The 57,671-nt window shown below is 35.8% G+C and carries 59 protein-coding genes and 2 riboswitches (1 of these 61 running past the window's edge); of the genes, 12 read left to right on the forward strand and 47 right to left on the reverse strand.

The genetic code is table 11. The features are described 5' to 3' along the window. Positions 1-630: 630 nt before the first annotated feature. The 27 genes from HP569_RS11810 to HP569_RS11940 all read right to left on the reverse strand — a co-directional run bounded on the left by HP569_RS11810 (position 631) and on the right by HP569_RS11940 (position 26,558). Complete coding sequence (locus tag HP569_RS11810; protein WP_182201380.1) at positions 631-1,365, reverse strand: NAD-dependent protein deacylase; 735 nt, start codon at positions 1,363-1,365, stop codon at positions 631-633. A gap of 32 nt (positions 1,366-1,397) precedes the next feature. Continuing rightward, positions 1,398-2,399, reverse strand: a complete 1,002-nt coding sequence (locus HP569_RS11815; protein WP_182201381.1) for an acrylyl-CoA reductase family protein — start codon at positions 2,397-2,399, stop codon at positions 1,398-1,400. A 209-nt stretch (positions 2,400-2,608) separates the two neighbouring features. Then, the gene (locus HP569_RS11820; protein ID WP_182201382.1) at positions 2,609-3,268 is read right to left on the reverse strand and encodes a queuosine precursor transporter; all 660 of its coding nucleotides are present in this window, start codon (positions 3,266-3,268) and stop codon (positions 2,609-2,611) included. Positions 3,269-3,322: 54 nt separating this feature from the next. Beyond that, positions 3,323-3,820 (reverse strand): preQ(1) synthase, encoded by a 498-nt coding sequence (queF, locus tag HP569_RS11825; RefSeq protein WP_182201383.1) that lies wholly within the window; start codon positions 3,818-3,820, stop codon positions 3,323-3,325. Between the two features lie 77 nt (positions 3,821-3,897). Beyond that, positions 3,898-3,945: riboswitch (PreQ1 riboswitch) on the reverse strand. 58 nt (positions 3,946-4,003) lie between these two features. Continuing rightward, entirely contained in the window at positions 4,004-5,200 is a 1,197-nt protein-coding gene (locus tag HP569_RS11830; protein ID WP_182201384.1) for an aspartate aminotransferase family protein, read from the reverse strand. Further along, positions 5,193-5,993, reverse strand: coding sequence for an acetylglutamate kinase (gene argB / locus HP569_RS11835; RefSeq protein ID WP_182201385.1), 801 nt, complete (start codon positions 5,991-5,993; stop codon positions 5,193-5,195). Before argB ends, HP569_RS11830 begins: the two co-directional genes overlap by 8 nt. A gap of 11 nt (positions 5,994-6,004) precedes the next feature. After that, positions 6,005-7,234: a bifunctional ornithine acetyltransferase/N-acetylglutamate synthase gene (gene argJ / locus HP569_RS11840; RefSeq protein ID WP_182201386.1), complete on the reverse strand. Its 1,230-nt coding sequence runs from the start codon at positions 7,232-7,234 to the stop codon at positions 6,005-6,007. 20 nt (positions 7,235-7,254) lie between these two features. Next, the gene (gene argC, locus HP569_RS11845; RefSeq protein WP_182201387.1) at positions 7,255-8,292 is read right to left on the reverse strand and encodes an N-acetyl-gamma-glutamyl-phosphate reductase; all 1,038 of its coding nucleotides are present in this window, start codon (positions 8,290-8,292) and stop codon (positions 7,255-7,257) included. 179 nt (positions 8,293-8,471) lie between these two features. Further along, positions 8,472-8,858: an OsmC family protein gene (locus HP569_RS11850; RefSeq protein WP_182201388.1), complete on the reverse strand. Its 387-nt coding sequence runs from the start codon at positions 8,856-8,858 to the stop codon at positions 8,472-8,474. Positions 8,859-9,029: 171 nt separating this feature from the next. Further along, positions 9,030-11,012 carry a BglG family transcription antiterminator gene (locus HP569_RS11855; protein ID WP_182201389.1) on the reverse strand — a complete coding sequence of 661 codons (1,983 nt, stop codon included), beginning with the start codon at positions 11,010-11,012 and terminating at the stop codon, positions 9,030-9,032. A gap of 116 nt (positions 11,013-11,128) precedes the next feature. Then, positions 11,129-12,517, reverse strand: a complete 1,389-nt coding sequence (locus tag HP569_RS11860; RefSeq protein ID WP_182201390.1) for a glycoside hydrolase family 1 protein — start codon at positions 12,515-12,517, stop codon at positions 11,129-11,131. Positions 12,518-12,533: 16 nt separating this feature from the next. Beyond that, on the reverse strand, positions 12,534-12,842 hold the full coding sequence (locus HP569_RS11865) for a PTS sugar transporter subunit IIA (protein ID WP_182201391.1): 309 nt from the start codon (positions 12,840-12,842) through the stop codon (positions 12,534-12,536). A gap of 92 nt (positions 12,843-12,934) precedes the next feature. Next, a complete protein-coding gene (gene celB / locus HP569_RS11870; RefSeq protein ID WP_182201392.1) occupies positions 12,935-14,215 on the reverse strand; it encodes a PTS cellobiose transporter subunit IIC in 1,281 nt (426 codons plus the stop codon). 83 nt (positions 14,216-14,298) lie between these two features. Continuing rightward, entirely contained in the window at positions 14,299-14,607 is a 309-nt protein-coding gene (locus tag HP569_RS11875) for a PTS sugar transporter subunit IIB (RefSeq protein WP_182201393.1), read from the reverse strand. Positions 14,608-14,788: 181 nt separating this feature from the next. Next, positions 14,789-16,267, reverse strand: a complete 1,479-nt coding sequence (locus HP569_RS11880; protein ID WP_182201394.1) for a glycoside hydrolase family 32 protein — start codon at positions 16,265-16,267, stop codon at positions 14,789-14,791. A gap of 24 nt (positions 16,268-16,291) precedes the next feature. Beyond that, positions 16,292-17,680, reverse strand: a complete 1,389-nt coding sequence (locus HP569_RS11885; protein WP_182201395.1) for a sucrose-specific PTS transporter subunit IIBC — start codon at positions 17,678-17,680, stop codon at positions 16,292-16,294. Between the two features lie 115 nt (positions 17,681-17,795). Continuing rightward, complete coding sequence (locus HP569_RS11890; protein ID WP_182201396.1) at positions 17,796-18,785, reverse strand: LacI family DNA-binding transcriptional regulator; 990 nt, start codon at positions 18,783-18,785, stop codon at positions 17,796-17,798. A 36-nt stretch (positions 18,786-18,821) separates the two neighbouring features. Then, positions 18,822-19,130, reverse strand: coding sequence for a PTS sugar transporter subunit IIB (locus HP569_RS11895; RefSeq protein WP_182201397.1), 309 nt, complete (start codon positions 19,128-19,130; stop codon positions 18,822-18,824). 143 nt (positions 19,131-19,273) lie between these two features. Further along, the gene (locus HP569_RS11900) at positions 19,274-20,173 is read right to left on the reverse strand and encodes an AEC family transporter (RefSeq protein ID WP_182201398.1); all 900 of its coding nucleotides are present in this window, start codon (positions 20,171-20,173) and stop codon (positions 19,274-19,276) included. Positions 20,174-20,198: 25 nt separating this feature from the next. Continuing rightward, positions 20,199-20,645, reverse strand: coding sequence for a threonine/serine exporter family protein (locus HP569_RS11905; protein ID WP_182201399.1), 447 nt, complete (start codon positions 20,643-20,645; stop codon positions 20,199-20,201). Between the two features lie 16 nt (positions 20,646-20,661). Next, a complete protein-coding gene (locus HP569_RS11910; protein ID WP_182201400.1) occupies positions 20,662-21,399 on the reverse strand; it encodes a threonine/serine exporter family protein in 738 nt (245 codons plus the stop codon). 29 nt (positions 21,400-21,428) lie between these two features. After that, positions 21,429-22,583, reverse strand: a complete 1,155-nt coding sequence (locus tag HP569_RS11915) for an MFS transporter (RefSeq protein WP_246367142.1) — start codon at positions 22,581-22,583, stop codon at positions 21,429-21,431. Positions 22,584-22,754: 171 nt separating this feature from the next. Continuing rightward, positions 22,755-23,582: an ABC transporter permease gene (locus tag HP569_RS11920; protein WP_182201401.1), complete on the reverse strand. Its 828-nt coding sequence runs from the start codon at positions 23,580-23,582 to the stop codon at positions 22,755-22,757. Between the two features lies 1 nt (position 23,583). After that, entirely contained in the window at positions 23,584-24,561 is a 978-nt protein-coding gene (locus tag HP569_RS11925; RefSeq protein WP_246367152.1) for an ATP-binding cassette domain-containing protein, read from the reverse strand. Positions 24,562-24,564: 3 nt separating this feature from the next. Continuing rightward, the gene (locus HP569_RS11930; protein WP_182201402.1) at positions 24,565-25,029 is read right to left on the reverse strand and encodes a MarR family winged helix-turn-helix transcriptional regulator; all 465 of its coding nucleotides are present in this window, start codon (positions 25,027-25,029) and stop codon (positions 24,565-24,567) included. A 99-nt stretch (positions 25,030-25,128) separates the two neighbouring features. Continuing rightward, positions 25,129-25,785, reverse strand: a complete 657-nt coding sequence (locus tag HP569_RS11935; protein WP_182201403.1) for a CAP domain-containing protein — start codon at positions 25,783-25,785, stop codon at positions 25,129-25,131. Positions 25,786-25,979: 194 nt separating this feature from the next. Continuing rightward, on the reverse strand, positions 25,980-26,558 hold the full coding sequence (locus HP569_RS11940; protein ID WP_182201404.1) for a response regulator transcription factor: 579 nt from the start codon (positions 26,556-26,558) through the stop codon (positions 25,980-25,982). A gap of 486 nt (positions 26,559-27,044) precedes the next feature. Between HP569_RS11940 and HP569_RS11945 the strand changes: the two genes are divergently transcribed. From HP569_RS11945 to HP569_RS11955, 3 genes are all read left to right on the forward strand, one after another. After that, a complete protein-coding gene (locus tag HP569_RS11945; RefSeq protein WP_182201405.1) occupies positions 27,045-27,827 on the forward strand; it encodes a helix-turn-helix domain-containing protein in 783 nt (260 codons plus the stop codon). A gap of 74 nt (positions 27,828-27,901) precedes the next feature. Beyond that, entirely contained in the window at positions 27,902-28,618 is a 717-nt protein-coding gene (locus tag HP569_RS11950; RefSeq protein WP_182201406.1) for a DUF421 domain-containing protein, read from the forward strand. Positions 28,619-28,671: 53 nt separating this feature from the next. After that, positions 28,672-28,962 carry a HesB/YadR/YfhF family protein gene (locus tag HP569_RS11955; RefSeq protein ID WP_182201407.1) on the forward strand — a complete coding sequence of 97 codons (291 nt, stop codon included), beginning with the start codon at positions 28,672-28,674 and terminating at the stop codon, positions 28,960-28,962. A 99-nt stretch (positions 28,963-29,061) separates the two neighbouring features. Here HP569_RS11955 and HP569_RS11960 read toward each other — a convergent pair whose 3' ends face one another. The 4 genes from HP569_RS11960 to HP569_RS11975 form a co-directional block, all read right to left on the reverse strand. Continuing rightward, entirely contained in the window at positions 29,062-30,534 is a 1,473-nt protein-coding gene (locus HP569_RS11960; protein ID WP_182201408.1) for an amidase, read from the reverse strand. Positions 30,535-30,641: 107 nt separating this feature from the next. Further along, complete coding sequence (locus tag HP569_RS11965) at positions 30,642-32,318, reverse strand: formate--tetrahydrofolate ligase (protein ID WP_182201409.1); 1,677 nt, start codon at positions 32,316-32,318, stop codon at positions 30,642-30,644. A gap of 165 nt (positions 32,319-32,483) precedes the next feature. After that, complete coding sequence (locus tag HP569_RS11970; protein ID WP_182201410.1) at positions 32,484-33,656, reverse strand: aminotransferase; 1,173 nt, start codon at positions 33,654-33,656, stop codon at positions 32,484-32,486. Continuing rightward, positions 33,653-34,150, reverse strand: coding sequence for an Lrp/AsnC family transcriptional regulator (locus HP569_RS11975; protein WP_182201411.1), 498 nt, complete (start codon positions 34,148-34,150; stop codon positions 33,653-33,655). Before HP569_RS11975 ends, HP569_RS11970 begins: the two co-directional genes overlap by 4 nt. Positions 34,151-34,339: 189 nt before the next feature. Here HP569_RS11975 and HP569_RS11980 point away from each other — a divergent pair, with 189 nt between their 5' ends. The 3 genes from HP569_RS11980 to HP569_RS11990 all read left to right on the forward strand — a co-directional run bounded on the left by HP569_RS11980 (position 34,340) and on the right by HP569_RS11990 (position 36,224). After that, positions 34,340-35,035: a class I SAM-dependent methyltransferase gene (locus HP569_RS11980; RefSeq protein ID WP_182201412.1), complete on the forward strand. Its 696-nt coding sequence runs from the start codon at positions 34,340-34,342 to the stop codon at positions 35,033-35,035. Positions 35,036-35,053: 18 nt separating this feature from the next. Next, entirely contained in the window at positions 35,054-35,875 is an 822-nt protein-coding gene (locus HP569_RS11985) for a DUF2268 domain-containing putative Zn-dependent protease (protein ID WP_182201413.1), read from the forward strand. 82 nt (positions 35,876-35,957) lie between these two features. Further along, a complete protein-coding gene (locus HP569_RS11990; RefSeq protein ID WP_182201414.1) occupies positions 35,958-36,224 on the forward strand; it encodes a hypothetical protein in 267 nt (88 codons plus the stop codon). 80 nt (positions 36,225-36,304) lie between these two features. Here the strand turns inward: HP569_RS11990 and HP569_RS11995 are convergent, their stop codons facing one another. Beyond that, positions 36,305-36,886, reverse strand: coding sequence for a DUF1836 domain-containing protein (locus HP569_RS11995; RefSeq protein ID WP_182201415.1), 582 nt, complete (start codon positions 36,884-36,886; stop codon positions 36,305-36,307). A gap of 138 nt (positions 36,887-37,024) precedes the next feature. Here HP569_RS11995 and trhA point away from each other — a divergent pair, with 138 nt between their 5' ends. Then, positions 37,025-37,672, forward strand: a complete 648-nt coding sequence (trhA, locus tag HP569_RS12000) for a PAQR family membrane homeostasis protein TrhA (RefSeq protein ID WP_182201416.1) — start codon at positions 37,025-37,027, stop codon at positions 37,670-37,672. A gap of 35 nt (positions 37,673-37,707) precedes the next feature. On the opposite strand, the gene HP569_RS12005 is transcribed toward trhA, so the two are convergent. From HP569_RS12005 to HP569_RS12040, 8 genes are all read right to left on the reverse strand, one after another. Next, positions 37,708-38,121, reverse strand: a complete 414-nt coding sequence (locus HP569_RS12005; protein WP_182201417.1) for a NusG domain II-containing protein — start codon at positions 38,119-38,121, stop codon at positions 37,708-37,710. Positions 38,122-38,203: 82 nt separating this feature from the next. Further along, a complete protein-coding gene (gene treR, locus HP569_RS12010; RefSeq protein ID WP_182201418.1) occupies positions 38,204-38,914 on the reverse strand; it encodes a trehalose operon repressor in 711 nt (236 codons plus the stop codon). Positions 38,915-38,935: 21 nt separating this feature from the next. After that, positions 38,936-40,624: an alpha,alpha-phosphotrehalase gene (gene treC, locus HP569_RS12015; protein ID WP_182201419.1), complete on the reverse strand. Its 1,689-nt coding sequence runs from the start codon at positions 40,622-40,624 to the stop codon at positions 38,936-38,938. Between the two features lie 70 nt (positions 40,625-40,694). Beyond that, the gene (treP, locus tag HP569_RS12020; RefSeq protein WP_182201420.1) at positions 40,695-42,131 is read right to left on the reverse strand and encodes a PTS system trehalose-specific EIIBC component; all 1,437 of its coding nucleotides are present in this window, start codon (positions 42,129-42,131) and stop codon (positions 40,695-40,697) included. Between the two features lie 208 nt (positions 42,132-42,339). Then, on the reverse strand, positions 42,340-43,032 hold the full coding sequence (gene ric, locus HP569_RS12025) for an iron-sulfur cluster repair di-iron protein (protein ID WP_182201421.1): 693 nt from the start codon (positions 43,030-43,032) through the stop codon (positions 42,340-42,342). A gap of 78 nt (positions 43,033-43,110) precedes the next feature. Next, complete coding sequence (locus tag HP569_RS12030; RefSeq protein WP_182201422.1) at positions 43,111-43,458, reverse strand: hypothetical protein; 348 nt, start codon at positions 43,456-43,458, stop codon at positions 43,111-43,113. 82 nt (positions 43,459-43,540) lie between these two features. Then, the gene (locus HP569_RS12035; RefSeq protein ID WP_182201423.1) at positions 43,541-43,903 is read right to left on the reverse strand and encodes a DUF488 domain-containing protein; all 363 of its coding nucleotides are present in this window, start codon (positions 43,901-43,903) and stop codon (positions 43,541-43,543) included. Between the two features lie 124 nt (positions 43,904-44,027). Then, positions 44,028-44,633, reverse strand: coding sequence for a YpjP family protein (locus tag HP569_RS12040; RefSeq protein WP_182201424.1), 606 nt, complete (start codon positions 44,631-44,633; stop codon positions 44,028-44,030). Positions 44,634-44,806: 173 nt separating this feature from the next. On the opposite strand from HP569_RS12040, the gene HP569_RS12045 reads away from it, so the two are divergent. Together HP569_RS12045 and HP569_RS12050 are read left to right on the forward strand one after the other, a co-directional pair. Further along, positions 44,807-45,283: a DsrE/DsrF/DrsH-like family protein gene (locus HP569_RS12045; RefSeq protein ID WP_182201425.1), complete on the forward strand. Its 477-nt coding sequence runs from the start codon at positions 44,807-44,809 to the stop codon at positions 45,281-45,283. A gap of 91 nt (positions 45,284-45,374) precedes the next feature. After that, positions 45,375-46,895, forward strand: coding sequence for an aminotransferase class V-fold PLP-dependent enzyme (locus tag HP569_RS12050; protein ID WP_182201426.1), 1,521 nt, complete (start codon positions 45,375-45,377; stop codon positions 46,893-46,895). On the opposite strand, the gene HP569_RS12055 is transcribed toward HP569_RS12050, so the two are convergent. The 4 genes from HP569_RS12055 to HP569_RS12070 all read right to left on the reverse strand — a co-directional run bounded on the left by HP569_RS12055 (position 46,888) and on the right by HP569_RS12070 (position 51,607). After that, positions 46,888-47,616 carry a TspO/MBR family protein gene (locus tag HP569_RS12055; protein WP_182201427.1) on the reverse strand — a complete coding sequence of 243 codons (729 nt, stop codon included), beginning with the start codon at positions 47,614-47,616 and terminating at the stop codon, positions 46,888-46,890. The two genes, HP569_RS12050 and HP569_RS12055, sit on opposite strands and share 8 nt — an antisense overlap. Positions 47,617-47,645: 29 nt before the next feature. After that, on the reverse strand, positions 47,646-49,112 hold the full coding sequence (locus tag HP569_RS12060) for a cryptochrome/photolyase family protein (protein ID WP_182201428.1): 1,467 nt from the start codon (positions 49,110-49,112) through the stop codon (positions 47,646-47,648). Positions 49,113-49,222: 110 nt separating this feature from the next. Beyond that, positions 49,223-50,524, reverse strand: a complete 1,302-nt coding sequence (locus tag HP569_RS12065) for an APC family permease (RefSeq protein ID WP_182201429.1) — start codon at positions 50,522-50,524, stop codon at positions 49,223-49,225. Between the two features lie 66 nt (positions 50,525-50,590). Further along, positions 50,591-51,607 (reverse strand): YeiH family protein, encoded by a 1,017-nt coding sequence (locus HP569_RS12070; protein ID WP_182201430.1) that lies wholly within the window; start codon positions 51,605-51,607, stop codon positions 50,591-50,593. Between the two features lie 107 nt (positions 51,608-51,714). On the opposite strand from HP569_RS12070, the gene HP569_RS12075 reads away from it, so the two are divergent. Then, entirely contained in the window at positions 51,715-52,590 is an 876-nt protein-coding gene (locus HP569_RS12075; protein ID WP_182201431.1) for a LysR family transcriptional regulator, read from the forward strand. A gap of 41 nt (positions 52,591-52,631) precedes the next feature. Here the strand turns inward: HP569_RS12075 and HP569_RS12080 are convergent, their stop codons facing one another. Then, positions 52,632-53,798, reverse strand: coding sequence for a TraB/GumN family protein (locus tag HP569_RS12080; RefSeq protein WP_182201432.1), 1,167 nt, complete (start codon positions 53,796-53,798; stop codon positions 52,632-52,634). Between the two features lie 164 nt (positions 53,799-53,962). Next, a complete protein-coding gene (locus HP569_RS12085; protein ID WP_182201433.1) occupies positions 53,963-54,508 on the reverse strand; it encodes an NAD(P)H-dependent oxidoreductase in 546 nt (181 codons plus the stop codon). Positions 54,509-54,620: 112 nt separating this feature from the next. Further along, positions 54,621-54,723: riboswitch (SAM riboswitch) on the forward strand. A gap of 108 nt (positions 54,724-54,831) precedes the next feature. Here HP569_RS12085 and HP569_RS12090 point away from each other — a divergent pair. After that, positions 54,832-55,113: a hypothetical protein gene (locus HP569_RS12090; RefSeq protein ID WP_182201434.1), complete on the forward strand. Its 282-nt coding sequence runs from the start codon at positions 54,832-54,834 to the stop codon at positions 55,111-55,113. A gap of 35 nt (positions 55,114-55,148) precedes the next feature. Here the strand turns inward: HP569_RS12090 and HP569_RS12095 are convergent, their stop codons facing one another. Then, a complete protein-coding gene (locus HP569_RS12095; RefSeq protein WP_182201435.1) occupies positions 55,149-56,918 on the reverse strand; it encodes an alpha-glycosidase in 1,770 nt (589 codons plus the stop codon). Positions 56,919-57,198: 280 nt separating this feature from the next. Between HP569_RS12095 and HP569_RS12100 the strand changes: the two genes are divergently transcribed. Beyond that, a protein-coding gene (locus tag HP569_RS12100) for an extracellular solute-binding protein (RefSeq protein ID WP_182201436.1) crosses the window boundary here: on the forward strand, positions 57,199-57,671 show its beginning. 820 nt of this gene lie beyond the right edge of the window; the window shows 473 of its 1,293 coding nt (coding positions 1-473); it begins with the start codon at positions 57,199-57,201; the stop codon falls past the right edge of the window.

The following is a 57,671-nucleotide window of genomic DNA, read 5'->3' on the forward strand; positions in this document are numbered from 1 at the left end:
TTTTGCAAATAAATGAAAATCATTGTACTTAGCCATGAAAAAACCCCTCCGAATTATCTTGATTTAATTCAAGAATAACGAATAATTCTTTAGGATTTAAACCATTTTGCTTAACTTGACGGCTATGGGGCACGGCTTCAGCTAACTCAGCAAAGCAACAAACGTATTGCTGAGTTGATCTTCAGCGTGCGCTATTCCCACAGGAGTCTTCGTCTATTTCCATAGCCGACTTTGTCATTTATGATGGATATGCTTAAAATCGTACCATTATTCAACTAGAGCCTATCCGAAACACGATATTCTATGCCATATATCCCTTTATAGTATTATGACATTGGGATTTCAAACTTTCCTTTAAAGATTATATGAAGATAGCAACAGTATATAACTGAATAAAGGCGAAGGAAATATACGAAGACTCCTTGAGGAACAGGACAAACCGAAGATCCATTTTCAGAAGCTTTTTTCTTCTGAAAATTAGCTAAGGTTGTCCCTCAGGAATGCGTAGTATATTTCCGTAGCCGAAACTCCAGATGTATGAGTTTTTCTCACAGTGTAACTGTCTGCAACAGCCTGATTGGTTCTACTAATAATAGGTGAGGGATAACCCCCACTGATTGCAGTTTCACTTTAGATAGCTTGCTTTATTTTCTCGATTGTACTAAGGAGGTCTTCATGGATAATCCAATTAAATGCCGTATCCATCGGCGTAGGCTCTCTATTAATTAAAGCTAACGATATACCGGATCCAGCAGCAGTGTATGGTAATAAACTAAATGGCGTGACTAATAAAGATGTTCCTAGTACAACAACCAGATCACTTTGCTTGATTGCCTGTTCTGCTTCCTCGTGAAGTGTGATTGGATCACCAAACAGAACAACATCTGGCTTTAATATATCTCCACAACCCTCTTGTTTACACACCGGAACATCTGACTTTAATAAATCATTCAACCCATACGATGTGCCACACACAGGACAAGTTGCAGTATTTAAATTACCGTGATACTCTAACACATGTTGATTACCAGCCTGTTCATGTAGTCCATCCACATTTTGTGTAACAATCGTTACTTCCTTTCCTTGATCCTCTAACTCTTTTAAAAACCGATGGACTTTATTTGGCTGATAATTTTTAAGTAATTTAATTCGAAAGATATCTTTAAACTTCAACCAAAAATCTGTAGGATTCTTCATAAAATAATGACGAGAAATATAATATTCACGTGATTGATCTTCCGTCCATAACCCATTGGTCGATCTAAAGTCAGGAATGCCACTAGCGGTCGATACACCAGCACCAGTTAAAAAGGTGATTCTATTCGACTTTTTTATTGCATTAGCCAGATCAGCTACTTGTGACATGTAATCACCTCTTCCACATAATAAATAACAACTTACTGCAAACTTACAATAATACGCCCTAGCGACTTTCCTTCAAGTAAGGTTGGTAATACTTCTGATAATTGATCTAATGTAATTTCTTTATGCAAGATCGTATCTAATATATTTGCTGCTGGCTTTAGGTCTGTTGCCATACGGTTCCAAATCTCTTTTCTTTTGCTCATTGGTGTATATACAGAATCGACACCTAACAAGCTAACACCTCGTAATATAAATGGATAGACTGAGGTCAGGACCTTTATCCCACCTGTTAAACCACTTACAGCAACAGCTCCATCATAGTTTAATTTACTTAAAATAGAAGCTAATGTTTGTCCACCAACGGGATCAACAGCAGCACTCCATTGTTGCTTATCTAGTGCACGAACTTTCTCCTCATACACCGCATCTCTTCCAATTACTTCACTTGCACCAATTGATTTTAGAAAATCTACAGCCTCTTCCTTTCCGGAACTAGCGGTAACATCATAGCCTCTTTGTGCAAGCATCGCAATCGCAAAACTACCTACTCCACCTGTCGCTCCGGTAACAAGTACTTTCCCTTGCTCCGGGGTTAGTCCATTGCGTTCTAAACGGTCTACTGAAAGAGCTGCAGTTAATCCAGCAGTTCCATATAACATCGCTTCTTTCATTGTTAAACCTTCTGGTAATGGAAGTACCCATGCAGAAGAGACTCTTGCATAATCACTAAAACCACCATCATGAGAGACGCCAATATCATAGCTTGTCGCAATAACACGATCACCTTCTTCAAATTGATCATCTGCTGATTCCACTACTTCACCAACCAGGTCAATCCCTGGGATAAATGGGTATTTTTTTACAATGGCGCTATTGTCTGTATTCGCCATTGCATCTTTATAGTTAATGCTTGAATAGTGTACTTTAATTAAGACTTCTCCCTCTGGTAAATCATCTATCGTTAGCTCTTGCACTACTCCTACTACTTTCTCTTCTTTTTTTGTTAACTGATATGCTCGGAATGTATTTGCCACGATAATCCTCCTTGCGTGTATTTTTTATATTGCTTTTCTTATTTATACCCTACATGACATAGATGAACACAAACAATGGTAAGATATACATTTGCAACTAATATCATATCACTCATAAATAACCTATACGAACTATTTCACTATTTTGTCATAGAAAACAAAATGACCGAATGATAATCACGATTCATTATCATTCGGTCATTTATAGTCTAACTATTAGCAGGTATAACTGTGCTGCCTTTATCAGTGTTCGCTTTTTCTAGTTTGCTTTGTTCTTTTCTAGCAATTCGAACAAGCAAGTAAGTTATAGGTGTATCTATAATCGCTACAATAAACTTAAAGATGTATTGTGTTACGATCATACCTATTAATACATTCGTTGGGACAACTCCAATAAATGCAACAACAATAAAGATACTTGTATCTAGTAGCTGACTAGATACGGTTGATAAATTGTTACGCAACCACAATTTTTTATCCCCATGACGTTGTTTTAATTTATGAAAAATCGCAACATCTATATGCTGACTTACTAAGTAAGCAAGTAAGCTAGCAAACATCACACGGAAGCTTCCACCTAATATCATTTCAAACTCAGCCTGCATACTAAATGCAGAAGCAGCAGGTAAATGGATAGACGCAAATATGAAGAGTAAAGCAACGATTTGAGTGATAAATCCAGCGCGAACTGTCTTCATGGCTGCGTTTTTACCGTAAACCTCACCAATTACATCTGTGATTAAATAGGTTACAACATATACGATTGCGGCTCCAGGTAAAACGAAGTCCCCAATCGTAATTAATTTTACAGCTATAATATTTGATAAAATCAATAGTCCTACAAATAAGCCATTTAAATAAATAAACATTATACATTCTCCTTTTTTATGGATGGAAAAGGAGATTCTTTGCGCTAACCCTCATTAGCGATTGTCAATCTTCTCAGGGTACATATCGTGATTCATTAGACGGTGTGTAGCTATTTCTTCAAATTTAGTTCCTGGCTTTCCATAGTTACAGTATGGATCAATGGAAATTCCACCTCTTGGCGTGAATTTACCCCAAACTTCAATATAACGAGGATCCATTAAATCAATAAGATCGTTCATAATGATATTCATACTATCCTCGTGAAAATCACCATGATTACGAAAACTGAACAAATATAGTTTTAATGATTTACTTTCAACCATCTTTTCACCTGGTATATAACTAATATAAACTGTACCAAAGTCAGGTTGTCTCGTTTTCGGACAAAGTGTTGTGAATTCAGGACAGTTTAGTTTCACAAAGTAGTCACGATTTGGGTGTTTATTATCAAAGGTTTCAAGTACTTCTGGTGCATAATCAAATCGATAATCTGTTCCTTGACTGCCTAATAAGGACAGATCCTGCAAATCTTCATCTTTTCTTCCTGCCATTGTGGTAGCCTCCTTCTATCTCTTTAAAATTATCCACAAAAAAAGCCATTCCTAAGGATATGGCTTGATCACGTCATATGTCCTTAGTTTTTTATAGAGGGTTTGTAGCTAAGAACCTCTCGCTTATATAAAACGGAACTCGTCCATTTACTCAAGCAATTATATCGATCAAGTTATTTTTTGTCAACTAGTTGCTTGAACGAATATTGCCGCTAGCTTGTTTAAAGCTAAATCCATCTCGAGTTTAGTTGTGATTAATGGTGGTAAGATACGAATGACGCTTTCTCCAGCAGCCAACAGCAATAATTGGTGCTCATCTCTCGCTTTATTGACATAATCGATTGCTTTACCTTTTACTTCTATTCCGATTAAAAAGCCTCTTCCTCTTAACTGCAATATTTCTGATGACTGGTTAGCCAAGTCCTCTAAACCAGCCCATAAATAGGCAATTTTAGCTTCCAATTCTGTTAACAGTTCTGTATTCATCATGGTTTGTATCGTTGCTAGGCCTGCCGTCGTTGCTAATGGATTCCCTCCAAATGTACTTCCATGTGAGCCTGGCTGAAAAGCTTTCGCTACATAATCTTTTGCTAAAACCGCTCCAATTGGGAAACCTGATCCTAATCCTTTTGCAACACTAATGACATCTGGTTCAATCTGATACTTTTCATAAGCAAAAAGGGAGCCAGTTCTACCTATTCCCGTCTGTATTTCATCAATCATAACTAATACATTGTTTTCCTTACATAATCGTACTAGCTCTTGTACCCATGAAAAATCTGCTGGTATTACTCCACCTTCCCCTTGCACTAACTCTAATAAGACAGCACATGTTTCTGGTCGAACAAGATCTTTTAATGCCTCTTTATCATTATAAGGTAAATACCTGAATCCTGGCATTAAAGGTTGAAAACCAGATTGAATTTTCGCTTGACCCGTGGCTGCAAGAGTCGCTAAGGTCCGACCATGAAATGATTGGTTAAACGTTACAACCTCATACTTGTTTGTTTGTTTTATTTCTTGTGCATAGCGCCTGGCTAACTTAATCGCCGCTTCATTCGCTTCTGCACCACTATTACAAAAAAAGACTTGATCAAATATTGTGTGATCTGTTAACTCTTTAGCGAGCATCTCTTGTGAGGGAATAGTATAGAGATTGGAACAATGCCACAGCTCATTTAATTGACCTTCTAGTGCTGACTTAACCGTTGGCGGAACATGCCCTAAGTTACATGTTGCGATGCCTGAGGTATAATCAAGAAACGATTGGTCTTCTTGATCCCATACGTAACTTCCCTTTCCTTTTTTCAATGTAATAGGAAAGCGATTATAGGTTGGCATGACAGATGAATGGATCTGTTCGTTTATAAGGTTAGGCATGAGAAACCTCCTTTAATTGAATCATTGTTCCTACTTTCTTTCCATCGATAAAGTCAATTAACGTATCTGGCTTTATTCCGTTAACTATACTTACTTGTGGCACATTTTTTTCTAACGCCATTAAAGCTGCTCTAACTTTTGGGATCATTCCACCGTAAATAACTTTTGTCTGGATGAGCTGTTCAATTTCTTGTTCATCCGTCTCGTGAAGTATATGCTTCTTACCATCTTTCTCGATTAAAATACCTGGAATATCACTAATAAAGCATAATTTCGCTTGCAGTGCTTGTGCTACAGCTGACGCAGCAATATCTGCATTGATATTGTATCTTTGATTGTTCTCTCCTAATGCAATGGGAGAAATTACCGGAATATAATTTTGTTCTATCATGGCTTCGACTACTTCTGCATTCACTTTTTTAATATTTCCAACATAACCAATACGATCGGCATTTTTCACTGGAACAGCTTCAAATAAGTTGCCATCAATTCCACTCATACCAATTGCTTTGGCTCCCTGATTGTTTAACTTTCTTACAATCTGCTTATTAATAGCCCCACTTAATACCATCTCTACTACATCTAAAACCTCATTAGTAGTGACTCGCAAGCCATCAACAAACGTCGTAGTTACATCCATTTGCTTCAAATAAGTGGTGATCATCGGTCCACCACCATGAACAATAATCGGAGTAATTTGTTTCTCTTTCTGTAATCGCACAACATTTTTATAAAAGTCTTCTGTTAATTGTTTAACAATACTTCCACCACATTTAATCACCAAATATTCCATCTTTTCATCTCCTATGTGCGATACGAAGCATTTATTCTGACGTATTCGTAAGATAAATCGCATCCCCAAGCAGTTGCTTCTCCTAAGCCATGACCTACTTTTGTATAAATCGTGACCGTATCTTTAGCTAAATAATCCTTCGCTTGCTGTTCATTAAATAAAACAGGCATACCATTTGTTACTACATCAATTTCTCCTAATGAAACACAAACATCATCTGGGTTTAATATTTGTCCACTATATCCAATTGCTGTTACAATTCGTCCCCAGTTTGGATCTGAGCCATGTATTGCTGTTTTCACTAAGTTTGATGCAATTATTTTTTTACCAATCACTTGTGCCGCTTCATTTGTAGTCGCTCCTGCTACATGTACCTCTACTAGCTTACTTGCACCTTCCCCATCTCGCGCTATTTCCTTGGCAAGTATCTCACACACTTTGTACAATCCCTCCAAGAAAATCTGCCACTCTGGATGATCATAATTTAGCAATTGATTGTCCGCCATTCCATTTGCAAGCACTAACACCATATCATTTGTACTTGTGTCTCCATCTACTGTAATCATGTTAAATGATTGTTTTGTATGTTGTTTCAATGCTTGATCTAATGACTCCGTTTCTACGTTAGCATCCGTAGTAATAAAGGCTAGCATCGTTGCCATATTCGGATTAATCATTCCTGATCCTTTTGCTGCGCCACCTATTGTGACTGTTTTTCCGTCTATCTCCACAGAAACGGCTACCTTTTTCTCTTTTGTATCAGTTGTTAAAATAGCTGTTTCAAAAGCATTCGTTTGTTTACTTTCTTGCTGGTTTATTTGGTCAATACCAGAACGGATTTTTTTCATAGGTAGCTGTTCTCCAATTAAACCAGTAGATGCAACGGCTGCTTCATGTAGTGGAATATCGAATTTATCTGCAAGTAATTGTCTCATTTCATACGCATTTGCTAATCCCTCTTCACCAGTACATGCGTTGGCAATTCCCGAATTAACTACAACCGCCTGCAAGCTATGACCTTTTGCGATGCTCTCTTGTGTTACCTTTAATGGAGCTGCTTGAAATAAGTTGGTTGTATACACACCCGCTGCAGTCGCCGGCTTCACTGAATATAACCAACCAAGATCATATTTCTTCTTGCGTAAGCCACAATGTAAACCACCTGCTAAAAACCCCTTTGGAGAAGTAACATCTCCGTCCTCTATTATTTTAATTTTATTTAATGCCATTAAATGACTCATCGTCTCATCCTCTCTGTATATTAAGGATAGATAGGAGCATGGTTTAACCCAGTTGTTTCATCCCATCCACACATCACATTCATATTTTGGATCGCTTGGCCAGATGCACCTTTTACTAAATTATCAATTACTGCAATAACAGTTAATCGATTGGTTCGCTCATCGACATGCACTGCTATATCACAGTAATTACTTCCGTATACTTCTTTCGTTGCAGGTAAGGCAAGCTCTGATCGAAGTCGGATAAACGGATGATCTTGATAGAATGTTTGATAAAATGATTTTACTGTTTCTTGATCTACTTTCTCATTTAAATTCGCATAACAAGTAACCATAATCCCTCTAGTCATCGGTACGATATGCGGTGTAAAAGTTATCTTCACTTCTTCTTGTACAAATGACTGAAGCGTCTGTTCTATTTCTGGAACATGTTTGTGTTCCCCGAGCTTATATGCTTTGATATTTTCATTCATCTCAGAGAAATGAACATTTAAAGAAAGCCCGCGCCCTGCACCAGACACCCCTGTTTTACCATCAATAATAATACTGTTTGTATCGATCCATCCTTGCTGTACAGCTGGTATTAAACCAAGTAGCGCGGCGGTAGGATAACAACCAGGATTGGCAAGCAATTTGGCTGATTGTATTTTGTCTGAAAAGATTTCGCTAAGCCCATAAACAGCCTGATCTAAATAAGCTTGAGCAGCAGCTTCCGCTTGGTACCATTGTTGATAAATAGTAGGTGACTTCAAACGAAAATCTCCAGATAAATCAATACAAATAAGACCAGCTTCTAAGAAATCCGGAATCATATCTTTACTAATATTTGAAGGTGTTGCAAAAAACACAAGTTCAACTGTTTCAGCTAATTTTTCTATATTAAGTTGTTCCATCGTGAGTGTAATAATGTCATTCATATGTGGATAAACCGTTGAAAAGTCTGTTCCAGCTTTCGAATGAGAAATAATTGTCGTTAACTCTGCATATGGATGTATATTTAACAAGCGTGATAACTCTGCAGACCCATAACCAGAACCACCTATTATAGCTACATTCATCTTCAATAGCACTCCTATCTCGTTTCTAATGGTAGTTAATTATTATACTTTAATATGTATGTTTATACAACTGTTATTTTATAAAAATTCTGATTTTTTTAAAACTAATATTTTAAAAAAATGATCAAATAAAAAAAGACTGCATCTCATTACCTTGACATGCAGTCTTTTCTTACTTGTTATTTTGCTATAACATTTACTTCGGCACCGTGTTCTATTGTATTACCTATTGTGCAACCTCTTTTGGCTGAACGAATTAATTTATCCTTTACTTTTTCTTCAAGCTCCGTATCGAAAGTGATCTCCACATCTAGCTTCTCTAATCGTGATGGTCTTCCTTCTGCTTTTGTTACGTCTACTTTAATTTCATATGACTCAATCGGAAGTTCATCACGTTTGATCAATGCATCTAAGGTTAGGCCCATGCAAAAGCTAACTCCACTGGCTAGATAATCTACTGGACTGTATCCTTCTATGTCACTTCCGGATGAAGCCGCTATTGATTTTACACCTTTTGGATTAGTGATCGTATGTGGTTGATCTTTGATTTTTCTTAATGTAATCATAAACTCTATCCCTCCAAGTATTTTACTTTTGTATATATTCCCTCTTTTAAAGCAAATTACACTCAAACTGACACTTCCCAAAAAAGACCTAACATCACTTTACTAAATTATATGTTCAAAACCGCATAATAATTGGTTATAGGGTTTTGAATTGTATAATTTAAAATACTGTTATTCCATCAAAATACCAACAAATTCTTGATAGCTTGTACATTTGGTTAAGCGATTGATTAAATGAGTATTCTCAATCATTGTACCTAACATCTCAAACATACTTTGTAAATTTTCTTGACTATTCTTAGCAATATTTAATAAACACACAAATTGCACTCTTTTATCAACCCAATCAATTGGTTTTTCTAATGTACATAAAGTTAAGAATGTTTGGTCAGTTTGGGCTGTAACTGGGTGCGGAATGGCAACTAGGTTACCATAAGCAGTAGGTGCTATCGCTTCTCTTTCGTACACCAGATTTAAATAATCTTTCGGTACTAAATTCTTATACCTTAACTGACTAACTAAAAAAGTTAATACTTCATCACGTGTTTGAAAAGATTTATTAAGAAATACTAAATCTTTTTTAACATATTCAAATATATGATTTGAATCTTTATTAATTACAGACTCAATTTTATTTAAATCCCTATCGCCTAAAATGGTATTCACCTCAATGACAGGTACTGGGAGCCTTTCATTTATAGGTACAGAACTAATGATAAAATCTATTTTTTCAAAAGGAATCTTTTGTATATTATAGTATTCCGTTGTGCCCAATACATCTAATTTATCTCCAAGTTCAGATTTCAATTTGTACTTTATTAATTGGGCACTTCCTAAACCTGATGCACAAACAATCATACAGGTTTTAGGTGCATTTTGCAGCTTATGCCGCTCCATTGCCGCACCTATATGAAGTGCAATATATCCCACTTCATTCTCGTCAATAGAAACGTTTATTTTATTTTCCAGTACTCTTCCTGCTACAATTGCGGCATCAAAAGCAAGTGGATAATTCGATTTAATAGCATCAATCATCGGGTTTCTTACATTCATTCCATATTTATAGCGATTTATCGTTGGCTTCAAATGCAAACCAAGACCTATGATTAACTCCTTATCATGTCGTATACCTAAATGTAGTTTTTCCTCGATCGCTTCTAAGGCGTCCATAGTTAATTGGTAAATTTCTTCTTCAATCACTTGGCTTATTTCTTTTTCAGTCAAATTCGTCTGTGTAATCATTTTTGTTCCTAATAAATGAATAGCAATATAAGCAACTTCTACTTTCGGGAAATTAACGTTTAGTATACTTTCAGTCCTTTTAACAATTTCTCCAGCTACTTGATACTCTTTTTTATGAATTATTTCATTTAACTCTTTTTTATATAAAGATACGTGATGACCATTTCTAATACGTTTGTATGCTATAACAATGTGAACAAATAAATTATTTATAGCAATATCAGATAGTGTAATCCCATTTTCTTTAATTTGATCTAAAATTACATTCCAAATCTCCTTTAAATTTTCACCTGGAATAAGAGAAGATAACTGTTCTTGCCAAATTGCTTTCACTACGTTTACTTGTCGATCAAAAACATATTCTGATAAGGCAAAACGTAATTTCACTTCACTACCTTTTACTTTCAACCCATAATTGGGTCGTGTATCTAAATAAATGTCGTAATGATTCAATACTTTTTTGACTTGTCGCAAATCATTTTGAATAGTCGATTTGCTAACATGCATTTCATCACAAAGATCATCTAGCTTTAGATAACTCTCTGCTAATAAGAATCGTCGAGTTAAATATTTAACCCGCTCATCTGGAGAATCGGGTACAACCAGTTTTTCTACTTTTTCTTGTTCCACAAAGCTTTGCAGATAAGCTCGGAACAACTGATCATCTTCAACAATTAATTTATATCCAGTACCTCTAGTAGAACGAATTTTGGCACCATTCATGTGCAATGAATGATCGAGAATTTTAATATCCTCTCTAATTGTACGTGAAGTTACTTGAATAACGCCGGCCAAATATTCACTTGTTATCGGCATATCTGTAGCCATTAATTCGCGTAAAATCCGCCTAATCCGGGAGCTCAATTCATCATCCCCTTTACATTCTGCCCATCCACTTATAGATGATATCATATTATCAAAAAAATCATGGAAATATAATGCAGTTCATGGTCATTACATACTTTCTATTACTAGGAAAAACGTAGCCTATTGGTCAGCTACGTTTTCTAATAGTACTGTTAAAACGGTTAAGCATGAAAACCATTATTTTTTGATACTTCCGCAAACCATGAAGCACTTTTCTTGGCCGTACGTTCTTTTGTTTCAATATTAACAGAAAAGAACCCATATCTATTTTTATATGCGTTCATCCATGACCAGTTATCCATGAATGTCCATAAATGATACCCTTTTGCATTACATCCTTCTTCAATAGCTTGATGTAACCATTTTAAATGATCTTTTATAAAATCAATACGGTAATCATCTTCAATTCGTCCATTTTTAATAAAACGATCCTCATTTTGAACACCCATACCATTTTCTGATATAAACGATTCAATATTACTATAATTATCTCTTAAATTAATCATAATATCATAAATGCCTTTTTCATAGATCTCCCACCCACGATAAGGATTCATCTTACGACCAGGCATCTCATAATTATCAAAAAACCAATCAGGCATAAACGGACTATATGGATTTGGCAAATTACCTTTTGCCTTTACACGACGAGGCTGGTAGTAATTCACCCCTAAGATGTCAACAATATTATTTTTCAATAACTGTTTATCACCTTTTTCAGTAGTGGGTAATTGCCCGTACTCTTCTAATAAGTGAATTAAATCCACTGGATATTCACCTTTAACTGCTGGGTCTAAAAAACTTCGATTAAAGAATAAATCACAAATATGAGCAGCTTTTAGATCTGCTGAATTCTCGCTCCTAGGATAAGAAGGGGTTAAGTTTAAAATAATACCAATTTTTCCATCTTGATTGTCATGATAGACTTTAACCGCTTTAGCATGAGCTATCATAGTATTGTAAGCTACTTGAAATGCCTTTTTTGCATTCACAATATTAGGGTAATGAAAATCATATAAATATCCACCTTCAACAGGTACAATTGGCTCATTGAAAGTAAACCATTTCTTCACGCGATCTCCAAATAATTTAAAACTTGTACGTGCATATTCCACATAAGCATTTACTACTTCACGATTTTCCCATCCACCTTTTTCTTGTAACTCAATTGGCATATCAAAGTGAAATAAATTAACAAATGGTTCAATATCATTGTTTATTAGTTCATCAATAACCTGGTTGTAGAACGTAACTGCTTTTTCATTTACTTCACCCTCACCTCCTGGTATTAAACGAGACCAAGAGATAGATAGACGAAAAGAATTATGACCAATTTCTTTCATGTTATTAATATCTTCTCTATAGCGATGATAAAAATCAGATGTCGTTTCGGGGCCAACACTTTCAAAGAAGCGGTTTGGTTCTAACTCGTACCAATAATCCCAAATATTTTTCCCTCGACCATCTTCATTTGTGCCGCCTTCTGTTTGTGTTGCTGAAGCCGCACTACCCCACCAGAATCCTTCTGGAAATTTGTATGTTACCGTCATGGTTAAGTCCTCCTTATTATTTATTCCGATAAATCTCTATTATTTCTATAGCAAGATCTCTTACAGTCATCGCTGTCATTAAATGATCTTGGGAGTGAACTAAAATAATGTTTACAGAAGAACCTTCACCATTTGCTTCTTCTTGCAATAGCTTTGTTTGATAGCCATGGGCTTTTCCTAATTCTACACCAGCTGCTTCAATCAAACGATCTGCTTCTTCAAAATTTCGTTCTTTTGCTTCTTGAATCGCTTCCATTGCACTTGATTTGCCATTCCCAGCATAAAGTATAATTTGAAATGCAATTTCTGTAATTGTGCTCTCCATATTGTTGTCTCCCCTGTTATATATTATTAAATGAATACGTATTTCCTACTTAAATAGTTAGGAAATACGTATCATTCTATCTAATATTTTAATTAAGCTGCTTTATTCTCATTTTCATAGTATTGTTTATCCATAATTTTGAGAAAAGGCCACCAAATAATGAATACAATTAACATATTGAATAATTGTAAAACCCCTCCCATAATATTATTACCTGTTGCTAGAATTCCACTTAAAAATGGTGGTGTTGTCCATGGAACAATCACCCCAGCCGGTTTTGGAACAATACCTGTTGCCATTGAGAAATATGTTACCAAGGCGACTATAACCGGAGCTAACAACCATGGAATAATAACTAAAGGATTCATTATAATTGGTAAACCGAAAATAATTGGTTCGTTAACATTAAAGATTCCAGCAGGGCCACCGAGCTTTCCTAACTCTTTTAATTGACGACTCTTACCAATAACAAAAATACCAATAACTACGGCTAAAGTCATACCTGACCCACCAATACCTACAATAAATGTGTCAATAAATTGCTTTGTTACAATGTTTGGGAGTTCTGCACCAGCTTGAAAAGCTGCAAGGTTTTGGTCATTTAATGCATACCAGATTGGATCGAATACAGAGTTAATAATAATTTGCCCGTGTAAACCAAAGAACCAAAACACCTGTATCAACAACACCGCAATTATTGTCGCTGGTAATCCACTCCCCAAAACGGTTAATGGTTCTTGAATAATGGTGTAAATAAAATTTTGCACTGTCTCGAATGATGTATAACTAAAAATAATGCGTACAGCTAAGAAAATTGTTAAAGTCATAGTAATAGGAATTAATGCGCTAAATGAACGTGATACAGCACTTGGTACACCACTAGGCATTTTAATTGTCCAATTTCGTTTTACAAAATATTGATAAATTTCTGCTGCAAAAAAAGCAGTAAAAATTCCTAAAAACATCCCCTGAGCACCTAATACAGAAGTAGGAATACCTCCTGATACATCTTCTACTACTTGTGGCGTTAACACTAAGAAGGATGCAATAGCTACTACACCGCCATAGATAGCCTCTCCACCACGTTGCTCAACCATTTTATAACCGATACCTATAATAACAAATAGTCCCATAATACTTAGAGTTGCAGCAGACGCAGGGCCTAGGGCATTCTGATACGTTGCATAACCTTCTTCACCTAATAAACGGTCTAAAAATGGTAAGTTAGCGATTACAACAAAGATTGAACCAAAAATGATTAAAGGTAAAGCAACCATAAAACCATTTCGTAATGCAGTTAAATAACGATTATTATTTAACTTATCTGCTACTGGCATTAACACATTTTCTAATACTTCCATAAATCGATTCATGCAATTCGTCCTCCTTTATATTTTTTAAACGAAATAATACGGTCCGACTTACATGTGTGGATATAAAATATTAAACATTCTATTTATTCACCCGATAATGATAAAGCTCTATCTAAAACTGCTTTCCCATCAATACGTCCATATGCTATAGGATCAATCACATCAAGTTGAATTCCTACTTCTTCGGCTCTTTTTTCAAATTTCTTCTTTAAGAAGCGCATTTGAGGACCAATTAAAAGTACATCTGCATGCTCCATTTCTGATGGCGCTTTATCTTGTGCGACAGCCCAGATGTCAACACTTATCCCGCGTGTTTTTGCTTCTTCTTCCATTTTAGACACTAAAAGGCTTGTGGACATTCCAGCTGAACAAGCTAATAGAATTTTCATCATTTTATCTCCTCCTTTTTATAATTTATATTTCTTAATTATAATCTCATTGTATTTTACAAGCGTTTTCATTACCATGTATTGTTTTTCCGTTTCATAACGGAAATCGTTAAATGACCAAAAATAGGTTAGTAATTACAAAATGAAATAAAAAAAGCAGATAACTAATCTATCTGCTTTCTTCCTAATTTAAAACTTTATTTAATTTCCATCCTCTAAAATGATATTCAAGTGAGCCTGTTACTTCCATAGCTAAATGACGGGTTAAAGATTCTTCAAACAATCTTGCAGTAAATACTTTTTCTCCTTGATTAATAAATATTTCAATCGATGATGTATCAAGGAATATATGCAAATCTTTTAATGATTGTAGTTTGGTTGTGCGAGACTCCTTTTGCTTTGTTCTGAAATTAGCACGTGTTAAAGTTAATGTTTGCTCAGCGCTATCAAAATACAGGGTCGTATTTTGATCAAATCTTAAAATGATAGCCTCTCCCTCGAACTGCTTTACCTGAAAACATATCTCCATAGCCTCAGCATTTTGGGGTAGATAATTTATTTCACCGTTACTAATTGTCTCCGATTTCTCCACTACTTTTTCATTTCTTAATTGCTTTAGCTCTTCTACGGGACGTTGGTAAATCTTATGGCCATGCAATGCAAGCTCACGAGGAATAGTCATTGCATGAATCCAATGATATGCCTTGGTTGGGTGATGTGCTTCACTTTCATCTGGTAATCCCATCCAACCAAATAAAATTCTCCGACCTGTTTGATCTAATGTAGTTTGTGGTGCGTAAAAGTCAAAACCACCATCTATTTCTTCAAAAGAACCATGTTTAAAACAACCATTCTCTCTATTTAAATCTCCTAGTAGATAGCCTGTTTGATAAATGTTTTGATATTTAAATCCTTCCGCCTTCATTCCTTGTGGTGAAAACAATAGGGCATCTTGATGTTGAAAGGAAATAAGATCTGGACATTCCCACATGTAACCAAATTTTGAGTAATCTTGAGTTGGATCCTTTACTTCACCTTTAAGCTCCCAATCTACTAAATTACTGGAATAATATAATAATGCACAACCACCTAAATCTTCTGTTTGAGCACCAATCACAAGATACCACTGATTTTCTTCTTTCCAAATTTTCGGATCTCGAAAATGCGCAGTATATCCAGTCGGAACATCAAACAATGGACCTCGCTTCTCAAAATGAATGCCATCATCTGACACAGCTAAACATTGATAAGATTCTCTCTCCCCTTGTGTATTACGTACGTTTCCAGTATAAAAAAGATATAATCTCCCTTTATGTTCGATTGCTGAACCCGAGTAACAACCATCTTTATCAAACCACTCACTAGGGGTCAAGGCTATCGGTTGCCACTCCCATTCGACCAGATTAGGAGAAGTCATATGCCCCCAAAATTTACTCGTATGGTCTGTAGCAAACGGATTCCATTGAAAAAACAAATGATAGTTTCCTTTAAAATACACAAAACCATTTGGATCATTTAACAGACCTACAGGTGGCATGATGTGATAATGTAATCGAAATGGATCTTTTATGACCCGTTCGCTTTTAAGCGTAATCTCTCTTTCCGCCTGTGCTTGTAACTGTGAATCAAGCACCATGCTCGCTTGATTGTTATTTCTTTGCATTTTAGCGTCCCCCAAGCAAATGTGTTATTCTTCTGTATTTTTATAACCAAACATCCAAGTCAACACAAAAGCTGTTGCAATAGATACAAGGTTAACAAAGATATATAGAAATAGTTGATTATTCAAATATAACAATGTTCCCGGGATAACTGTAATAGACATCCCTGTCGCCGCTAAGCCAAATAGAGATGCTAAGAATCCACCTACAGCACCACCAATTAGTCCCATTAAAAACGGTTTACCTAACCTTAAGTTCACACCGAAGATCGCAGGTTCTGTAATCCCTAAAAATGCAGATAAAGATGATGGCAAAGCTAATGCCTTCATTTTTTTAGATTTTGTCTTTAATCCTACTGCTAATGCAGCTCCCCCTTGTGCAGCAATAGCACCTGTAACAATTGCATTGAATGGGTTGTTTCCGATACTTTCCAACAGTTGAATTTCTAGTAGATTAAAGATATGATGCACACCTGTTACTACTATAATTTGATTTAAGAAGCCGATTAGCAGCCCACCTAGACCGATTGGTAAACTTAATACAGCTAACGTCCCTTGTAGAATGTATTCTTCTACGACATGAAAAGTTGGTCCAAGAATAAACATGGCAAAGCCAATCATAATTAATAAGGTTAAAAATGGCGTTACAATAAGATCAAGCGCTTCTGGAACTCGCTTTCGAATAAAACGTTCTACTTTCGCTCCGATCAAACCTGCGAAAAATGCTGGCAATACGGAACCTTGATAACCTACAACTGGTATGAATCCCATAAAGTAAATAGGATCTACCTCTCCACCAGCAACTCCCCAAGCATTCGGTAGAGATGGACTAACAAGCATCAACCCTAATACAAGACCGATAATCGGTGAACCACCAAACACTCGAAAAGCTGACCATGCGATTAAAGCAGGTAAAAAGATAAATGCTGTATCTGTTAAAATTTGAGTGAATAATAAGAAGTTCTCTGATATATCACTAGGAGATAACCCAAAGATATTTAAAACTTGTTCTTGCATAACTAAACCACGAAGACCCATGAAAAGACCGGTTGCAACTAGAACTGGAATAATTGGAACAAATACATCTCCCAAGGTTCGAATCGAGCGCTGCAAAATGTTCCCTTGTTTCGCAGCTTTTTTCGACTGATCTGCTTTAGATGTACCTTCCAATCCTAAATTTTGCACTTCTTCATAAACTTTATTAACCGTACCAGTACCTAAAATAATTTGATATTGTCCAGAATTGAAAAATGCACCTTTCACTTTATCAATTCCCTCTACCCCTTCTTGATCAATGACTTCTTTATCATTTACCATTAGTCGAAGTCTAGTCGCACAGTGTGCGACGGAAGAAATATTGTCCTTTCCACCTACTGCTTCAATAATTTCTTCTGCTACTCTACGATTGTCTGACATTATCTACTCACTCCTTTGTGTTTTTTGTGGGATCGATCCCATAAAAATAAAAAAATATATGGTATCGATCCCACATTAATCATAAAAAAAGAGATGAAATCGATTTCATCTCTTATCATACACTATCTCTAATTAAAAGTCTATAACCTAACATCACTTTTTTTGAAACGCTTTCTTGATTGATTAATTCATGCATTAATAGCTTCGCTGCCTCTTCCCCTGCAAGTTCATTTTGATAATCAACTGTTGTAAGCGGAGGAGTCATATGCTCTGATACTTCAGATGCACCAATACTGGCGATTGCCATATCTGTCGGGACTTGATAGTTATGTTGTTTCAAGTACTGCATTGCACCGATTGCAAGACGATCAGTCACAGCAAAAATCGCTGTCGGTCTTTCATTAGAATCATGCACGATTCTTTCCATCGCACGATACCCCGATTGTATATCAAAAACTGCTTCTTGAATCCAATTTTTTTCTATATTAATCGTATTTTGATTCATCGTATCTATGAATGCTTGTTTTCTCAAGTACCCTACCGCACGGTCCTTTTCATCTACACCAATAAACCCAATTCGCTTATGTTCTTTCTCAATTAATAATTGTGTAAGGTCTTTGGCCGCATGGTAGTCGTCATATAATACATTTGACACACCATCAATCTCTTGACCAATGACGACAAGCGGAACATCCAAGGCTTTTAGTTTATCAACAAGTGCTTGGTTCGTGTTTGTTGCAGCTAAAATGATTCCATCCACTTGTCTAACTTTAAGCAATTGCAAGAACTCTAATTCTTTTTCTCTATTTTGATTTGTATTTGCAAGTAGAATTTGATAACCAGACGCTGCTAAAACATGATCCATACCTGCAACAAGTCTACTCGAGGTTTCCGTTCGAATAGTTGGAACAATAACCCCGATTACTTTTGTTTTTTTTGTTCGCAATGATTTTGCTTGTACACTAGGCATATAATCGGTTTCTTTAATTACCTTTTCTACACGTTTTCTTGCATCTTCGCTAACATAGCCTGAGTCGTTTAAAACTCTTGATACAGTTGAACGTGACACGCCGGCCATTTCAGCAATTTCTTTTATAGTAGACAATAATATTCTTCCTTTTTCATTTATTAAAACAATAAGTTACTTTGTTATTAACGCTAGAGCTTGATCTAAGACACCTTTTCCATCCACTCTCCCATAGGCCTTAGGATCAATCACATCAAGTGGAGTTTCTAATTCATCGGCAATTTTTGATAGCTTTTCTTTTAAAAATTTCATCTGCGGGCCGATCAATAATACATCAGCTTGTTCCATTTCAGACGGTGCTTGATCTTGTGTAACGGCCCAGATCTCTGCATCTATCCCCCGTACTTTTGCCTCTTCTCTCATTCTTGAAACTAAAAGCGTTGTTGACATTCCAGCCGAACATGCAAGTAGTATTTTCTTCATTAGTAATCCTCCTTGATAAATTGGCACTCTATTACATTATATTGTATTTTACAAACATTTTCATCCTTACTTATTGAACAAAAAATGAAATTAGCACATTACTCGTTGTTAGAATCGTATCATTTTAATCGCGATCCGACCTTCTACATGATAATTGCTAATACAATGGGCAATGTGACAACACTTAATAGCGTACTGATTAACGTAGCACTTGAAACAAACATTGGGTTGGCGTTAAATTTAACAGCATACATTGTCGTATTTGCAGCTGTAGGCATCGCAGCTGTTAAGATCATTATCTGCTTGACCATTTCATCGACAGGTAAAAATAACGTAATAACAAATGCTATAAGTGGTGCAATCGCTAACCGAATTACTAGCGCTATAGATAAATTCCCTAATTCCATTTTTCTTAATGAAATAGTTGCTAATTGCATACCAAGCACAATCATTACAGTTGGAATTGCTGCATCTGCCACCATATTAACTACTGTTGTAATTTCTTGAGCTAGATTAATACCTAGTCCATTGAAGATGATGCCTGCTATCGCCCCATAAATAATCGGGACTTTCAAGACTTCCTTGAACGGAGAATATGCTTGTTCAACTTGGCTTCCTTGTGCCGCTACATAAATTCCAACCGTACTCATAATGAGTTGTTGTAACACCATAAGAATGACAGCATACTGAAAACCTGTTTCTCCAAAAACTAAAAGAACGAGCGGTGCACCATAATTTCCATTATTCATAAAAGAAGATGATAAAATAAAGCTACTTCGTTGTTTTTTCGACCAACCTTTAATAAATCCAACCATATAACAAATTAAAATAGTAAAAAGGGCTAATAGTGCTAAATAGATAAACATATAGATATGATTCAGCTTAATTGCGTTTTGATAAAAAGTTTGAAATGCTAAAAAAGGAGTGAGGATATAAATGGCCAACGTTGCCACTGAGTTTACCTCAATCCCCAATAATTTCTTTCCAATAAATCCGAGTGCAAACACAGAAAAAATTGGAACTAACACTGTTATAAATTCCATTACGAACACCTTTACTTTCTAAATTTTATACTTCTTTCAATTTTTTCCATCTTATTCTTCTTATAATTTGATTAATAATTTCAGAGAATACTAAACCAAGTGCAATTGCACCTGAAATCAACAATGCCTTCGCAGCTAGTTGGATTGCTAAACTATAATCATTTTCAACAAATTGGCGCATTGCATCATATGCCAAACCTCCTGGAACAAGTGGAATAATTCCAGCTACATTAAAAATTATAATTGGCATCTTTTGTAGTTTTGCATATAACTGACTCAACACAGCTACTAAAATAGAAGCAGCCAATGTTGCGACCACAGCATCTATGTTTTGATCGATACAGATGATGTACACACTCCAGCCGAGCATGCCAACCATACCACATTGAAACAAGGATCTTTTTGGTGCATTAAAAATAACCGCAAACCCACTTGAAGCAAAAAAACTTGTAACGAATTGCCCAATAATCATAATCAACACTTCCTCACTAAATTAAGAAAATAGCCGCAACGCCTGCACCAATTGCGAATGCCGTTAAAAAGGCTTCTGCTCCTTTTGACAAGCCAGAAACCAAATGCCCTGCCATTAAATCACGTACTGCATTCGTAATTAACAAACCAGGTACAAGTGGCATGACAGATCCAACAATAATTTTATCCAATGCTACACCGATTCCAATATGAACAAAAAAAGCTGCAACTACACCAATGAAAAAGGATGCCAAAAATTCAGCAAAAAAGCGTATTTCTACTATCTGTTGAAGATAAACCATAGCTGAATAACCTATACCACCAGCAATAAAAGCAGGTGAAAAATCTATCCATTGACCATCAAACATAATGGTAAAGCATCCACTTGCCAAACTAGCAGCAGTGACTTGAATATATGTTGGATAGGCATGTATTTCTGATTCTATCTGTTCTAATTGCTGGAGCGCCTGATCAATTGTGATTAAGCCCTCGGAAATACTCCTCGAAATACTATTTACTTGCGTTACTTTATGTAAATCTGTTGAACGCTTAACAATGCGTGTAAAGTTAGTAGGTGCTGTTTCCTCCACAGAGAACAAAATCCCAGTTGGTGTTGCATGGCTTTGAGCTTTATCCATTCCAAAAGCAATAGCTATCCGTACCATCGTATCTTCTACACGATGGGTTTCCGCACCACTTTTTAACATAATTTTTCCAGCCAATAAACAAACGCTTGTTATTTTTTTCTCATCCACGAATACATCTCCTTACGTACAGCAAATCCTTATTTCTTCCAAAAAGGCAAAAGATGATAAACTATCATTAATATTGTACCAACAAGCGCGGTAATTCCCATAAAGAAGTATAATGTATTTCCACCAAGCCAATCAATGATTGCTCCCCCGCCTAAAGAACCAATAATTCCGGATATTCCAAAAAAGACTGACATAAATACTAAATGACCCGTTGACTGTAGCTCCTTTGGAATAAGACGTGTAATATAATGAAATGCCGACAAATAAAACACACCAAAAGTTAATCCATGAAAAACTTGTAATCCTACAATGATAAATGGTTCGTTAATCATTGCGTACAAGAACCATCTAATGGTAAACATTACACCAGCAGCAATGATAAACATTAACGGATGAAATTTTCTAAACCATAAATGAGCAAAAGCAAAAACCAATGCTTCACTCGTAACCCCAACAAACCAAGCAATACCAATGAGACTCTCATTTCCACCTAGCTGTTCAAGAAATAATCCAATATAACTATCATTTGTTCTATGTGTCACGGTCATGAATAATATGAGTACTAAGAAAATAATATATGGCCGATTGCTAAGAAGCTTTTTCAAATCGCCAAATTGTATTGGATCAACGTCTACTTTCACATCAACCAAGCGAAATGCTAAAATTAGGGTTAAAACACCCATAATGAAATACGGTATGACAAGATTCTCAATGCCGATTATTTCTAGAACTTGCCCAATCACAAGTGAAGACACGGCGAAACCTAATGATCCCCAAGTTCTAATCGACCCAAAAGAAATCCCTAAAGCATCCGCTCTTCGTTGTGCTAGACTATCTGCCAACGCACCAATTGGAGCGGTGAAAAAGTAATAAATCCCTGCCATCATCAATAATAGAGGGAGTACAGTCATTTGAAAGAAAAAAACACTACTAATTAATAGACCTACTAAACAAATTAATAAAATTTGTTTAACGGTCTGGTATTTATCACTCATGTAACCCCAAAAAGGCTGTGAAAAAATAGATACGGTTGGGCCTACCGCCAACACCCAGCCAATTTCCGTTCCTGTCAAACCTCTAAACTGTAGTAATAATGGTAAAAAACTAATAACTATTGTATTAGCTCCGTGAAAACTAAATAGTAACATTTTTAACGGAACAAGTGATTGCTCTTTATTATGCACAAAACGTCTCTCCCTATGTCAACAACCGTTGTATTGATATACTATTATACGGATTAATATTAGATAAAGAAAGGAGTTTTCAAGAGATTTCACGTGGTTTCATTGATACAATAAAATTTATTTTAAAAAAATCACCAAACCTTTTGATTTGATGATTTTTTGTACAATTATCTATCCCTCAGATTTTGAAAACTTAATGGTTGCTAAGGTAACAAAAATAACACTAATTATTAGCACAACAATTATTTCTTGTGAAAATGTAATCACGTGATCAAAAATAGTTAAATCGAGACCCATCGCCTCTCTGAGAGCTGGAGCCATTTGCTCTGGTTGTAATATGATTTTCTTAAACATATCAACGGAATAAGTTAATGGATTGATCTTCACGATGACATCCATCCACGCTGGCATACCATTAAGCGGAAACATTGCTCCTGATAAAAATAACATTGGAAAAATAAGAATTTGTACAACCATTTGGAATCCTTGTGATGTTTTTAATGAACTAGCTATTAACAAGCCAATCGATGAAATCGCGAATGCAACTAAAAACATAACAGGTATTAATTTCAGTACCATGAAAAAATTAATAGACACACCGATAAACGGTACAAAAACAAGCATCATTAGTCCTTGAATAACAGCAACTGTACTCCCTCCGAGCACCTTCCCAATCGCAATGCTTACACGCGACATGGGAGAAACAAGAATTTCACGCATATAGCCAAATTCTTTATCCTGCACGACGGACAATGCCGAGAAAATCGCTGTGTTAAAAACAGTCAACCCAATAATACCCGGGAACATAAACTCAACAAAATCAAAATCAGCTAACGGTCCAGCTGTGTTTCCTCCGATCATTGAGGACAATGCTCCACTCATACCACTACCAAATAAGATCAAGAACATAAATGGCATAGCAAAAGATCCAAATAATCGAGCTTTATCTCTGAAAAATTTTATAACATCCCGTTGCCATATAGCATAAATACCTTCCATTTTAGTGTGGCCCCCTCATACTACGTTTCATTAAATCCCGTTGCGAAACCGTTTCCTCACGAATCTCTCTACCAGTTAGATGTAAGAAAACATCATTTAATGTCGGACGTCTTAAATTAACTGTTTGAATTGGTATATCGCTCTCTTTAACAAAGTCGACTATAAAAGAACTACCCTCACTCACTTGAAAAGTAAGCTTTCCCTCACTCGTTTCGGTTACATCAACTTGATAGCTCTCTTCAATTTTTTTCTTTGCATCTTGATTATCAGTTGTTGAAATTTCAATAATATCTCCACCAACATCATTTTTTAATTTCTCTGGTGTATCTAGTGCAATAAGTTCACCATGATCCATTACTGCAACACGATCGCAAATTTCAGCTTCATCCATGTAATGAGTTGTAAGAAATATAGTAATTCCCGCTTTTTCTTTTAATTTTAAAATGTATTCCCAAATATGATTTCGTGTTTGCGGATCTAAACCAACAGTTGGCTCATCAAGAAATAGTACACGAGGATAATGTAGCAAACCACGCGCAATCTCTAAACGACGTTTCATCCCTCCAGAAAAAGTCTCTACGATATTTGAACGTTTATCTTCTAAATCTACAATTTGTAGTACTTCTCTTATACGTTCTTCCCGCTTATTTTTTGGAACTTTATAAAACTTACAATGTAACATCAAATTTTCGTTTGCTGTTAACTTTTCATCCAAAGTAGATTCTTGAAAAATTAAACCTATACTTTCTCGAACTTTATTCTTTTCTTTGACATTGTCATAACCATTAATCTTCGCTGTACCACCAGTAGGGTTTGTAATCGTAGAGAGCATATTGATTGTTGTACTCTTACCAGCTCCATTTGGTCCTAAGAAGCCAAAAATTTCACCTTCTTCAACGGTAAGATCAATTCCCTTGACTGCTTGAAAATCCTTGTAATACTTTTTCAAACCAGTCACTTCAACAATATTTTTTCCCACTGTTCACTCACCCTTTCTCTTTTCCTTCAACAAATCATTCAATGTATTTAAACCATTAAGAATTAAAGTTAATTCTTCCTCAGAGACATCAGAGACAAGATCAGCTAGAAAATCGTTTATCACACGATGATGTTGGTCATGCAACTCACGTAAACATGCAGTCGCTTGAACATATACTACTCGTTTATCTTGATCACTACGCACACGTTCAATATATCCCTGATTCTCAAGTCGATTTAATATGCTTGATACTGTACTATTCGCAAGACTCATTTTCTTACTAATTTCACTTACCTTTAAACGTTTTTTCTTTGCCAACATAAAAGCAATCATCATTTGAGGAGGCGTCAACGGACCATCCTTAAATATTTCGCGCATCTGCTGATTAATTCCAGCATTTATTCCTCGAATTAACGTAGCAACCTCAGTACCTGCATAGTCTTTCATTTCTTCACCTCTAACACTCATTTATTTCGTATGCGAATATTTCGTATACGAAATAATATACTACTATCTTTTTTTCTTGTCAAAAAAAAGACTTATCGACAGTGATAAGTCTTTCTACTATCATTTTGCTATAAAAAGTTGTGTCCAATAAGCGCCGTTGGAAGCATAACCAACACCAATATGTGTTACTTTATTATTCAAGATATTTTTCCTGTGTCCAGGGCTATTCATCCATCCAGTTACTACTTCTTCAGGAGATTGTTGACCAGCAGCAATATTCTCTGCTGCAGTTGTATAGTCAATCCCTAAGTTCTGTAGCATATCAAAAGGAGAGCCATAAGTCGGTGAAGTATGAGAAAAATAGTTGTTTTTCTCCATATCCTCTGATTTCATTTGAGCCGCTTGCGCTAGTTCTTTATCCATTTGTAATTCACTTAATCCTTGTTTCTTTCTTTCTGCATTCGTTAGTTCAATGACTGCTTGTTGAAAGGATGAATCAACTTGGATTTGATCATTCTCTTTATTACGGCTTTCTTCTGGCGGCGCAGTTCGAATCCCCTGTTCATTTGTAAAAATATTCTGCTCACGTCCTGGTCTGATTGGTAACGGTTGTCTATTGGTTTCATTTTTTTTACTCGATTCTGGATTTTCACCACTAAAGCTAATTGGCTCGGTATCTAATTGATTTCTATCTTTTTCTGCTTGATCAGCACTGTTGTTTGTACATCCCATAAATAATAATCCAATTAGCACTATATATATCATATGTTTTAGCATGTTTTTTCCCTCCTACAGATAATATCCGTTATTCTGAAAAAAATATGTGTAGATTGATAAAAGAAAAGGATCAATTTTTTATTTGCTAATTAGATTAAGTAAAAAGCAAAAAAGCTTTGTAACGGGTTACAAAGCTTTTTCAAAAATAATGATTTCATTTACTTTCTGTAAGAGAAACATTAAAAGCTATATGATTATGATATGTGTAGCCATTCCTCTTTGACGGCTTTCAACACCGCATTAGTACGGTCTGGTACATTTAACTTCTTAAGTATAGAACTGATGTAATTTTTTACTGTTTTGTCTGATAAGTACAAGTTATCGGCAATAGCTAAATTATTATAGCCTTCAGAAAGTAATTGTAGTACTTCCCATTCTCTATTAGATAAAATATCTATCGGCTGCTTCGGTTCTTTATCATTTTCTCGAACATAAGCTTCCAGTAAACTTGCCGCTAAAATAGGATGAATGTAGGTCTTACCTAATTTAACCGACTTTAAAGCATCTACTAATTCTTTTTCTTCCATTCCTTGATAGAAATAACCAGTTAAACCCAATTTAAACACACATGCCAGATGTGGATTTTTTTCATCACTAACCCAAACAATGACTTTTTTACCTAACTGTTGAAAATGTTGAATTATTTCTAGTGACGGACTGTCTAATATAATATCTACAATTGCTATGTCACAATCATTTTCATACTTTTCTAAATCTGTACCATCACTAACAAACACTTTCTCATCTTGCCATTTTCTTTGCAAGAATGTCACAATCCCCTCCCGCAACAATGAAGGCTGTTTAATAAAGATTATACTCAATTTTTATCACCTGACCATCCAATTTTTTCACATGTCTAAAGATGCAGTAAAATAGATACATAAATTAGGATTGATTTTTAAAAAAACGGGTAAATATGTAATGAATATATTGATTTTTATCATTTTTTTATTTAACAACTGTATATCTGCTTAATTGTGTCCATATAGCGAACACCGATTGTCTTACCGCATTAGGCATTAACAAAAGTCTTCCCCCTATCTTGTTGCCTAAATATAAACCCATTTAGTAGCATATCCATACATTTCGCAACGAGGTTTACTATTCTTACCCTTAAATAATTTTACTGATTAATATCAATATAGTCAATCAAACGCTAAAAAATAACAATAAGTTATTTAAAATTTGTTTGTTTTATAGGTAATTATATTTATTTTATGATAGTATAAAGGAACTACTATCTATTGGAGGTCTCGAATATGAAAACAATAGGAGCACGGATTAAAAAGTTGCGGAAGGAAAATAAAGTATCGATGGCCACACTAGGTAAATCAATCGGAACAGATTCTGCGAACATAAGTAACTGGGAAAATAATAAACGCATACCAGGTGGGAAATTCATTATTGCCTTATCTAATTATTTTAATGTGTCAACAGATTGGTTATTAAAGGGGACTATTGAACTAAATGATGATAGGCAAAATTCTTTTTTTAGTGAAGATTCTAACCATCTACATTCTTTCGTAGCAAATCTTCCAAAAGAAAACCAACATTTTGTTTATGCTTTTGCTAAATTCTATAGTGAATATACACTACATAATGGTTCTTATAATGAGGTTATACAGCAGCATTTCTCTTTATTACCTTTACTAAAGCAAGAAGCACTTCATTCTGAGCTACTTTCTTCTGAAGACATTGAAACGTATCTCCCAATACCTAACGCTTTAGCAGAAAAGGGGGACTTTATATACTCTGCTTCCTCCCACTCTCCTCATCTTGATCCAAGCGGAGAGGTGGAATTGGCTATTGTTCAAAATCAAACAGAGGCCTTTAACGGACAGTTTGTTTTAGCCACATACGATGATCAGCTATTTATGGGTCGATTAATACAAGATGGAGAAAATTGGTTTTTAAAAGTAGCTAAATCTAACGAAATAATATACATTGTCAACATGGATCATATGCATGTTCACGGGATTGTTACTGGTCTATATAATTCTAAAACCACTAACCCTTCGCATTCCTTCTTACATTTCGCTTAAATCTATTTAATTAAAAAATATTTCATACATTTCACCTCCCTGGTTCATATTAGTCATATAGCGCACCGGGGAGGGTGATCGTATTGTTAACTGAAATATTGACTGTGATTGCACGAATCTTCACTATTCTTCCATTACTTTTAGTTGTAACCATTTTTATGGGTAGACGAGCGATCGGAGAACTACCTGTTTTTGATTTTCTAATCGTATTAACACTTGGCTCTGTGGTAGGGGCTGACATTGCAGATCCAAATATAAAGCATATTCATACCGCAGTAGCGATTATTTTTATTGCTATACTAGAAAAAATGATTGCATCACTTCGCTTAAATCAAAAAATAGGACATTATTTCACTTTTTCACCAGTGATCGTAATTAAAGATGGTAAATTAGTGAGTCAAAATCTAAAAAAGATTAAATATTCTATGGATAGTATCTTACTCATGCTCCGACAAAATAACATATTTGATTTGGCTGAGGTTGAACTTGCGATTATTGAAGCAAATGGACGATTAAGCGTTTTTCAAAAACATACATCTAATCAAATTGGAAACAATGCTGCAACAAGCGATATAGAAAGTAAATTTACTTATCCCGTTATTGTTGATGGAAAAATCTATCCAAACGTTTTAAAGCAATTATATGTAGATGAAGTATGGCTATTGCACGCCTTACAAAGCAACGGCGTTCAAGATATAGAAGATGTTTTCTTTGCTACTCTAACTGAAGATCTTACATTACATTTCTCTAAGAAACACGAAAACATGCACTTGCCTCCGCTTTATTTTTAACGATAGCTTTCTGATTTTTGGTATAGTAGTAGGTGAAGGAGGATTTATTCATTATGGAATTATCAATCACTCAACCTGCTGTAAAGTGGTTTATCAAGGAATTAGATTTAAAAGCAAATGATTATGTTCGCTTTTTTGTACGGTACGGTGGACATGGCGGCGTTCATAAAGGCTTCTCCTTAGGAATAGCTAAAAATGATCAACCAAATGATCCAGCATTGTTAGTAACAACCAACGATATCACTTTTTTTGTTGAAAGCTCTGACGCTTGGTATTTCGATGGAATGGACTTTCATATTAAGTATAGTAGAAAATACAATGACATAGATTTTGTGATTAAATAAAGCTAGTTTCTCGACAATACAACAATTACTTTTAACCGCTAGACAAATGATCATTAAATTAGCTTGTCTAGCGGCTATTTTATTTACAGAATGCTATAACTAATTAAAAGGATTCAGCCACAAGTCTGATTGTTCGATTTGAGCAGCAAGTTGAAACAGAAGATCTTCTCTCCCTTTTGGCGCCATTACTTGAACCCCCATTGGCAATCGACTTTGGGAAAGATGCACTGGCATATTAATTGCTGGTTGTCCCGTTAAATTGGCTAATTGCGTAAATGGTGTATAGGTTAAACTAGGTAAAAACATATCATATACGAGCTTTTGTTGGTCCACCGGGCTTTGTTCATCCACCTTTAACAATCGTTCCACTTCTTTTTCTGACGGGTTAAGTTCACCAATTTTAGGCGCTGGATAAGCATTTGTTGGTGTAATGAACAAATCATATTTATTATGAAACCCTGTCACCTGTTCTGCTGCTTGATCCCATCCTGATAAACTTTCACTGTACATCGCCGCTGAAATGTTTTTCCCGGTTTGATGGAGTACCCAAGTAAAAGGATCGACATCATTCGCTGTTATTTCTCGTTGCAAAACTTGTTCCATACCGATAATGACCCTGTTCATTTCTCCAGCATTCATCTTGTAATAATGCTTCATTAAATGATAACCATTAACCGGAATCGAGCACTCCTCAACTTCGTGTCCTTCTTTCGCTAACCACTGAACTACACGACTAACAGCCATCTTAGCATCCTCACCAACCGGCGTTCCTACAGGAGAATCATTCGAGAAACCAATCCGAAATTTTTGACTAACTCGTCTGTTCACAATATCTAAATAACTTTCTTCAAATAAAGGGGTTTGAAATGCTGCTTCAGGCTGAACGGTTTGCATGTGATCTAGTAAAGCGGCACTATCTCTGACTGACTTAGTTAATACAAAGTCAATAGAAGCCCCTTGCCATTGCCGCCCAGTACCCGGACCCACAGGTGTACGGCCTCTTGTCGGCTTCAATCCAAATAACCCAGTAAATGCCGCTGGAATTCGAATAGAACCACCACCGTCACTTGCACCTGCAACAGGGACAATACCAGATGCAACGGCTGCTGCAGCCCCACCACTTGAACCACCAGGAGAATGTTCTAAGTTCCAAGGATTCCTCGTCGCACCATAAGCTTCGGGTTCTGTAATGTTTTTTAAACCAAATTCAGGTGTGTTCGTTTGTCCGATTGGCAAGAATCCTAGTTGCTTTAATCTGGCGGTAAAATTAGAATCATGTGTAACTATATTTTGCTTTAATAACTTGGATCCAGAACTTAATACTTCTCCTCTAATTGCCTGTGATATATCCTTCAATAAAATTGGTACGCCTGAAAATGGAGCAGTGGGTAATTTCTTCGCTTCTTCATATGTCTTTTTTTTACGGCTCCGAACTACTGCGTTTAACTCTCCGTTAACTTCATCTATCCGCTGAAATGCGGCATCTAATAATTCCTGACTAGATACTTCTCTCTTTTTGATGAGTGTCGCTAAATCAATTGCATCAAATCGTTGATATTCTTTACTATTCATAACATCCTCCAACATATTTATGCCACTTCATTTAAATAGTAAAGCACGGGGATATACCCCATGCTTTACTATTCATTATATACAAATGCATCTATTTATTCCAACCATTAGAAGAGGCCGATCGCTCTTCCTTGATCATCTACATCCATGTTTAATGCAGCTGGTTTTTTAGGTAATCCAGGCATCGTTAATACATCGCCAGTAAGTGCGACAATAAATCCTGCTCCAATGGATGGACGCAATTCCCTTACCGTAATAGTGAAATCATTTGGTCTTCCTAGCTTTTTAGGATCATCAGATAGAGAGTATTGCGTTTTTGCCATACAAATAGGAAGATTCCCCCACCCAAGTGCTGTCATTTCCTTGATCTGTTGTTCTGCATGCGGGGTAAAGGATACATCTTTCGCTCCGTATACCTTTTGGGCTATCTGATTAATTTTATCTTCTATGGAGTCTTCTAATGGATATAGTGGTGTAAAGTGAGCTTGTTTCTGCTCAATTGTTTTGACTAGTTTCTTTGCTAGCTCTATACCGCCTTTACCACCATGCTCCCAGACCTCCGTTAGAGCAACCTCGACACCTTGTTCTTCACACCATTGCTGAATGAAGGAAATTTCTTCTTCAGTATCATCGACAAAACGATTTATTGCTACAACAAATGGCAATCCGAAAGACTCAATTGTTTCCATATGTTTTTTAAGGTTCTGTATTCCTTCACGAAGTGCACCTACATTTTCTTCGCCTAAATTTTCTAAAGCGACACCACCATGTAACTTCAACGCGCGAATGGTTGCAACAATAACAACTGCTTTTGGATCAAGTTCTCCAACCCTTGCTTTAATATCCAAAAACTTTTCTGCACCTAAGTCGGCACCAAATCCTGCTTCCGTAATAACATAGTCACCTAGTTTACTAGCCATTTTGGTGGCGAGTAAACTATTACAGCCATGCGCAATGTTTGCAAATGGACCACCATGGATAATTGCAGGCGTGTTTTCAAGTGTTTGGACTAAATTAGGCATAATCGCTTCTTTTAACAATAAAGTTAACGCACCCTCAACCTTTAAATCAGCGACAGTTACAGGTGTATCATCTGAACGGTAACCGACTACAATATTCGCTAAACGTTTACGCATATCTGCCAAATCACTAGCAAGGCAGAAGATCGCCATAATCTCAGAGGCAACTGTAATGTTGAAGCCGTCTTCCCGAGGTACACCTTGTTTTATTCCACCTAATCCGATTACAACATTCCGTAACGCACGGTCATTTAGATCCACCACACGTTTCCAGACAATTCTACGTGTGTCAATCTCGCATTCATTCCCTTGAAAAATATGATTGTCAATAAACGCAGCTAAAGCATTATTAGTGGTTGTTATAGCATGGATGTCTCCAGTAAAATGGAGGTTTATATCTTCCATTGGTACAACTTGCGCGTACCCACCACCACTGGCACCACCTTTCAACCCCATTGTTGGACCTAGTGATGGTTCACGTAATGCAACAACCGTTTGATGTCCAAGCTGATTCATTGCCTGCCCTAACCCGACAGTGACTGTTGACTTACCTTCTCCCGCTGGCGTAGGGTTAATCGAAGTCACTAATACAAGATTTCCATCTGGAGTATCTTTCAATCGTTCTAAAACGTCGTGTGAGATTTTCGCTTTATATTTACCGTATGGCTCCCACTCCGAATCACGCAATCCAACCCTTTCTGCAATTTCTTTAATTGGCTTTTTCGTGACTTGATTGGCTATCTCGATATCTGTAGGTACAACCATTAAAGAACACTCCCATCCAATTTTATTGTCATACTTTACCCATCTATCAATCTATGCATTATTATAACATTTATCCTTTTGATTTGGTGAAAACGATGCATTTTTAATCAGTTCCTTTAATAATACAAAACAGGCAGGGGTTATAATAATCCCTGCCTGTTTATGCTATATTTTTGATTGTACAAATTTGTCCATTCGTTTCATCGCTTGATCTAATTGCTTCATCGATGATGCATAAGAACAGCGAATATACCCTCTTCCGCTATCACCAAATACATCACCTGGAACAACTGCAACTCTTTGCTCCTGTAGCAATTGCTCTGCAAATTCAGATGAAGTCAAGCCTGTCTTTTCAATCGATGGGAAAACATAAAATGCTCCACCTGGCAAATGACACTCAAGACCCATTTCTCGCAATGCCTTCACAACAAAATTTCGACGCTGACGATAACTAACTCGCATCTCTTTAACACTATCCATGCCATTTCGCAAAGCCTCTAATGCACCATGCTGCGCCATCGTCGGTGCACACATAATCGTGTATTGATGTATTTTTGTCATAGCTTGAATGATTTCTTTCGGCCCAGTCGCATAACCTAATCGCCAGCCCGTCATCGCAAATGCTTTAGAAAAACCAGAGATAAGTATGGTATGTTCAGCCATACCTTCAATAGCCGCAAAACTAGTAAATGCTTCATCATATGTGAGATCCGCATAGATTTCATCGGACAACACTAGAATGTTATGTTTCTTTACAACCGTAGCTATTGCTTCCATTTCTTCTTTGCTTAATACTGCACCAGTTGGATTATTAGGACTACAAATTAAAATAGCCTTTGTTTTTGGTGTTATGGCTGCTTCAATTTGATGTGCTTGTACCCTAAATTGATTTTCTTGTGTCGCTTCAACTATAACCGGCTCGCCACCTGCTAATCGAACAGCAGGTACATAAGCAACAAAACTCGGCTCTACTATAATCACTTCATCTCCGGGATTAATAATTGCGCGAAAAGCCACATCTATTGCTTGACTTGCACCTACAGTCACAAGTACTTGTGATTCCGGATTATATTCCACTTGAAAACTTTCAGATAAAAATTTACTTATTTCTTGTCGTAACTCTAACAAACCTGCATTTGCTGTATAAGACGTATATCCTCGCTCCAGCGAATGATAGCTCGCTTCAATTACATTCCAAGGCGTTACAAAGTCTGGCTCGCCCACTCCTAATGAAATAACATTTTCCATTTTAGAAGCTAAATCGAAGAAACGTCTTATTCCAGATGGTTTTAATTCATTTATATGATCTGCTACAAAATTTTTGCCTTCTGTTGTCATGGTGACACCATCATTCTTTTATCTTGTTCATCTGGTTCCTCAAAAATAATGCCATCATGCTTATACTTTTTCAGGACAAAATGTGTTGTTGTAGAAACAACCGTGTCCAATGTAGATAATTTATCGGATACGAAACGACTAATTTCCATCATTGTTTTTCCTTCAACAGAAACAGATAGGTCGTATGCTCCTGACATGAGATACAGTGCTTTTACTTCTGGAAAACGATAGATACGTTCAGCTATTTTATCAAATCCTGCTCCTCGTGTTGGTGTAACTTTCACATCAATCATTGCAGTAACACCCTCATACTGAAGAACCTTTGCCCAATTGACTAGCGTAGAATAACCTAAAATAGCACACTCGTTTTCCAGCTTTTCCATCATTTCTTTTGTTTGATCTACAGTAAGATCAATCATCTTAGAAATGGTTTCAACTTCCAAGCGTCCGTTTTTTTCTAATAGCTTTAATAATTCTAGCTCTTTCTTTTCCAAGTCGTTCACCCACTTTTCATTGATACACATAAGATTTTAATTTGATAATTATATTTAATCGTACTACAAACTTAAGCATAGGTAAATAACCGAAACGTTCTAACTTTATCTTCCCTTTTTATCTATCCGCGCATATATTATCTCATGAACAAAAAACTTGTTTTGAGACTTGAAAAGGAGCTTTTAGAAATGAACATTAATTACACTGATATGATTGCTACTTTTGGCATTGGCGGTGCACACCCCGGTGGTTTAAGTGCAACAAAATATATTATTAATCAACTAGAGTTAGACCAAAAAGAAAGAATTTTGGATGTTGGCTGTGGCAACGGTCAAACGTTAGAATATTTAGCCCAAACATTACCAAATCCGCTATATGGTGTAGATCGACATCAAGACATGCTTTCGAACGCAAAAATAAGATTAGAAAATTATCCAACTATTACACTTAAAGAAGCGAATATAGAGAACCTCCCATTCCAAGATAATTTTTTCGGATTGATTTTATCTGAATCTGTTACTGCTTTTACATCTATCGATCAATCTCTACATGAGTATGCTCGTACCTTGAAAGATGGTGGAAAGCTAATGCTATTGGAAATGACTGCGAATGATATACTAAAAAAAGAAGAGCAAACAGAGATTATAAACTTTTATAATATCTCTCGTCTATTGACTGAAGAAATGTGGTGTAACGCCATTTACAAAGCTGGACTCCATATTATTTCAATAGAAGCTGTTCCAACACATCTAGAAAACATTATTGATTTTAATATACAAGAAGACATGAATGAACGTTATTTCGAAATGATGGCAAAACATTATCATTTAACTAACAAATTTAAAGATACATTGAGTGCTAGACTTTATTATTGCAAAAAATAATAAAAGGAATGGCTGTCTATGAAAATAAAAAATACTGCTGCTTGGTTGCAAGATTATATGAACAACAAAGGAGAATATTTTGAGGATAACCTACGCTTACACGAAGAAAAGTTATGCGTACCACTAACCGATTACTTTGATCATGCAGATGCTCTTTCCATACAACAGCACCTCATTCAACATGGTATGTTCTTTCCCGGTCCTACAGATAAGCACATCATTAATCAGATGATTTCACTTAGATACTGGGACAAGGTTGAAGAACTATTACAAACACTCGAAGCAGCATGGGGCAAACGGAAAGGAACACTCTTTGTATTTCCTTCTGACTTTACTAATAATCAATTATTACATTATTTTAACGGTGTATCGGGTTTGAGTTTTCCAGATAAATTATTCCTATTTATTACAGATCAAACAACAGACATTCAATTACACGCTTTACTCACTCACGAATACAACCATGTGTGCCGACTTCAAGCTTTCTCCTCAAAGATTAATATGCTAACACTTGCAGATGCGGTATGTTTAGAAGGGATCGCAGAGTTTGCGGTAAAAGAAAGATTAGGGAAAAAGCATTGTTCTCCTTGGATTCATTTATATAACGACAAACAAATGAACGAAATGTGGATAAATTGGATAAAACCTAACTTAGCAATTGCTAGTAGGGATGTGCAGCATTATGCACTAATGTATGGATCTGATGAAATTCCACAGTGGGCAGGGTATGCTGTTGGCTACTACTTAATTGATCAATACACACAACAACACAAGCCTTCTTTAAAACAATTACTGGCCACCCCAACACAGCATATTCTTTCTGAAATAGACCACATATAAAATTGGGTTATCAACATCGGCATGTATCCCTTACAATTCTATACGTTTATCATAAAATATAGTAACTTGGCAAGAAAGGAGTATGCTTATGTCTAATTATTATCATCTATGCAATAAAAACATTGGTCGTCCTGTACACATCCGAACAAAAGATGGCAAAGAACACCGCGGAATCATTCATCGTGTCAACAACTCCCACGTATACCTTCAACCAATGCCTTCTAATTTAGGCGGGTATGGTTATGGATACTGGGGATCACCTTTTTGGGGGCCAAGACCTGGATTTGGATGGGGCGTCGCCTTAGGTTCTATAGCTACTTTAGCATTATTACCACTCTTTTTCTGGTAATAAATACTACAGTATATCAGATAACCGCAGTATACTATAGTATACTGCGGTTAAATTTTTTCATTAAACGTTTTGTACTTTTATTTCTCAGGCATGGATGCATCCATCTGATCTACCAATCGCTCAGCTAATTTTCGGTACATGTTACTCATATTAATCAAAGATGTCACAAGAAGTAATTGCTCGATATAAGCTTGATTATCAGTATCTACTTCTGTTACTTTTTCTTGAACATTTGAATGCAACGTTTTCACAGCATCTTCAAATGTGCGTGTTTGCTCATCATTCATTTGAACATATTGCTGATAGATCGGTTCAAGCTCTAGTTGTTCTGCATCAATTTTTCTATTTAACTCTTCTAGAACAACTCTTACATCATTGATCGATAAAGCACCCTTTAATTGATAGATCAATTGAATCAACATAATATGTTCTTTAGAATATTTTTTGTTTTTAATCGGAAATAACAACTTCCCTTTTGCGTAATTATTAATCATCGTTTTCGTCAAAACCTTATCATCTTCATAACGTTTACTAGCGCGATAAGTATTTTCAAATAACTGTGTCACTTGATCCATATATAAATCAATAGCTGGAATGTCTTCCAATCTAACTTGGTTATCCAGTCTAATATCTTGAATTAATTTATTTAGATTATCCACTACAACACCTCATCTCATTACAAATGTATCTCCATTATAGCTTGAAATATGTCAAAGGTAAACGTTGACTACGTAAAGAAAATATTATATCATGATATGTAGTATCAAAAACCACATATCATGATCGGAGTGTTTTTTATGCACCAATTTATTCGTGAGCCAGTTAATGGTTTTACTCATTTAGCCGGAGCCCTTCTCTCTTTCATTGGCTTATTAGCGTTAGTTATTAAGGCAGCATCTACCTCGGGGTCAAATTTGGCGATTACAGCTGTTATTATTTTTGGGATTAGCATGATTCTGCTTTATGCAACATCGGCTACATATCATATGGTTATTGCTAGAGATAAAGTCATTGCATGGCTCAGAAAATTAGACCACTCCATGATTTTTATTTTAATCGCTGGAACGTACACACCTTTTTGTTTGATTTCCTTAAATGGAATAACTGGTTGGGTGTTATTTAGCATTATTACAGGGGTGGCAATTAGTGGCGTCATTTTTAAAATGGTTTGGTTTCATTGTCCACGATGGTTATCAACCTCGTTATATATCGTAATGGGATGGATGATTATTTTCGTTGCAGGTCCATTAGCATCGAGTATTCCTACTGGTGGGTTAATTTTATTAATTACAGGTGGTGTAATTTATACAATTGGCGGTATTATCTATGCTACGAAACCACGATTTTTAGAGTCAAAATATATGGGATTTCATGAAATCTTTCATATATTTATTTTACTTGGCACACTAGCACATTTCCTAAGCGTCTATTTTTATGTACTTTAAAACCGAAGTGATTGATATCACTTCGGTTTTATCATTTAATAAGAGATAATCTCATCGTCTATATTTTCATTACTTTTTGATTGAATCTCTACTAATAATTTATGAGGTAGGCAGATAATTGTTTCTCCAGGCTTTCCTTTCCAACCCATTTTCACGCCGACTTGATCAGGACTATTATCTTCTTTAATTCTAATTTGTTCATTATCCACTTCCATCAAATTATACTGATTACCTTTACCTTCTATAATAAATTGTTCATTTTCTTCATGACCAGTTAACGTAATTTCACGAATGACCTCTCCATCTTGAATAATTACTGCAACCACTTCATCTCCAGCCTCAGTTGCTTTCGTCATAGAAAATACGGTCAGCGGAATAAATGAAATAGCAATTAGCAAAGCAATGATCACAATATCAAATGGTTTGAGTACACGTAATACTTTTCTCATCATTGAATACCCCATTTTTTGTTCGTCCTAATCACATTTTAACATAAATCATTACTATTTATTCTAAACTCACTTTACTTTTCTAATGATGTCTTCTAGCAAAGTCTACAAAACGAAAACGGTCGGGTCTGTGTCTTGATTCAGTATATTGAAAAAGAGTCGCATTATCTAAATAGACATAATTCTTGATTACTACAATATTAGAATAACCTTCTATGTCTAACAGTTCTCGGTCTTCTTTTGTAGGTTCTTCCACTGTGATCTCTTTTTTGGCAAAGCTAATCGTTAAGCCTAACTCACCCTCTAAGTAAGCATAGATTGAATCTGCACAAATTTCCTCTGTCAATTGCGGAACATTATCTTTGACCAGATAGTCTTTGTCTAAAATAATTTTATCCCCTTCTAAATCACGTACACGAAGCACTTCCCAAACTTCTTGCTCTGTTGATACTTGAAGTTGTTTCCTGATGAACGTTGTAGGTTTGATCAAAGAGAGCTGGTGAACTGTTGTCTTTGGCTTCGTTCCCATTTTTTCAGCTAACTCCTTAAAACTTACTAATCCTGAAACCGGAAAGTCATATTTATTTCGAGGAATGACAATAGATCCTTTTCCTCTGACCTTTTGAATATAACCATTTTGTGATAGAAGGTTTAATGCCTTACGAATGGTTTCTCTTGATGTGTGATACAGTTCTTTAAACTCATTTTCAGACGGAAGTAATTCTCCTGCTTGCCATTTTCCTTGGTCTATTTCGCTTGCAATTTCTTGATAGATCACTAAATATTTATTCATGTTCAAACGTCCCCAATAAAATTACTTTTTTAAATGATAGACAATCGATTCATACGGACGAAGCTTACCATTCCTTTGCGCTAACAGATTAGAATCATCATAGTTAGAAAGAAGAATAGACACTTTGAATTGGTCCAGCTCTAAATCATCCGGTAGCATGTAGCTAGCTTCTTCTTCGTAAAAATTATTTAATACGATTATTTTTTCGTTTCCATCATCTCGTACGTAAGCGAAAATAGCATGATGATCCGGTAAAATCAACTGATAATTACCGTCCGTTATAACATCATACGTTTTTCTTAAAGCAATTAGTTTTTGATAATGATAGAAAATAGAATCATTATTTTCTAAAGCCGCTTCTGCATTGATTGTATCATAATTTTGGGCAACAGAGATCCAAGGTTGATCAGATTTTGTAAATCCTGCATTTTTTGAATTATTCCATTGTACAGGTGTACGAGAGTTATCTCGCGATTTTTGTTTTAGAATATCTATAATTTGTTGCTCAGACATTCCTTCGCTTACTTTTGCTTGATACATATTTAATGTTTCTACATCTCGGTAATCTTCTATACGTTCGAATCCAGGGTTTGTCATCCCGAATTCTTCTCCTTGATAGATATAAGGTGTTCCTTGCATCATGTGAATCGTCGTTGCAAGCATTTTGGCTGACTTTTCATGATAGTCCTTGTCATTCCCAAATCGAGATACAACACGCGGCTGGTCATGGTTACACCAAAACAAGGCGTTCCACCCGCCACCTTGGTGCATATGGACTTGCCATTCTGACAAAATTCGCTTTAATTCCAAAAAGTCAAATGGCGCTTTTGTCCATTTTTCACCATTTGGGTAGTCTACTTTTAAATGGTGAAAATTAAATGTCATGTCAAGCTCTTCTCTTTCAGGCTTTGTATACTTTATGCAGTTTTCAATTGAAGTAGATGACATTTCTCCAACAGTCATCATATCGTATTTTGAGAATACACGCTTATTCATTTCATGTAAAAATGTATGGATTTTCGGACCATCGGTGTAAAATTTCCGCCCATCTCCAGGGGGAACAGATCCGTCATCATCTGGGAAAGCTTGATCTTTCGATATTAAATTAATAACATCTAAACGAAATCCATCCACTCCTTTATCAAGCCAATAGTCCATCATTTTGTAAATAGCTTCTCTTACTTCTTCATTCTCCCAATTTAAATCGGCTTGTGTTTTATCAAACAGATGTAAATAGTACTGATCAGCGTTTTCATCATATTGCCAAGCTGAACCACCGAACTTGGATCGCCAATTTGTTGGTGCCTGTCCACTCTTTCCATCTTTCCAAATATAGAAATCACGATATGGATTGTCTGTAGATAATTTGGCATTTTTAAACCAAGCATGCTCTGTAGATGTATGATTTACCACAATATCCATAATTAATTTCAGATCACGGCGATGAACTTCCATCAACAATTGTTCAAAATCAGCCATCGTTCCATATTCCTCAAAAATAGAATAATAATCACTAATATCGTATCCATTATCATGTTGTGGAGATTGGTATATAGGTGTCAACCATAGCACATCTACACCTAGTTGCTTTAGGTAATCTAACTTTTCGATTATACCTTGCAGATCACCAATTCCATTTCCTGTTGTATCTTTAAAGCTTTTCGGATAAATTTGATAAACTACGGCTTTCTTCCACCAAGGTTGTTTCATTTTTTCACCTTCCTATAAATGACAGATTAGCAACCATAAAAATACGGTTGCTAACCTTGGTTATTATGTTTTATTTTCCCAGACGTTGGAATGCGTTTCGACCCATTTTCATTTTAGAAAATAGCATAGTTAGTACAATTGGGACAACAATTGCTACAACCATTGATACAAAGAACATTACCCAATCCTGTGCTTGTATGGAGAGAATACCAGGTATTCCACCTACACCAATAGAATTCGCCATTACGCCACTTCCAACAGAAATGACTGCAGCTAGCATGGAACCAATCATTGCTGCTAAGAATGGGAATCCATATTTCAGGTTAATACCAAACATTGCTGGTTCCGTTACACCTAAATAACAAGAGATTGCTGCAGGTACGGAGACTTGTTTTTCTTTATCATCTCTACGATTAATGACAATCATAGCTATTACCGCAGATCCTTGCGCAATATTTGATAGTGCAATCATTGGCCATAAATTTGTACCACCAAATTCGCTCATTAATTGCAGGTCGATTGCATTTGTCATGTGATGTAAACCTGTAATAACGAGTGGAGCATAGGCAAAACCAAATACTGCCGCAAATAACCAACCAAAAGCTGATGTTAATCCACCATATACTACATCAGAAATCCAAGAGCCGATTTCCCAACCAATTGGACCTAATACAACATGTGCAATTAATACAGCTGGAATTAATGCGAAGAATGGAACAAAAATCATCGAAACAACATTTGGAATAATTTTGCGTAAACCAAGCTCAAGATATGCTAATACAAACCCTGCCAATATAGCAGGTATAACCTGGGCTTGATAACCAATCATATCAACTGTTGCAAAACCAAAATCCCAAAACGGAATTTCCTCTGCGCCCGCTACGCCATAAGCATTTAATAACTGTGGTGATACTAACGTAATACCAAGAACAATTCCAAGAATTTGACTCGTTCCCATTTTACGCGTAATCGACCAAACAATCCCTACAGGTAAGAAATGAAAGATCGCTTCGCCAATTAACCAAAGAAAAGCATGAGTTCCTGCCCAGAATTGTGATAATTCTATTAATGTTTGGTCTCCATTTGGGCCAAACTCAGGGATAGAACCAATAACATTACGAAAACCAAGTATTAGACCACCGACTACTAAAGCAGGGATAAGTGGAGTAAATATCTCAGCTAAATGTGATATCAATCGTTGAACGACATTCATATTTTGCTTTGCTGCAACCTTCGCATCCTCTTTTGATGTATCACCTACGCCTGCAATTTGTGTGAATTCTTGATAAAAACTAGCAACCTCATTGCCAATGATCACCTGAAATTGTCCTGCGTTCGTAAATGTTCCTTTAACAATATCCATTCCCTCAATTTTTTCTTTGTCAGCCTGTTCCGTATCATTCAATACGAAACGCATTCTTGTTGCACAATGGGTCACTACAGAAATGTTGTCGCTTCCTCCAATATGCTTCAGTAACTCCTTAGCGGCAGCAGTATATTTAGCCATTTTCATATCTCCTCTCTTGTAATAAATCATTTGACTTCTACTCGCAAAAAACAAAACTTGTATATACATGTCGTGATTACGCTTTCATTATATCCTGTATATACAAGTTAGTCAATAATTAATTTTAAGATTTTTATTTCATATAATTAAAAATAAGTTGGTTCCCTCCAAGTTCGGAGTATGCCAACTTATTTTTTACATCCAACATTTATGATTTAAATAAAATATTATTCTCTAAGTGGATATGCTCAAAAGTATTCGATTCTAAATCCGCTAGACGAGCATAGGTAATACGATAGGAGTTACAGGCACCTTCTGGCGGAACAAAATCATTTGTTATTTCGCGCATTTCTTTCAATAAATCCCCTGCAGCTTGATGTTCTTCTTCCATATCTTTGTTTAAAACCTCAATTTTCGCCGCTAAATCTGGATCTCCTGAGTCTTCATATCGGCGTACTAAAGGAAATAATTGTGTTTCTTCTTCTACCAAATGTGCTTCTATATCCTCTTTAAACTGATGATATAACTTGTGTAATTGCCTTAAATGCGGATTAGCTTGACCATGTACTCGGTATATCTTTGTTACAAATTGACTTAATGGATCTAATTCTTGATGAAGATACTGGTGATGCTCCTTCATAATATGATCAATTAATTCTATTCTTGAAACTTGTTCCCAATCTACCTCTTTGTTTCCCTCTTCTTTCCATTCTGTATATGTGTCATTTAATACTTGTAACAATTCCCCTTCATTAATGGCTGGCTTTTTAGCTAATGTTTCACGTAGTGGCTTGTCTCCACCACAACAGAAATCAATTTTATTCTCTTTAAACAAATCACTAGCCTTTGGAAACAAACGCACAATCTCTGCTGGCGTATGATCTATGTTAAATGTATGCATATATAAAACCTCCTAATTTAATGTATCGCTAAAAGTATAACGCACATCGAATTAGGAGGTTGTGAGTTAGATCACTAGTTAAAATGATTTGAATTGTTCTCTATCCACATAACCATCGTTTTCAGATAATATTTTTAAAGCTTCAGCAAAGTCTTCTTCATGCACCTCACACTCAAGTGAAACATTTCGACCTTCATTGTTATGATCCAACATATCATCATCCATAACTTTGAATGGGTATGCAGGCATGCCAGCCGTGTTAGGCGTAGTACCTATTCTTGCAATAAGCGGGGCGGTAAATGTAGAATCGTAGTCTGTTTCCAATGTATCCACTTGGACATTTTGCACATGTAACTTATTTAATTTCGCACGAACGTCTTCCGCATCATTTTCACTTCTAAAATAAGCTTGTAATTGTTTATACATTTTATTCACCCTTTTTGGTTTGTCGTCTTATTAATAACTAATATACCCATTATCTACTGGTTAAAACAAAATGTTTAAAGTATTAACTTTTTTTCTCCAACAATTCTTTTAGGACAACAGCTTGATTGTGCTCTTCATCTTTGGCTCCGAATATTAGCGTTATCTTCTTGTAAGATTGATTCCATTCTTTTAGTTTCTGAAGTGCTTCCTTTTTTTCATCATCTTGCTCTAATTCTTTTTTATAGCTTTCTTTAAATTCTTGAAACTTATCTGCATCGTGATCAAACCATTTTCGTAATTTTTTTGATGGAGCAATTTCTTTTAGCCATAAATCAATAGCCAGATCTTCTTTCGCTATCCCTCTAGGCCAAATACCGTCTACCAATATTCGTTTTCCATCGTTTTGATTAACAGATTGATATGCTCTTTTTATTGAAACATTCACTTCGGATCACCTCTACTATGGGCTTACCCGATTCCATAACAATAAAACAAATAAGCCCTGAAATTAGCGCTTCATCAACGCATAACTTCAGGACTTACTTATTACAACTATTTTATACTAGCTACTACGCCATCCACTTGGGCGGTGTATCTTTACTCCAATATATTTCTCCGATTGTATGATGTGATTCATATTTATCTTGTTTCATATGATAGTGAAAATTAAACCAATATCCTTCTTGAGGTCTAATGTCTCGTCTCACATGAAACCTGATTAGATCCTCACCTGTTTGCGCATTAAATACATCAAATATTTTCTCACCATAGCCCGCAACTTGATCTTCAGTAATATGGAGATAATTGATTTGCTCCTCAGGTAAATCCTTCAAAACGGTTTCCAACACTGATTCTATGCCAGGTAAAATATCGGTAGTAAAGTCAGCTTCAATTTGTTTTGTTATTTTCGGACCTAATTTCAGTAATGATTGAGATTTAGCCTGTTCGATTAATTGATCAATAGGATCTCGTTCAATGGAGGAAGTATAAATAGATGCATCATCAAACTGATCGAATACAACAGCCATACTCTGTTTATTATGATTTTCATCAGAAGGCTCGATCTCTTTATTACTAGCTTCTGCATCCGTATGTAATTGCATTGGTGGTACATATAAGCCTAATGTCACAATCGAAACAAATGTAACAAATAACCGTTTCAACCAGAGTTGCATCTGACTACCTCCTTTATCTGAAAATTATGCTTACTATAATAATATCATGTCACATTAAAAAATCTATACTTTTTCTTACTTTTAATAAAGTTGAAATAATTTTACATGTTCCACCACGATTAACGCATTCTAATAAGTAAATTCACTTCAAGTATACAAAGGAGAGACAAACAATGTCAGAAAAAATGAACTTATTAATGTTTAGTGGTGAATACGACAAAGCGATGGCAGGTTTAATTTTGGCAAATGCAGCTAGAGAAATAGACGTAGAAGTAACGATGTTTTTTGCTTTTTGGGGATTATGGCTTGTACGCGATCCCGAAAAAATTTCAACTGAAGATAAATCAATATATGAAAAAATGTTTAGCACCTTTTCCCCTAAAGGAGCTGAGGATCTACCGCTGTCTAAAATGAACTTCAATGGAATTGGTAAGAAACTATTAGTCGATATGATGGATGATCACCATGCCCCACACGTGATTCATTATTTGAAAGGAGCTAGAAAAAAGAATGTAAAGTTTTATGGTTGTAAACTATCACTTGAAATTATGGGTTTTAAACAAGAAGAGCTCATTCCTGAGTTAGAAATTGTTGATGCGAAAACATACTTAAAGGATGCCTTGCAATCAAATATGCAGTTGTTCATCTAATTATAGTTCTAGATAAAATTCACTCTAACACTTTTTTTCACCGAGCATAGGCTAATGATATAGCACGATGGATCGGAGAGGTGAAATTAGAATGTTTAAAGCGAAAATTGGAACAAAAACACATTATCCGAATGGAGAATTGGAAGAATATTTTAAGCCTTATCGCCAACAAACAATTGGCTATAATCAACGGATAAAAACACCCTACGGAAACAAACAAATGATTTATGCAGATTGGACAGCCAGCGGCCGGTTATATGAACCAATTGAATTAAAATTATTGCGCATAATTGGGCCGTTTGTTGGAAATACACATACAGAATCCACCGTTACCGGTATGACGACAACAAAGGCATACGAACAAGCAAGAATAATTATAAAAAATCATGTGAATGCTCGAACAGATGATGCTTTAATACCAACTGGAACTGGTATGACCGATGCGGTAAATAAATTACAGCGGTTATTGGGAATGAAAGCTCCGGAGAACATTCAAAAAAGAGTTAAAATAAAAGAGAATGATCGACCGATTATCTTCGTAAGTCATATGGAGCATCATTCCAACTATCTATCCTGGAAAGAAACAATTGGTGATGTAATTATGCTACCACCTGATGAAAATGGTGCCGTAGATGTGAATGAATTAAAAAAACAACTTCAGCTTTATTCCAATCGTAAGACGAAGATTGGTGCATTTACTGCATGCTCCAATGTTACAGGATTTCAAACCGATTATCATCAATTAGCAAAAATAATGCATGAACATGACGGTATTTGTTTTATTGATTTTGCTGCATCTGCACCCTATCATGCGATTGACATGCATCCTTCCAATTCATTAGAAAGACTTGATGGTATTCTTTTTTCTCCACACAAATTTTTAGGTGGCCCTGGAACGTGTGGTATTTTAATTGTGGCAGAAAAATTGATCGAAAATACGGCACCTGATAATCCTGGTGGTGGCACTGTTTTATGGACAGATAAATGGGGAGGCTATAAATATAATACACAGATAGAAGCTAGAGAAGATGGCGGAACACCTGGGTTTCTGCAGCTTATCCGCGCTGCCCTCGCAATTAAATTAAAAGAAGCGATGGGAATAGAAGAAATGTATTATCGTAAACAAGAAATTCTAAATATACTCGTACCAGAGTTAGATCGAATGAATGGAATAGAAATGTTAGGCTATCCATCTACTCAACCATGTTTAGGTATTATTTCTTTTTGTGCAAAAGAAGTACACCATCATTTGTTCGTTAAGCTATTAAATGATCGATTCGGTATCCAAGCTAGAGGAGGGTGTTCTTGCGCTGGTCCATACGGTCATTATTTATTAAACATTGATGCAAACGAATCCGAGAAAATAGCACAATTGGTAGAAAAGGGCGACCTCTCCACAAAACCAGGATGGGTGCGTATATCCATACACCCATCCATGTCTAATCAGGAAGTAATACTTATATTAAAAGCAATTAGGCAGATTAAGCAGCATGCTAATCAATGGGAAAAAGACTATATTTATAACTCATATAAAGATACCTTCATTCATAAAGATGACAACGAAAAAACACATCTAGATTTAACGCAATTTTTTTCATTTCAAACTAGCTAAACATACGTTCCTTTTTCCGAATAAATAAAGATATGAAAATGATTGCCGCAATAGCATACGCAAAATAACTAAGAACAGGATAGGTCGCTTGATTTTTTACGCCTATTCCAATAATTGCCCAAACAAATACAAGTGGATAAAAAATATCACGTTCCGATGAGCGAAACCAAATTGCTAGGACTGCTGCAATAACAAGCATGATCATTGTCCAAATTTGATCAGATAAGCCAAAGCCGTTCCAATCAATATAGATAAGGTAATAACTAATATTTGCGATCGTAGCAACACTGATCCAACCTAGATAAATGGAAAATGGTAATAAGTCTAAAGTATTTTGTTTTCGTTCTTTTACCTTTAGATACATTACAATTAATGTAATCAATAAACTAATCATTACAATAACGGATACCGCAAAGTAATTATAATGCCACGATAGAATCCAAGCTACATTTAACACACAACTAATCCAGAATAGCCCAAATGTTTCTTGATACAATGGTAAGTCACGTCTTTGAGATGGCAACTGTCTCAGCACCCACAAGACTAACAACGCATAAATCAATCCCCATATACTAAAAACATATCCTGCTGGTGTGAATAAAACTGGTAGTTGATTAGATATTTCCCCTGTAGTTTGTCCATTAATCGGCAAGATGTTTGCAAGTCCATTAACCGCAATTACCATTAAAATCGCAACAAGATTAGATATAAACACCTTCATAAATTTTCCTCCTCACGTCTTTTTTTAGGCTACTTCTCACCTAATACATCAACATAATTTTTCATGTCTTGATAAGCTGCTAAAGCTCGTTCTCGACTTGCTTTATGGTCTACAATCGGCTCAGGGTATGTCTGTCCTAATTCAATACCCGCTTCCTCTAGCACTTCCGCCGGTGCAGTCCAAGGGGAGAACAAATATTTCGTAGGAAGGTCCGCAATTTCCGGAACCCATCTTCGAACATAATGACCATGGGGATCAAATTTTTCTCCTTGTGTGATTGGATTAAAAATACGAAAGTAAGGAGAAGCATCATAGCCTGAACCTGCAACCCATTGCCAACCCATAATATTGTTTGCTGAATCATGATCTACTAGCGTATTGCGAAACCAGTTCGCACCTTCTTTCCAGTGAATCAACAAGTGTTTGATTAAGAAAGATGCTGTAATCATTCTCACTCGGTTATGCATCCAACCAGTTTCCCATAATTCACGCAACCCAGCATCCACAATTGGATAACCTGTTTTTGCATATTTCCACCGATCGAAGTGGTCTTGATCCTTTTTCCAAGTGAAATATTTAAACTCTTCTTTTAAAGGCTCGTCTTCTACATGAGGAAAAGTAACCAATTGGTGATAAGCAAAATCGCGCCAAACCAATTGTCTTGCAAACGATTCCAATTGTTCGTGACTTTCTTGCTGCTCCCTACTATCTAATTGTATTAACTTCTTTTGAATATCATGCCAAATGAATCGCGGACTAATTTCCCCCCATGCCAAGTGCGGAGAAAGACGAGAAACTCTATCTTTTGCCGGGAAATCTCGCTCTTTATCATAGCTCATAATATCCTCATCGTGAAAATCATTCCATCGATCGATTGCTTGCTGTTCACCTGGTGTCCAATAATTATGTAATTTAGTTGCCCAAGGGTGTTGCGGTAATAAATCAAGATCATTTACTTCTCCGATGTCATAATCTATAGCAACACCTGATTTAATTCGTTTCGGTAAATGGGTAGGAGAAGCAACATGTTGTTTCCGAGCTTGCTTCCAGAATGGTGTGAAGATCTTATACGGTTCATTTTTTTGATTCATTACTGAACCGGGAGTGAAAAGTAATTCAGATTCAAATCTTTCTATAGTTACAGTTTCTTTTAATTGGTTTAGAACCTTTTCTTCTGCAACTCTACCAATGCGATCATAGCATGAATTAAAGTAAATCGCCGATGCATTGGTTTCATCTATTAATTCCCCTAACACCTTCACATGTGATCCTTTTTTAATAATTAACGGAACATCAAATCGAGCTAATTTTTCTTTAATATGCGCCAAACTATGGTGTAACCACCACTTACTAGCTGCACCAATTGCTCGGTCTTCTTCGTCCGACAAAATATAAACAGGGATAACGTTACCTTCATTCGCTGCATAAGTAAATGCTAGATTATCAAATAAACGCAAGTCTTTTCTAAACCAAACAATAATTTTTTTGTCTGTCATCTTACAACCTCTTTTCTTTCGCTATCTTTATTTATTTCCCCTAATTATAGGGCTTAAACCACAATCAAGCGGCAAAAAAGAAGCACCCATTAAGGATGCTTGTCGACAGATTATGCTTCTTTCTCTTTTTTCTTTAAATATATAGATAAGCCGATAAAAACAGCTAATGTTATCATTAGAGAAGTAATTACAATTAATGGATCATTCATTAATTTCACCCAAACAAACGCACCTAATACAATTGCATCTAATGTAAGTGCGGTTAAAACAATCAATTGGTTAGCCGCTAATTGTTTCCGTAGATGCTTCCATACTCCCCAATGGATAATCATATCCATGATCAGATAAAGAATCGCACCCATGGATGCAATACGACTTAAATCAAAGAATATGGTAAGTACCATAGCGATAGCAATCGTATAAACGAGTGTATGTTTTTGAATACTACCAGGCATATGAAAATGACTATGCGGAATTAACTTCATATTTGTTAACATCGCTAACATTCTAGAAACTGCAAATACACTGGCAATTATTCCTGTGATTGTCGCTATTACAGCGATAATAACGGTAAACCAAACCCCTAAACTCCCCAATGCAGGACGAGCAGCTTCAGCCAACGCGTAATCTTGTGCTTTAATTATTTCTGTCAGAGATAAATTACTAGAAACAGCCCAAGCTAGCATCAAGTAGACAAATAAACTAATGATGATAGAAATGATAATTGCTCTAGCAACATTTTTCTTTGGTTTTGTAATTTCTGAGCCACTATTTGTAATCGTTGTAAAACCTTTAAAAGAAAGAATGGTCAATGCTATTGCCGCAACGTAGCTAACATTACTTGGATTAGGCGGATTATTCCCCGCTTCTGCAGGCTCAAACGTAAAGCCAACTACCCAAAGTGCACTCACAGCAAATAGTAATAAGCCAACAATTTTTATTAGAGATGCAATGGATGTAAAGGATTGAATAAAAGTATTTCCAGAGATATTAACTATAAATGCAAATAGCAATAATCCGACCCCTAATGCTGGTACTAATAAATCAGTAGATTGCACATCAAACAATTGCAATGTATACGTACCAAAAGTTCTTGCAACTAAACTTTGATTAATTACCATTGATAACGCCATTAACATAGCAGCAGATGCGGCTATTGTACCTTTTCCATAAGCTTTTACTAAATACATACCAATTCCACCTGCTGATGGATAAGCTTGACTTAACTTTGTGTATGAATATGCACTAAAACCTGTTACGATTCCACCTATTATAAAAATAAGCGGAAACCAAGCCCCAGATAAAGCGGCAACCTGACCAAGTAAAGCGAAGATTCCTGCGCTAATCATCACTCCTGTACCAAGCCCTACTGCACCAGGAAGCGTAATACTGTTTTTTTTATAGGATGACATAACATTCACCTCGTAAATTAATAGATAGTTATGCTATATCCTTAAATTGTCATACTAAAACATCTGCTACTGCAAACCTAATAATCGTACCAAAATATAACCTAAGATGGATAAAAGTATTGAACCTATGAATGCAGCTGCAAATGCCTTCATACCCCACTTTCTGAATGTCTTAAGATCTACATTTAACCCTAGGCCAACCATCGCCATCCCTATCAGCAGATACGCTAAATCAACAATTCGTAACGCCATTTCTTCTGAAAAGATTCCTAATGTATGCACACCGCTCATTGCTAAAAATCCTAAAATAAACCATGGAACAGAGGAGAAGGAGAACGCCTTTTCATTCGCACCTAAATGATTCCCTTCAGATTTTCGATAGAAATAGCCAACAATTAACGCAACTGGTACTAATAAGGCGACTCTAGTAAGCTTCACAATAACTGCCATATCAACGGCTGCCACTCCACCTACATCTGCAGCCGCTATTACATGCGCCACTTCATGCAACGTTCCACCAGCAAACACCCCATAACCTAATGGAGTTAAACCTAATACACTGTAGAGTACAGTATAAACAAGCGTAAAAATTGTACCTAATATCGCTACGGTAGAAGCACCAATTGCCGTTTCATTATCTTTTGCTTTAATGTACGGAGCAATCGCCACAACAGCTGCTGCACCACATATCGCTGTACCACAAGCTGTTAGAATACCAAGCTTTTTCTCTACACCAAATAGACGTGTTAAGCTATAAACAACGACTAATGCAAAGGTTACTTGAATTAAAGCAACTAAAAAAACATTACTTCCTGCTTGATAAATATCAATTAAATTCAAACGCATACCTAATAATATAATACCAACGCGCAATAATTTCTTACTGGAAAAACCAATACCAGGCTCCCATGCTTCTTTTTTTCCGATTGCAAACTTCCAAACTGCACCTAGCAAAATAGCGATCACCAATGCACCTAAAATCGAAAAGAAAGGTAACCGTGCAATTAATTTTGCTACGATTGCAAGTAATAAGGTCAAACCAATTCCTTGTATAAATCCTTTATTTATCTTTTTAATCATCATAACACTTCCTTATTTATTCTCCTCTTTACTTTACGCCTGAATAATATATTAGTAAAATACATATATCTAATTATATTTATTAGTTTTTTTAATAATAGGAGGTCAATATGCACTTAGATGCACTTCAGACTTTTACAACATTAGTAGAAGTAGGTAATTTTACAAAAGCTGCAGAAAAACTATTAATATCACAACCAAGTGTTAGCTTACATATTAAAAATCTCGAAAACACGTTTGATACACAACTGTTAGATCGCTCACGAAAAGGATTTCGATTAACACCTACAGGCGAGATTCTTTATCATCGTTCAAAACAATTACTGTCCATTTACAACAATGCCAAACAGGAAATACGTAGTCATCATCACGCAGTATCGGGATCTTTAACTATCGGAGCTAGTTTTACCATTGGCGAATACATCCTGCCCTCTTTGCTAATTGAATTACAAGAAGCTTACCCGAATCTAACTTTAGAGGCTGTGATCGGAAATACGGAAGAAATTGTTCGATCGGTTAAACTATTGCAAGTAGATATTGGACTAATTGAAGGGCAAACGAACGAAAAAGAAATGGAAGTATATCCATTTATGGAGGATCAGCTTTATTTCGTCGCTTCAGCAAATCACGATTTAACAAAAAAAGAAAAGCTATCGATAAGAGCATTGGATAATCAACTTTGGGTTACCCGTGAGGAAGGGTCTGGAACAAGAGAGTACCTTTATCACGTTATTCGAAAAGAAGGATTAAAAGCAACAGCATTTCTCACGATCAGCAGTAATCAAGCAATTAAAGAAACATTAATGCAAGGGAATGGTATCTCGTTACTTTCAAAAAGTGTCATTGAGCGAGAGGTATTAGAAGGAAACTTAGTAAAACTACAAGTCAACAATAAGCCATTGACACGAACGTTTTCCTATATTGTGTCACCTATTATGAAGGAAAAGAAAAACGTTGAAGCCTTTTTGCAAAAACTAAAGAAGTAAAAAAATCTCCACAGCTTTAAGCAATGTGGAGATTTTATTTCTTATATATTATTTATAAATAGTCGCACAACATCCGCTCCACCAATGATCGTTCCTAATGTACTACCTAGATTAGCTAGGACGATAATTAATAATACACGGGTTGCTTTATTTCGCCAAAATCCTTTTACAGTGAATACATCCTCTGATAAGTTTTCAAAATCAGAAACATGGGGTCTTTTGACATAGGCTTGTACAAAACCAGCAAACCAGCCAGCTGCAATCAATGGATTTAAGGAAGTAATTGGAGCAGCGATAAATGCTGTAACAATCGCTAATGGATGACCCAGCCCAATTGCTACACCTAACGCCGAAAATGTACCATTCCACAATAACCAGCTCAGCATTTGTTGCCAGCCTGCTGCAGGGTTATTCAGAAAAGTAAATACAATCAAAGCAATAATTAAAATCGGTATCGACCAACCAATAATTTTAGGCACCTTAGATTTTGGTGGGACAGCTGTTAAAGCTTTCAAGTCATGATTCTTCTTTATTTCTTTTGTAATACCAGGAACATGTGCTGCACCTAGTACAGCAACAATTTTCTGACCTGGCGCATATTTAATCTTTTGCGCTAAATATTGATCCCGTTCGTCTATTAACGGCTTTTTTAATCGTGGGAATGACTCTGTAAATTCATTCAATATTGATTGAATAGAATCCTGGCTTTTCATTTTTTCTAAATCTTCTTCTGTGATGGTTTCTTTCGAAAAAATTCCAGCAAAAATTTGAGCTAAGAGCATCATTTTCCCTTTAAAACCTACGCCACCCCAAATTCTTGCAAAAGTTATTTGGATATTACGATCAGCTAAAACTAACTGCGCATTATTTTCCTTCGCAGACGTGATACCTTGAATCATCTCTTGTCCAGCCTCTATACCAAATTGCTTAGCCATACGTTTCTGAAAAGATGAAATAGCAAGATTCATCAATAAAAGTGAGGCTTTTTTCTCTTTAATTACTTTAAAGATGTCCATGTCTTTCCATTGGTTACCATCCATAATGGATTGATAACGTTGCTTATCTAGCTCTACACACACAGCATCTGGTTGCTCATTTTCAATTACTTCTTTTACTTGTTCTGCACTTGTTTTTGACACATGTGCAGTCCCTATCAATATAAATTCTTTTCCATCTTGTTCTATTCTTGTTATATTTTCTTCGGACATGAACTTACCTTCCTTTTATAAAATACATACACTTGTACATTATTTTATCATAAAGTACATTATTGCACATAAATTTTAAAAAAAGCTAGCGAACGATCATTTTACTTGCATGTCGTTCGCTGTTCACTTGATTCATTTCATTTTCTTTATCAAACATATAATGCTTATAGTACTTTCGCTAAATGATTTTTAATATCTTTTACATACTTTTCGACCTGTAGATCTTTAAAGATATTGTGTACAGAAAAGGTTTCTAGTTGCTCCATATCGATATAACGATGCATACAGTGAATCGGAAAAAGAACGTCCTCTACTGTTTTACCATTAAAAAAGCCATCTTCTGTTTCAAACTCTTCTAATGGTGCACCCCACGTTGTAGAAATCATATATTTCTTACCTGTTAAAAGGCCTCCTCTTCCATACCTTTCTCCCTTTTCATAAAAAACACCGCGTTTTAATACTTGATCAAAGTAGGTTTTAAACTTTCCAGGTAAACTAAACCAAAAAATCGGTGTCTGATAGATGATTATATCAGCAGATAAATATTTTTCTCTCTCCTCTTCGACATTGTATCCTTGATCAATAATTGTTGTTGTAATAATGTATTCTTTTTCTAATTGTTCTTGTATCGTTTCAAATATCGTTTGATTAAGCTTACCTTTACTGTGGGGATACCATTGGTGGCCGTTTATTAATAAAACTTGCTTCACTTTCCAAACGCCTCCTCTCATCTTTACAGAGTATATGTGTAAAAAAAAGAAATATTAAATTGTTTTTCAGACACTTCCTGCAAAAATATGTTATGATTAACTTTACAACATATATTTATAAAGAGTGGACGAGAGAACTGGCTCTATGACTCCACGGCAACCTACAATTAGCAAGGTGCCCCAACCAGCAAAGCAACTGCTTTGGATGATGAATCATAACGGTTAATTAAGTAACCCCTCTTTCATCATTTTGACGAAGAGGGGCTTTTCGTTTGTCACTCTTTTATATATGTTGAATTTTTATCAAAAACGGAGTGATTTATTTGGCTAACAAACAAAGAACAGATCAACACAAATTATTTTTCACAGAAGTAATCACGGTTGTTTCAAAACTATTAGTAAATTACGAAGAAGGATATACCTTCCATTTTGAAAAAACGAATAAAAATAAAATCTACCAATTGGCAATTAAAGATGACTCTTACCGATGCTTTTCATTAAATTTAACAGAGAATAAGGTATGGAACCTAAAGCAAAAACAATCAAACGCATTGGAACAATATATTTACAATCAGTTACAACGACAAGGTTTTCCAATTGCTTAACGAAATTGTTATCTGCAGAACAGAGAATGAGGCAACTACACAATGTTATGCTTTATTTGAAAGCAAACAAATTCATAGGACTGAAGATTTACAACAGACTGTTCATTAAACATTACTTGTTCGTTAGTGAATAATTCTTTCGTTTTCAGTCCTGCTAGCGCCTCAACATATACATTCTGTACTTTGTTGCCGTTATTCAAGACAAAAATCAAGCGTTGCTCATCATTCTTTTTTTCGTAAACAATTACATTCTGTTCATCTATTACTTGTATAAAACGAAATGATCCTTGATTTCCAAACGCCGATACTTCCTTACGCATACGAATTAACTGTTGAATGAATTGAAATAAATCCCGATTCTGTTTGGACACATCCCATTCCATACACGCACGACAAGCAGGGTCATCTCCACCAGTCATCCCTATTTCATCTCCATAGTATATACATGGTGTACCAATGAAAGAAAATTGAAAAACATACATCAGTCTAACACGTTCTTCTTCCCCATTGGATAAAGTTAGAATACGCGCTGTATCATGACTATCTAAAAGATTAAAAGCGACTTCATTAACATGTTGTGGATACATATGCAATAAACCTGTAATGCTGTTTGCAAACTGAATTGGTGTTATTTCTTTTTTAGCAAAGAAATCTACTACGCTTGTCGTAAATGGATAATTCATCACCGCATCAAACTGATCACCTTGTAACCATGGTAATGAATCATGCCAAATTTCTCCTAAAATATATGCATCTGGTTTACTTTCTTTAACAACCTTTCGAAAATCCCGCCAAAAATTGTGGTCAATCTCATTTGCAACATCTAAACGCCAGCCATCAATATTAAACTCTTCAATCCAATATCGAGCAACATCAAGCAAGTATGCTTTTACCTCTGGATTGGTTGTATTTAATTTTGGCATGCTTCCAACAAAAGCGAACGTGTCATAGTTAGGTGCAGGCTCTGTTTGAATAGGAAAATCCCATATATGAAACCAATTGCGATAATTTGATTGCTCCCCTTTTCCCAAAACATCTTGAAAAGGTTCGAAATATAAACCACTATGATTGAAAACCGCATCTAACATAACTCGAATCCCTCTATCGTGACATTGCTTCACTAGCTCACGAAAAGTCTCCTTATCTCCAAATTGTGGATCAATCTCCATATAATCAATAGTGTCATATTTATGGTTTGAATAAGCTTTAAAAATGGGACATAAATAAATACCTGTAATACCTAGCTCTTGTAAATGATCGAGGTGATTGATGATACCTTGGAAGTCACCTCCAAAAAAGTTTTCCGGAGTTGGTTGTTCTTTCCCCCAATCCAACGTATTTTCAGGATTTATTGAATGGTCTCCATTTGCAAATCTTTCAGGAAATATTTGATACCAAACAGTGTCCTTAACCCATTCTGGTGCTTGAAAGCTATCGTTTTGATGTATAAAAGGAAAACAAAAATAGTTACCAATATCTTGTGGCATTTCTTCAAAATAACCTTTTTCTGTATAATAGACCTGATCTTCCATTAGCCCCTGACAATAAAACCCATACCTCAGTCGTCTATATCGTGGCGTAATAGTTATTTTCCAAAAATCATGTAAATCAGTCGCCCCTGTTTTTTCCATTGGAATTATATCACAAACCCAATTATCTCCATCAAACTTATAAGGATCACCATAAATTAAACTTACTTTCTTTAAATCGTCTCTTTTGGTTTGAAGCATAATGTTCAGTTCTCCATTTTGATAATTGTATACAAATGGGGAAATGGCACGATGATAGATAGATTCCATAAACATATCTATTCCTCCTATACACTATATGAACAATCGATTGCACTAATGTATCATTTCTCACATATGATTACTATAAAATAATTCAGTCAATAATCATATATAAATATAGTATACATTATCTATTTTTATATTGTAAGCGTTATATTTATTTTAAAATCAACAAATTTTATTTATATTTAGTATTGTCAAATACGCCTAGGCAAGTTATAATAATCCACAAGGAACATGTGCAACCGTTTTCGCACAAGTTGTATATTTTAAATTACAAGGAGGTTCATTTAGTATGAAGAAGTGGCTTTTATCGTTAGTAGGGATTTTTTTCTTAGTAGGTATACTAGCAGGGTGCGGGCCTGACGAATCAGGTTCAGAAAATACTGGAGAAGAAGGTAATGACAGCGAATCAGGAGAAACTGCTGAAATGCCTGAAAAACCAGAAAAACTAACCATTTGGGTAAACGCTGAAGAAAAGCAAGAGGAAGCTGTAGGCCAGATCGCCGAAAAATACACAGAAGAAACCGGTATTGAAATTGAGGCAATTCCGATTAATATGCTTGACCAAATTGAAAAGCTAGATGTTGAGGGGCCTGCAGGAAATGGACCGGACATTATCTTCCAGCCTCACGATAGAATTGGCGACTTAGTTTTACGAGGACTAATTGATCCCATTAATTTAAATGACAAAGCATCAGAATATACAGATGCAGCGATTAGCGCTGTAACAAACGATGGAGAAATTTGGGGTTATCCAGCAGTAAC

Source organism: Paraliobacillus salinarum (genome assembly GCF_014083865.1).
Classification (GTDB): Bacteria; Bacillota; Bacilli; order Bacillales; family Amphibacillaceae; genus Paraliobacillus; species Paraliobacillus salinarum.

Coding starts and splice junctions, on each gene's coding strand:
- HP569_RS11810 (WP_182201380.1), bottom strand. CDS start 1,365: ATGTCACAAGTAGCTGATCTGGCTAATGCAATAAAAAAGTCGAATAGA.
- HP569_RS11820 (WP_182201382.1), bottom strand. CDS start 3,268: ATGTTTATTTATTTAAATGGCTTATTTGTAGGACTATTGATTTTATCA.
- queF (WP_182201383.1), bottom strand. CDS start 3,820: ATGGCAGGAAGAAAAGATGAAGATTTGCAGGATCTGTCCTTATTAGGC.
- HP569_RS11830 (WP_182201384.1), bottom strand. CDS start 5,200: ATGCCTAACCTTATAAACGAACAGATCCATTCATCTGTCATGCCAACC.
- argB (WP_182201385.1), bottom strand. CDS start 5,993: ATGGAATATTTGGTGATTAAATGTGGTGGAAGTATTGTTAAACAATTA.
- argJ (WP_182201386.1), bottom strand. CDS start 7,234: ATGAGTCATTTAATGGCATTAAATAAAATTAAAATAATAGAGGACGGA.
- argC (WP_182201387.1), bottom strand. CDS start 8,292: ATGAATGTAGCTATAATAGGTGGTTCTGGTTATGGGTCTGCAGAGTTA.
- HP569_RS11850 (WP_182201388.1), bottom strand. CDS start 8,858: ATGATTACATTAAGAAAAATCAAAGATCAACCACATACGATCACTAAT.
- HP569_RS11855 (WP_182201389.1), bottom strand. CDS start 11,012: ATGATATCATCTATAAGTGGATGGGCAGAATGTAAAGGGGATGATGAA.
- HP569_RS11860 (WP_182201390.1), bottom strand. CDS start 12,517: ATGACGGTAACATACAAATTTCCAGAAGGATTCTGGTGGGGTAGTGCG.
- HP569_RS11865 (WP_182201391.1), bottom strand. CDS start 12,842: ATGGAGAGCACAATTACAGAAATTGCATTTCAAATTATACTTTATGCT.
- celB (WP_182201392.1), bottom strand. CDS start 14,215: ATGAATCGATTTATGGAAGTATTAGAAAATGTGTTAATGCCAGTAGCA.
- HP569_RS11875 (WP_182201393.1), bottom strand. CDS start 14,607: ATGATGAAAATTCTATTAGCTTGTTCAGCTGGAATGTCCACAAGCCTT.
- HP569_RS11880 (WP_182201394.1), bottom strand. CDS start 16,267: ATGCAAAGAAATAACAATCAAGCGAGCATGGTGCTTGATTCACAGTTA.
- HP569_RS11885 (WP_182201395.1), bottom strand. CDS start 17,680: ATGTCAGACAATCGTAGAGTAGCAGAAGAAATTATTGAAGCAGTAGGT.
- HP569_RS11895 (WP_182201397.1), bottom strand. CDS start 19,130: ATGAAGAAAATACTACTTGCATGTTCGGCTGGAATGTCAACAACGCTT.
- HP569_RS11900 (WP_182201398.1), bottom strand. CDS start 20,173: ATGGAATTTATAACAGTGTTAGTTCCAATTTTTTCTGTGTTTGCACTC.
- HP569_RS11905 (WP_182201399.1), bottom strand. CDS start 20,645: ATGATTATTGGGCAATTCGTTACAAGTTTTTTTGCTTCAAGTGGGTTT.
- HP569_RS11920 (WP_182201401.1), bottom strand. CDS start 23,582: ATGGAAGGTATTTATGCTATATGGCAACGGGATGTTATAAAATTTTTC.
- HP569_RS11930 (WP_182201402.1), bottom strand. CDS start 25,029: ATGAGTGTTAGAGGTGAAGAAATGAAAGACTATGCAGGTACTGAGGTT.
- HP569_RS11935 (WP_182201403.1), bottom strand. CDS start 25,785: ATGCTAAAACATATGATATATATAGTGCTAATTGGATTATTATTTATG.
- HP569_RS11945 (WP_182201405.1), top strand. CDS start 27,045: ATGAAAACAATAGGAGCACGGATTAAAAAGTTGCGGAAGGAAAATAAA.
- HP569_RS11955 (WP_182201407.1), top strand. CDS start 28,672: ATGGAATTATCAATCACTCAACCTGCTGTAAAGTGGTTTATCAAGGAA.
- HP569_RS11960 (WP_182201408.1), bottom strand. CDS start 30,534: ATGAATAGTAAAGAATATCAACGATTTGATGCAATTGATTTAGCGACA.
- HP569_RS11965 (WP_182201409.1), bottom strand. CDS start 32,318: ATGGTTGTACCTACAGATATCGAGATAGCCAATCAAGTCACGAAAAAG.
- HP569_RS11970 (WP_182201410.1), bottom strand. CDS start 33,656: ATGACAACAGAAGGCAAAAATTTTGTAGCAGATCATATAAATGAATTA.
- HP569_RS11980 (WP_182201412.1), top strand. CDS start 34,340: ATGAACATTAATTACACTGATATGATTGCTACTTTTGGCATTGGCGGT.
- HP569_RS11985 (WP_182201413.1), top strand. CDS start 35,054: ATGAAAATAAAAAATACTGCTGCTTGGTTGCAAGATTATATGAACAAC.
- HP569_RS11990 (WP_182201414.1), top strand. CDS start 35,958: ATGCTTATGTCTAATTATTATCATCTATGCAATAAAAACATTGGTCGT.
- trhA (WP_182201416.1), top strand. CDS start 37,025: ATGCACCAATTTATTCGTGAGCCAGTTAATGGTTTTACTCATTTAGCC.
- HP569_RS12005 (WP_182201417.1), bottom strand. CDS start 38,121: ATGAGAAAAGTATTACGTGTACTCAAACCATTTGATATTGTGATCATT.
- treR (WP_182201418.1), bottom strand. CDS start 38,914: ATGAATAAATATTTAGTGATCTATCAAGAAATTGCAAGCGAAATAGAC.
- treC (WP_182201419.1), bottom strand. CDS start 40,624: ATGAAACAACCTTGGTGGAAGAAAGCCGTAGTTTATCAAATTTATCCG.
- treP (WP_182201420.1), bottom strand. CDS start 42,131: ATGGCTAAATATACTGCTGCCGCTAAGGAGTTACTGAAGCATATTGGA.
- ric (WP_182201421.1), bottom strand. CDS start 43,032: ATGCATACATTTAACATAGATCATACGCCAGCAGAGATTGTGCGTTTG.
- HP569_RS12030 (WP_182201422.1), bottom strand. CDS start 43,458: ATGTATAAACAATTACAAGCTTATTTTAGAAGTGAAAATGATGCGGAA.
- HP569_RS12040 (WP_182201424.1), bottom strand. CDS start 44,633: ATGCAACTCTGGTTGAAACGGTTATTTGTTACATTTGTTTCGATTGTG.
- HP569_RS12045 (WP_182201425.1), top strand. CDS start 44,807: ATGTCAGAAAAAATGAACTTATTAATGTTTAGTGGTGAATACGACAAA.
- HP569_RS12050 (WP_182201426.1), top strand. CDS start 45,375: ATGTTTAAAGCGAAAATTGGAACAAAAACACATTATCCGAATGGAGAA.
- HP569_RS12055 (WP_182201427.1), bottom strand. CDS start 47,616: ATGAAGGTGTTTATATCTAATCTTGTTGCGATTTTAATGGTAATTGCG.
- HP569_RS12060 (WP_182201428.1), bottom strand. CDS start 49,112: ATGACAGACAAAAAAATTATTGTTTGGTTTAGAAAAGACTTGCGTTTA.
- HP569_RS12065 (WP_182201429.1), bottom strand. CDS start 50,524: ATGTCATCCTATAAAAAAAACAGTATTACGCTTCCTGGTGCAGTAGGG.
- HP569_RS12070 (WP_182201430.1), bottom strand. CDS start 51,607: ATGATGATTAAAAAGATAAATAAAGGATTTATACAAGGAATTGGTTTG.
- HP569_RS12075 (WP_182201431.1), top strand. CDS start 51,715: ATGCACTTAGATGCACTTCAGACTTTTACAACATTAGTAGAAGTAGGT.
- HP569_RS12080 (WP_182201432.1), bottom strand. CDS start 53,798: ATGTCCGAAGAAAATATAACAAGAATAGAACAAGATGGAAAAGAATTT.
- HP569_RS12095 (WP_182201435.1), bottom strand. CDS start 56,918: ATGTTTATGGAATCTATCTATCATCGTGCCATTTCCCCATTTGTATAC.